30 protein-coding genes and 1 riboswitch (1 of these 31 only partly in view) are annotated in these 43094 nt (G+C 70.1%); of the genes, 15 read left to right on the forward strand and 15 right to left on the reverse strand.

Going from position 1 to position 43094, the window contains the following annotated elements:
- From Pme01_RS18265 to fdhA, 6 genes are all read right to left on the reverse strand, one after another.
- Window positions 1–195 carry the start of a GntR family transcriptional regulator gene (locus Pme01_RS18265; RefSeq protein ID WP_239088307.1) on the reverse strand. Its footprint begins 480 nt before the window's first position, so the window shows 195 of its 675 coding nt (coding positions 1–195); it begins with the start codon at window positions 193–195; the stop codon falls past the left edge of the window.
- Between the two features lie 164 nt (window positions 196–359).
- Window positions 360–1088, reverse strand: a complete 729-nt coding sequence (gene lepB, locus Pme01_RS18270) for a signal peptidase I (protein WP_168116854.1) — start codon at window positions 1086–1088, stop codon at window positions 360–362.
- Between the two features lie 4 nt (window positions 1089–1092).
- Complete coding sequence (locus tag Pme01_RS18275; protein ID WP_168116853.1) at window positions 1093–3387, reverse strand: FtsX-like permease family protein; 2295 nt, start codon at window positions 3385–3387, stop codon at window positions 1093–1095.
- Window positions 3384–4043: an ABC transporter ATP-binding protein gene (locus Pme01_RS18280; protein WP_168116852.1), complete on the reverse strand. Its 660-nt coding sequence runs from the start codon at window positions 4041–4043 to the stop codon at window positions 3384–3386. Before Pme01_RS18280 ends, Pme01_RS18275 begins: the two co-directional genes overlap by 4 nt.
- A 36-nt stretch (window positions 4044–4079) precedes the next feature.
- Window positions 4080–4481, reverse strand: coding sequence for a hypothetical protein (locus tag Pme01_RS18285; protein WP_168116851.1), 402 nt, complete (start codon window positions 4479–4481; stop codon window positions 4080–4082).
- Window positions 4482–5147: 666 nt separating this feature from the next.
- Window positions 5148–6371: a formaldehyde dehydrogenase, glutathione-independent gene (gene fdhA / locus Pme01_RS18290; RefSeq protein WP_168116850.1), complete on the reverse strand. Its 1224-nt coding sequence runs from the start codon at window positions 6369–6371 to the stop codon at window positions 5148–5150.
- Between the two features lie 441 nt (window positions 6372–6812).
- On the opposite strand from fdhA, the gene Pme01_RS18295 reads away from it, so the two are divergent.
- On the forward strand, window positions 6813–9725 hold the full coding sequence (locus Pme01_RS18295; RefSeq protein ID WP_203935723.1) for a M36 family metallopeptidase: 2913 nt from the start codon (window positions 6813–6815) through the stop codon (window positions 9723–9725).
- Between the two features lie 119 nt (window positions 9726–9844).
- Window positions 9845–11593, forward strand: coding sequence for an aminotransferase class V-fold PLP-dependent enzyme (locus tag Pme01_RS18300; protein WP_168116849.1), 1749 nt, complete (start codon window positions 9845–9847; stop codon window positions 11591–11593).
- 43 nt (window positions 11594–11636) lie between these two features.
- Here Pme01_RS18300 and Pme01_RS18305 read toward each other — a convergent pair whose 3' ends face one another.
- On the reverse strand, window positions 11637–12269 hold the full coding sequence (locus Pme01_RS18305; RefSeq protein WP_203935724.1) for a hypothetical protein: 633 nt from the start codon (window positions 12267–12269) through the stop codon (window positions 11637–11639).
- Between the two features lie 514 nt (window positions 12270–12783).
- A riboswitch (cyclic di-AMP (ydaO/yuaA leader) is annotated at window positions 12784–12924 on the reverse strand.
- Between the two features lie 276 nt (window positions 12925–13200).
- Window positions 13201–14661: a benzaldehyde dehydrogenase gene (locus Pme01_RS18310; protein WP_168118140.1), complete on the reverse strand. Its 1461-nt coding sequence runs from the start codon at window positions 14659–14661 to the stop codon at window positions 13201–13203.
- 376 nt (window positions 14662–15037) lie between these two features.
- Here Pme01_RS18310 and Pme01_RS18315 point away from each other — a divergent pair, with 376 nt between their 5' ends.
- Complete coding sequence (locus Pme01_RS18315) at window positions 15038–16351, forward strand: MFS transporter (RefSeq protein ID WP_239088308.1); 1314 nt, start codon at window positions 15038–15040, stop codon at window positions 16349–16351.
- Window positions 16352–16598: 247 nt separating this feature from the next.
- On the opposite strand, the gene Pme01_RS18320 is transcribed toward Pme01_RS18315, so the two are convergent.
- On the reverse strand, window positions 16599–20282 hold the full coding sequence (locus Pme01_RS18320) for a hypothetical protein (protein ID WP_168118142.1): 3684 nt from the start codon (window positions 20280–20282) through the stop codon (window positions 16599–16601).
- A 16-nt stretch (window positions 20283–20298) separates the two neighbouring features.
- The gene (locus Pme01_RS18325) at window positions 20299–23115 is read right to left on the reverse strand and encodes a hypothetical protein (protein WP_168118143.1); all 2817 of its coding nucleotides are present in this window, start codon (window positions 23113–23115) and stop codon (window positions 20299–20301) included.
- Between the two features lie 233 nt (window positions 23116–23348).
- Between Pme01_RS18325 and Pme01_RS18330 the strand changes: the two genes are divergently transcribed.
- Complete coding sequence (locus Pme01_RS18330) at window positions 23349–24017, forward strand: DUF305 domain-containing protein (protein ID WP_168118144.1); 669 nt, start codon at window positions 23349–23351, stop codon at window positions 24015–24017.
- A gap of 80 nt (window positions 24018–24097) precedes the next feature.
- Here the strand turns inward: Pme01_RS18330 and Pme01_RS18335 are convergent, their stop codons facing one another.
- Window positions 24098–25867, reverse strand: a complete 1770-nt coding sequence (locus Pme01_RS18335) for an LVIVD repeat-containing protein (RefSeq protein WP_168118145.1) — start codon at window positions 25865–25867, stop codon at window positions 24098–24100.
- A gap of 198 nt (window positions 25868–26065) precedes the next feature.
- On the reverse strand, window positions 26066–27301 hold the full coding sequence (locus tag Pme01_RS18340; protein ID WP_505868915.1) for an SUKH-3 domain-containing protein: 1236 nt from the start codon (window positions 27299–27301) through the stop codon (window positions 26066–26068).
- 106 nt (window positions 27302–27407) lie between these two features.
- Here Pme01_RS18340 and Pme01_RS18345 point away from each other — a divergent pair, with 106 nt between their 5' ends.
- The 5 genes from Pme01_RS18345 to Pme01_RS18365 are packed head-to-tail and all read left to right on the forward strand — an operon-like array spanning window position 27408 to window position 32957.
- Window positions 27408–27857, forward strand: a complete 450-nt coding sequence (locus tag Pme01_RS18345; protein WP_168118147.1) for a YbaB/EbfC family nucleoid-associated protein — start codon at window positions 27408–27410, stop codon at window positions 27855–27857.
- Window positions 27847–28167, forward strand: coding sequence for a hypothetical protein (locus Pme01_RS18350; protein WP_168118148.1), 321 nt, complete (start codon window positions 27847–27849; stop codon window positions 28165–28167). The genes Pme01_RS18345 and Pme01_RS18350 overlap by 11 nt, the downstream gene beginning before the upstream one ends.
- A gap of 10 nt (window positions 28168–28177) precedes the next feature.
- Window positions 28178–32014, forward strand: a complete 3837-nt coding sequence (locus tag Pme01_RS18355; RefSeq protein ID WP_168118149.1) for a toxin glutamine deamidase domain-containing protein — start codon at window positions 28178–28180, stop codon at window positions 32012–32014.
- A gap of 5 nt (window positions 32015–32019) precedes the next feature.
- On the forward strand, window positions 32020–32511 hold the full coding sequence (locus Pme01_RS18360) for a DUF6301 family protein (protein WP_168118150.1): 492 nt from the start codon (window positions 32020–32022) through the stop codon (window positions 32509–32511).
- A complete protein-coding gene (locus Pme01_RS18365) occupies window positions 32508–32957 on the forward strand; it encodes a TY-Chap domain-containing protein (RefSeq protein WP_168118151.1) in 450 nt (149 codons plus the stop codon). Before Pme01_RS18360 ends, Pme01_RS18365 begins: the two co-directional genes overlap by 4 nt.
- A gap of 20 nt (window positions 32958–32977) precedes the next feature.
- On the opposite strand, the gene Pme01_RS18370 is transcribed toward Pme01_RS18365, so the two are convergent.
- On the reverse strand, window positions 32978–33973 hold the full coding sequence (locus tag Pme01_RS18370) for a phosphotransferase family protein (RefSeq protein WP_168118152.1): 996 nt from the start codon (window positions 33971–33973) through the stop codon (window positions 32978–32980).
- A gap of 137 nt (window positions 33974–34110) precedes the next feature.
- Here Pme01_RS18370 and Pme01_RS18375 point away from each other — a divergent pair, with 137 nt between their 5' ends.
- The 6 genes from Pme01_RS18375 to Pme01_RS18400 all read left to right on the forward strand — a co-directional run bounded on the left by Pme01_RS18375 (window position 34111) and on the right by Pme01_RS18400 (window position 40256).
- Entirely contained in the window at window positions 34111–34725 is a 615-nt protein-coding gene (locus Pme01_RS18375) for a hypothetical protein (RefSeq protein ID WP_168118153.1), read from the forward strand.
- A gap of 236 nt (window positions 34726–34961) precedes the next feature.
- Window positions 34962–36701: a class I adenylate-forming enzyme family protein gene (locus Pme01_RS18380; RefSeq protein WP_168118154.1), complete on the forward strand. Its 1740-nt coding sequence runs from the start codon at window positions 34962–34964 to the stop codon at window positions 36699–36701.
- Between the two features lie 480 nt (window positions 36702–37181).
- Window positions 37182–37616, forward strand: coding sequence for a roadblock/LC7 domain-containing protein (locus Pme01_RS18385; protein ID WP_168118155.1), 435 nt, complete (start codon window positions 37182–37184; stop codon window positions 37614–37616).
- A gap of 87 nt (window positions 37617–37703) precedes the next feature.
- Window positions 37704–38282: a GTP-binding protein gene (locus Pme01_RS18390; protein ID WP_168118156.1), complete on the forward strand. Its 579-nt coding sequence runs from the start codon at window positions 37704–37706 to the stop codon at window positions 38280–38282.
- Between the two features lie 92 nt (window positions 38283–38374).
- Window positions 38375–38893, forward strand: a complete 519-nt coding sequence (locus tag Pme01_RS18395) for a GAF domain-containing protein (protein WP_239088310.1) — start codon at window positions 38375–38377, stop codon at window positions 38891–38893.
- Window positions 38894–39050: 157 nt separating this feature from the next.
- A complete protein-coding gene (locus tag Pme01_RS18400; protein WP_168118158.1) occupies window positions 39051–40256 on the forward strand; it encodes a cysteine desulfurase-like protein in 1206 nt (401 codons plus the stop codon).
- A 91-nt stretch (window positions 40257–40347) separates the two neighbouring features.
- On the opposite strand, the gene Pme01_RS18405 is transcribed toward Pme01_RS18400, so the two are convergent.
- Window positions 40348–40572, reverse strand: coding sequence for a hypothetical protein (locus Pme01_RS18405; protein ID WP_168118159.1), 225 nt, complete (start codon window positions 40570–40572; stop codon window positions 40348–40350).
- A 90-nt stretch (window positions 40573–40662) separates the two neighbouring features.
- Window positions 40663–42612: a Xaa-Pro dipeptidyl-peptidase gene (locus Pme01_RS18410; protein ID WP_168118160.1), complete on the reverse strand. Its 1950-nt coding sequence runs from the start codon at window positions 42610–42612 to the stop codon at window positions 40663–40665.
- Between the last annotated feature and the right edge of the window lie 482 nt (window positions 42613–43094).

The following is a 43094-nucleotide window of genomic DNA, read 5'->3' on the forward strand; positions in this document are numbered from 1 at the left end:
CCGCTCCACCAGCCCCTCGGCGACCAGAGCATCCAGCGCGAGCCGCACGGCGTTGCGGGGAACGCCGAACATGCCCACCAGGTCGGCCTCGATCAGTCGCTGACCCGGGGCGAGTTCGCTACCGGTGATCGCCTCGCGCAACCGCTGGTGTGCCATCGTCCGCCCGGCGGCCGCACCCGTCACGGTGCTCTCCACGGCCCCTCCCTTATCGGTGGGACCGACGTTAGGTTGTTGCCGACAGAATTGTCAACATTCCTGTCGTGAGTTTCTTGTCCGTCACCGAGACGCTGAGGAATGTCATTCACCGTCGCCGGCCCCCGGGTTCTCGGCTTGCCGCGGCCGAGAACCCGGGGTGTCGGTCAGGAGACGCCGGCGGCTACTCTTCCGCGCCGGCGGGACAGCGCCGGCAGCACCCGCGCCAGGACGTACAGCAGCCCGATCGCGCCAAGGACGAGCAGGGCTGTCGCGTACACGTACATGCCGGCGGGATCGAACGGATTCGCGGACACCGTCACAGCGGAGCCGGTCCCCCGCACCGCTCCGGGAGGGGCGATCTTCGCCACCGCCCGGCCCTTGACGGCGGACAGCGGCACGGTGCCGCCGACCTGACCGAGGTGCGCCCGTGAGTCGCGGGCGATGTCTCGCCGGTCACCGAGCAGGAAGACACGTCCCTCCGGCACCGTGACGGTGAACGCCGGTGCGCCCGCGGCATTGCCGGACACCGTGGCGGCATCGCGTACGGCCCCGTTGACCAGTACCTCGCCCTGCTCACCGCAGCAGGAGACCGTGTCCCCGCCGACGGCGCCGACGCGCAGGATGTACTCGGCACCCGACGGCTCGTCCGACCACGCGCCGCTCTCGACCACCACGACCTGGCCCGCCTCCAGGCCGGCACCGTCGGCCAGCGGGGCCACCAGGACCCGCTCGCCACGTTCGACGGCAGGGCCCATGACCGTCGTCTGGACCGGATAGAAGTCGTACCGCAGGCCCAGTATCAGCGCGCCTGCTACCAGCAGGACCACGCTCACCAGCGCGACAAGCCCGGTATGGCGCCGGGCGGGCCGATCACCCGCACCGATCAGATCCATCGAATCACTCCCTCTTCAGGTCCTCGGAGGCCAACCTGCGGACCGCAACGAAGCTGCCGGCGCAGAGCGCCACCAGCACCGAGACCCCGAGGAACGGCACCATCGCGTCGACGGTCCCCCCGTACCAGCCCCGGCCTATGTCGTTGAGCCGCAGGGCGACGTTGCCCGCCAGGTAGCCGGCCACCGCCGCGACGAGCAGGACGACGACCAGCGCGGCGAGAAGCTGCAGTATCTGGGTCAGCCGGATGAGCCTCCGGCGCATCCCCACCACCAGCAGGACCGCCACGTCACGGCGTCTCTCCACCGCGTTGTCAACGGTCGCGATGCCGAAGGCGAGGATGGAGACCAGGAATCCGACGAGGACTCCGAAGTCGATGACGCCACGTTGATTCCGGGCCAGTTCGAGAAGATCAAGATCTTCACCCCAGACGCGTACCTGGGTGGCCGGTGACAGCGCGGCGACCCGCACCTTGAAGTCGGAGAGCACGCGGGGGTCCGGGTCGATCAGGAACCCGGAGTACGAGTCCTTGGTCCAGCTCCAGGCGGGACCGTCGTGCGCGTAGAACAGACCGCCGTAGGCCTGGACCGGAAAGGGAGAGTCGTCGGGGACGACGATGCGCTGGCCGGGGACCGTGACCGACTGAGGCTTCCCGTCGCCGCGGTCGAAGTCGAACTGGGCACCCTCCGCGACCTCGTACGGCGTGTTCGCGACCGCCTGGGACGCCATCCGGAACCAGCGGCCGTCGCGGCACTCCGGAAAGGGCTGCCGGAACAGGTTGCGCAGGCCCGCGCAGCTCATGGTTACCAGTCGATATCCCGAAGCCCTCGCCTGGTCCACCACTCCGGACCCCCCTGCCACACCCGTGGTGGGCAACAGGCTGGTCTGCACGGTCCATCGGAACCGCGACGGCAGATCGTAGATCTTCTGCCGGACCGCGGGGTCCGGTGCGCTGTTGCCGTCGATGTCGACGCTGTAGCTGCCACCCCTCGGACTGGACCGCAGCTCGAGGTCGCGCAGCACGCCGGCGCTGACGCCGGCCACGAGTACCAGCAGCGCCAGGCCGATCAGCAGCCGCAGCGTCACACCGGCCTGCAACGCGAGTCGCGCCCCGGCCATCCGTACCGACAGCGGGAACGACGGCTTGCGCATCATCCGGGCGACCCCGGCGATGATGGGCTTCAGGCCGACCAGCACACCGATGACCGTGATCACGACCGAGCCGATGGCGACCCACATCATCGCGCCGGGCATCGCCTGGTGCCGGACACCGGCCACTGGCTGGAGCGAGAAGAGAAGGTACGTCGTCAGCCCGAGGCCGAACGCGAGCGGCAGCAGCAGCCACACGCGTGGGCGGGCCTCGCCGGTGTCCCGGCGGGCCTCGATCGGCCGGCTGAGGCTGCGGCGCAGGCCGGCGGCGCCGACGAAGCCCGAGACGACACCCACCACGACGGTCAGGAAGGCAATGAAGGGCGGGCCGAACCCGGTCTTGTCCGGATACCAGGAGAAGCCGAGAATGCCGCTCGTCGCGAGTGCCGGATGGGCCAGCCGGAACAGCAGGATACCGATCAAGCCGCCGATCAGACCGGAGAACGCGGACTCCAGGAACGCGATGCGCAGCACGAGCCCGCGGCGCATGCCGATCAGCCGCAGGGCCGCGTAACGGCGCAACCGGGTCGCTGCGGCCAGTCGGCCGCAGACCATCAGATAGATGACGACCGGGGGCAGTACCAGCAACGCCAGGCTCTGGGTCAACCCGGTCTGCTGCTTGGCCAGCGCGAGGTTGTCCCGGGTACCGAACGCGGCACCGGGATGCGCATCCGCCATCCCGGTGCGCGGCACGCCGACGTAGGCGAACAGTTCGTCAGGGCCGAGCAGCCCGGCCGGCCGAATCGTACCGATCACCCGGCCGGGTACCAGACTCGCGAGGCTCGGCTCGCGCGACAACCGCGCGGCGAGCGCGGGAGAGACGACGAGCTCGCCGGGGCCGGGCAGCCGGGCGACGCCCGGCGCCGGGACGGCGGCGGGACCGACGTCGGCGAGGAACGTACGACCGAGCCGCTGCCCGTCCCAGACGTCGGTGGAGGTCGAGAACACGAAGTTGGCGCGCCCGTGCTCGACCGGCTGCCTGGGCATACGGGCATTCATGACGTCGGCCCGACTCTGAAGTACCCCGGGCATGACAGCCACCAGGGTGCCGGCCACGATGCCGACCGCGATCCCGACCACCACCAGGATCATCCGTACGAAGCCCGCGACACCACCGCCGCGGAGGAGGCGGAAGGTGAGTCTCAGCGTCATTCAGACCCGACCATCCGTCCGTCACGCATCTCGATGATCTCGTCCGCCTGTCCGGCGACCGAGGTGTCGTGCGTGACCAGAACGACCGACGTGCCGTTCTCCTTGGCCAACTGCAGCATCGCCGACAGCACGATCGCGCCGTTGACGGAGTCCAGGGAGCCGGTCGGCTCGTCGGCGAAGAGCAGCCGGGGCCGGTGCACGATGGCGCGGGCCACGGCGGCCCGCTGCGCCTGTCCACCGGAGACCTGCACCGGCCGGCGGTCCGCCTGCTCGACGATGTCGAGCTGCTGCAACAGGTCGTCGACCCGCTTCTTGCGGTCGGCCCGCCGCCAGCCGTTGAGCTCCAGCGGTAGCGCGATGTTCTCCCGCAGCGTCAGCTCGGGTACGAGTTCGGCGAACTGGAACACGAAGCCGAAGTGTTTGCGCCGCAGTTCGGAGCGCTCATCCTCGGACAGGTTGTTCAGGAGCACGTCGTCGAGCCGGATCTCCCCGGTGTCCGGCGTCAACAGGCCGGCCAGGCAGTACAGCAGGGACGACTTACCGGAGCCACTGGCCCCGATCAGGGCGACGACCGAACCTTCGGCGACGGTGGCGCTGGCACCAGCCAGCGCCACCGTCTTGCCGTAAGTCAGGCCCACGTCACGGGCACTCAGCACGACTTACCGCTTTCCCTCACAAGGTGGCCGAAACGACTACCGGTAGTACACCTGCGAGACACCGCAGGTGTCCGGCCCGAGGTCGTCCACGCACACCTGGTACTGACCGCTGCCGACCTGCGTGGCCTGCGGGTCGTAGAACTCACGGTTCTCGTACGCGCAGCCGGCGGAGCTGCCGTTGCTGTCGCCGCGCCGCGCGGCCCAGTCGTACCCCGCGGCCCGGCCCTGGCCGTACACGCCGTTGCCGTCGTTCGCGTTGTCACAGATGTTGCCGTTGACCACGAAACCGCCGTGCCCCGTCCCGGCCGGGTAGAACGTCCAGCTGCCGGAGAACGAGCCCTCGTTGGCGTTGCTCGTCCTCAGGTTGAGGGAGCCACCCGCGTACGCGGCGCTGGCCCCACCCAGGAGGAAAGCCGCGCCCAAGGCGAGGCCTGCCATGACCTTTTTGCTGGTGTGTGTCACTCTTTCTCCCCGTCATTGCACGTAGCGATCCGGCTACGGATCGATGACCACCGCGGTGTGAGGGAGAAGCATTGCATCGACATACATGGATTCGCTGCCCCGTTTTGTAAGCGGCTCGGCAGCCGCCTCCACATTACGGATCAGGGTCGAGCCCGGACCTGGGGGGTAGCACGATGGTCACCTGCGAAAACGCCGCGCAGAAGGAGGACATCGTCACCTACCGAACAAAGCGTCCATCCACGCTATTCGATTAAACGTACCATTCGGTCAAGCCGTCCCCGCCGATCCCGCACGGTCCGCGCCGATCCGACGACGTGACGTGACGTTCAGCCGCGGTCTCGGACCAGGAATCAGCCATCGTCGTCGGAGTTTCAGGCGAGGCTGGGGTCATTTTTCGTGCACATACCTCGCGGTGTGGGTACGTCGCCAGAGACGTGCGTACGAAAACGAAGGTGCCCCCCGGCCCGTTAACCGCTGGACGAGGCGCATCGACCGCTCACCCGGGCGCGCATGCCCATCGACTGACGTCGCGCACCGGAGCCCCAGGTCCTCGGACGAGGGCCTGGGGCTCCGGTGGTCACGGGTCGGAGCTACGCCGGCAGTTCGGAGGCCGGCCGCTCGGTCGCGTGGACGTCGCGGCGGTCAGGCCGCCTTGCCGGTGACGCCGTGCGGGTCGATGACGTACTTTCGGGAGGCGCCCGAGTCGAACTCGGCGTAGCCGCGCGGGGCGTCGTCCAGGCTGATCACCGTCGCGTTGACCGCCTTCGCGATCTGTACCCGGTCGTGCAGGATCGCCTGCATCAGCTGTCGGTTGTAGCGCATGACCGGGCACTGGCCGGTGACGAACGACAGCGACTTCGCCCACCCGGTACCCAGCGACAGCGAGAGCGCACCGCGCTTCGCCGCGTCGTCGACGCCGCCCGGGTCGCCGGTCACGTACAGGCCGGGGATGCCGATCGCGCCGCCGGCCGCCGTGAGCTCCATGAGGGAGTTCAGGACGGTTGCCGGCGCCTCGGTCGCCGCTCCGGCGCCGTGGCCGCGGGCCTCGAAGCCCACGGCGTCGACACCGGCGTCGACCTCGGGCACGCCGAGGATCTGCTCGATCTGGTCCTTCGGGTCGCCCTTCGACACGTCGACGGTCTCGCAGCCGAAGCTGCGGGCCTGGGCCAGCCGTTCCTCGTTGAGGTCGGCGACGATGACCACGGCGGCGCCGAGCAGCTGGGCCGAGGCGGCGGCAGCCAGGCCGACCGGGCCGGCGCCGGCGACGTACACGGTGGACCCGGTGGTGACCCCGGCGCTCACCGCGCCGTGGTAACCGGTCGGGAAGATGTCCGACAGCATCGTCAGGTCGAGGATCTTCTCCATCGCCTGGTCACGGTCGGGGAAGCGAAGCAGGTTCCAGTCCGCGTACGGGACCATCACGAACTCCGACTGGCCGCCGAGCCACCCGCCCATGTCGACGTAGCCGTAGGCCGAGCCGGGCCGGTCGGGGTTGACGTTGAGGCAGATGCCGGTCTTGCCCTCCTTGCAGTTCCGGCACCGGCCGCAGGCGATGTTGAACGGTACCGAGCAGACGTCGCCGACCTTGATGAACTCCACCCCGGGGCCGGTCTCGACGACCTCACCGAGGATCTCGTGGCCCAGCACCAGCCCGTGCGGCGCCGTCGTCCGCCCGCGGACCATGTGCTGGTCGCTGCCGCAGATGTTGGTGGTCAGCACCTTCAGAATCGCCCCGTGCGGGCACTCCCGGCCGACGTTGTCCGGGTGGACGCCGGGTCCGTCGCGCAGGACCAGACCCGGATAGTCGAGGTCTCGGACCTCGACCGTGCCCGGGCCCTGATAGGTGACACCGCGGTTGTCAGCCATGAGGTAACTCCCTCTCTAGAGTCGTGTCGCCGCGAACGACATGCGGCGGCGACCGGTGCTGGACCTCCGTCCGTGCTGACCGGAGCCTGGCGACGACCGGCTATGACCGCCGTCACACACCAACCTAGGGAGCGTGAAAGGGGCAGGAATCGGTCCGATGTCAGCTCGTGGACGACCGTTTCGGCGGGGTCGACTACGTCATCCGTCGCGCTGCTCGGCGCCCACCTGCCGGGCGGCCCGCAAGCGCGGCATCGCCTCGGCCCTTCCGCTGCGGGCACTCACGGCGCGCCACTCCCCTCGCCTAGACCCTGTTTCTCGTCCCCGTAACGGCCAACCGCCATCCAAGGGTTTACCATCATCGATCCGCACCTTGGAGTGGTCGCGTTCCGCGGTCACCCCGGCCGACACCCCTGCACAGCCCCCGGACCGAAGAGGTAACCCGTGCGTAGACCTATGTGGACAACCCGACTGAAGCGGCGACGGCGGCTGGCGTACCTGCTGGCTGCCGTCGCGGTGGTCGGCAGTCTGGCCGCTGTGACACCGGCCAACGCCGACCCCGATCGTGCCCGGCTGCACAAGTCCGACCTGCTGGGTGAGGGCCACGGCCCGCGGAACAAGGACAACCGGAAGGGCGCCGCGGCACCGAGCGCCCGGCAGCGCACACTCGCCGGCGCGCTCGGAGCCGTGCGCTGGAACGCGTTCGGCACGCCCGAGGCGCTCGGCCCGGCCAAGGCCCTGGCCACCGGGCTGCCCGCCGACCCGGAGGCCGCCGCCCGGCAGTACCTCGTCGACAACCGCGACCTGTTCGGCGTCGACCAGGCTTCGGTCGCCGCGATGCAGACCCTCCTCGTACGCCCGGTGGGCGCCGGCTCGGTCGTGGTGCTGCGCCAGCGCTTCGGTGACCTGCCGGCCGGCTACGACGGCCTGGCCAGCGTCCTGGTCAGCGGCGGTACCGTGATCCGGGTCAGTTCGTCGCTGTCCCGGAACACCGGCGCGCCGCAGCCGGCCACCCTCTCCCCCGCCCAGGCCGCCGACGCGGCGCTGCGCGACGCCGGGCTGACCGCGAACCAGGTCGACAGGTCCGACATCTACCAGGTCGCGGTGCCGACGCCGGCGGACGGCCCGCGCACCGCCTACTCGGTCACCCTGATCGCCAAGGACGCCGCGGAGCCGACCGCGTACACCACGTACGTCGACGCCCGTACCGGCGAGGTCTTGATCCGCGAGGACCTGGTGAACTTCGACGCGGAAAACCCACACTGGGCCGTGTTCCCGGCGACCCCGCCCGGCAGGTTCGCGCCGGGCACCGACCCGCGCACGCACTGGTGCCTCACGCCGGAGCCGGGCTGCTCGCGTACGGTCAGGGACGCGGCGAGCGGGCAGGCCTGGGACGTCGACCTGGCCACCGGGCAGCCGACGTTCACGTCGACGGGCAACTCCGCCAATGACGTGGTGCTGTGGGGTGCCGGTACGCAGCCCTTCAACGCGACGCCCAACCCGGACCGGAACTACACCTACCCGTTCACGGACCAGTGGCACCAGGCCAAGTGCGACCCGGCGGTCTTCACCTCGGCGCAGCGAAACGATGCCGACGCCGCGGTCAGCAACCTGTTCGCGATGCACAACCGGATGCACGACTTCGCGTACCGGCTGGGCTTCACCGAGGCAGCCTGGAACATGCAGGCGGTCAACGTCGCGCCGGGCGGCCTGGGCGGAGACGCCGAGCAGGGCCGGGCGCAGGCCAACGCGCTCGGCGGCTCCCGTAACAACGCCAACCAGGGCACCCCGCGCGACGGCTTGCAGCCCACCACGAACATGTTCCTGTGGCAGCCGGTCGCCGGTGGCGCGTACCCGCCGTGCGTCGACGGTGACTACGACATGACCGTCATCGGGCACGAGTACACGCACGCCATCACCAACCGGATGATCGCCGGACCGGACGCCGGGATCGGCTCCTTCCAGGGCGGGGCGATGGGCGAGTCGTGGAGTGACCTGATCGCCGCCGAGTACCTGTTCGAGAACAACCTGCGCGCTCCGGGTGATTCACCGTTCGTCACCGGCGCCTACGTCACCGGCAACACCTCGTCGGGTATCCGTAACTACGACGGCAGCCGGAGCCCGCTGAACTACTCGGATGTCGGGTACGACCTGGTCGGTCCGCAAGTGCACGCGGACGGCGAGATCTGGACCGCGGCGAACCTGCGCCTCCGCGAGGCGTTCGTCAAGCGGCACGGTCGGGGTACCCCGGCGCTGCAGCAGAGCTGCGCCGATGGCACCACGCCGGTGACGGCCTGCCCGGGCAACCGGCGCTGGGTCCAGATCCTGTTCGACTCGTTCCTGCTGCAGGCCAGCAGCCAGCCGAGCATGGTCGACATGCGCGACAACATGCTCGCCGCCGATCTGGTCCGCTTCAACGGGGCCAACCAGGACCTGCTGTGGAACACGTTCGCCGAGTTCGGACTCGGCCGGGACGCCGCCAGCGGCCCGAACGACACCGATCCGACGCCGAGCTTCGCCTCGCCGCGCGCCGACAACGCCACCGTGACGCTGCGCCCGGCCGGCGAGGCCTCGGGCGCCGTCGTTCGGCTCTACGTCGGCGAGTACGAGGCCCGGGCCACTCCGATCGCGGACACCGACCCCGCCACGCCGACCCCGGACACCTTCCAGATCGTGCCGGGTACCCGGTTCACCTTCACGGTGACCGGCGCCGGATTCGGAAGCACCAAGTTCAGCGAGGAGTTCCCGGCCGGCAAGGCCCGGGAGATGCGACCGAACCTGCGCCGCAACCTGGCGGCGGCCGCCTCCGGCGCGGTGGTGACCGGCAACGGGATCAACATCGACAAGATCAACGACGAGACCGAGGCGACCAACTGGGCGTCGCTGGACGGGGTCGCCGGCAAGCAGGTGACCGTCGACCTCGCCGGTACCAGGCCGCAGCTGGTCAGCCGGGCGAACGTGAGCGCCCAGCTCCGCCCGGCCGTCACCGGCGACGCCGACCCCGCCGCCCAGAACCGGTTCAGCGCGCTGCGCTCGTTCGAGGTGCTCGCCTGCAACGAGATCGTCGCTGACTGCACGAAGGACTCCGGGTACCGTCGGGCGTTCGTCAGCGCGCCGGACGCCTTCCCCGGCGGCAAGTTCCGACCGACCGCGCCGCAGCTGGCCCTGCGGTCGTTCACCTTCACACCGGTTCTGGCCACGCACCTGCGGATCAAGGTACTGACCAGCCAGTGCACCGGCGGTCCGGAGTACGCCGGCGAGCAGGACGCCGATCCGAGCGCCGCGACCGACTGCACCACCGCGAGCCCGTTCGCACAGCAGGTCCGGATCGCGGAGTTCCAGGCGTTCAGCTTCTGACGACGCCAGATCCTCAACCGGGCGCGGTGCCCCTGCGGAAGCTATCCGCAGGGGCACCGCGTGCATGCGAAGCGTAATCAGACTATTACTCTGAGTTCATTAGGGCTCATACTGACAGAATGACCGCCGTCGATCCGATACCGATCCCCGACACTCCCCTGCTGGAGCGCATCCGCGAGTCGGTCATCGGCGACGACCAGCTCATGTGGGGCCCGTACGGTCCGCGCCGGGTCACGTACGCCGACTACACCGCCTCCGGCCGGGCGCTGGAGTTCATCGAGCGCTTCATCCTCGACGAGGTCCTGCCCCGCTACGCCAACACCCACACCGAGTCGTCGGGTACCGGGCTGCAGACCACCCGGCTGCGCGAGGACGCCCGGCACATCATCCGCGACGCGGTCGGCGGCGACGAGGAGACGGTCGTCATCTTCACCGGCTCCGGGGCGACCGCCGCGATCGACAAGCTGATCCACATCCTCGGCCTGCGCATCCCGGCGGCGCTCGACGACGCCTACCACCTGGCGGCGCACATCCCGCAGCGGGAGCGCCCGGTGGTGTTCGTCGGCCCGTTCGAGCACCACTCCAACGAGCTGCCCTGGCGGGAGTCGATCGCCGACCTGGTGGTGATCGGTGAGGACGCGAACGGCCACGTCGACTGCGCGCACCTGGAGGCCGAACTGCTGCGGTTCGCCGACCGTCCACTGAAGATCGGGTCGTTCTCGGCCGCGTCGAACGTCACGGGAATCGTCACCGACACCGACGCCGTCTCCGACGTACTGCACCGCCACGGCGCACTGTCGTTGTGGGACTACGCCGCCGCCGCGCCGTACGTCGACATCAGCATGCGCGGCAAGGACGCGCTGTTCATCTCGCCGCACAAGTTCGTCGGCGGTCCCGGTACCCCCGGGGTGTTGGTCGTGCGCCGGGAGTTGCTGCGCAACCGGGTGCCGATCGTGCCCGGCGGCGGCACGGTGGACTACGTCAACCCGACCGAGCACCACTACATCGCAGACCCCGCCCACCGGGAGGAGGGCGGCACCCCCGCGATCGTCGAGGCGATCCGGGCCGGGCTGGTGTTCGGACTCAAACAGGCGGTCGGGGTCGACGTGATCCGGGCGCGCGAGGACTACTACCTGCGCCACGCGGTCTCCTCGTGGCTGACGAACCCGGCCATCGAGATCCTCGGCAACCTCGACGCCGAGCGGCTGTCCATCGTGTCGTTCGTGATCCGCCGGCCAGGCTGCCGGTACCTGCACCACAACTTCGTGGTGGCGCTGCTCAGCGACCTGTTCGGCATCCAGTCCCGCGGCGGCTGCTCGTGCGCGGGGCCGTACGGTCACCGGCTGCTCGGCATCGACGCCGAGCGTTCGCACCGCTTCGAGCGGGAGATCGTCGCCGGCTGCGAGGGCATCAAACCGGGTTGGGTACGCGTCAGCTTCAACTACTTCATCTCGCCGGCGGTCTTCTCCTACATCGTCGAGGCGGTGCACCTGGTCGCCACGTACGGGTGGGCACTGCTACCGGAGTACCGCTTCGACCCGTACCGCGGGCTGTGGCGACACAAGGACGGCCTGGTCGAGCCGCCGCTGCGGTTGGATCAACTCTCCTACGACGCCGACGGCACCCTGCGCTGGCCGGCGCATCACGAGCGGGCCGGGGAGGACGCGTTCGCGTACTACCTGCGCGCCGCCCGTGAGCTCTGCCTCGAACTGGCCCAACGGCCGTGCCGCGACGGCCGCGCCGGCGGGGCGGTGTCGGCCGGCTTCGAGGAGCTGCGCTGGTTCGAACTACCCGACGAATCGATGTCCGGGACCGTAGACGTCCAGCCCTCCGGCGACCCGTCCCGAGCGACGTGGGCCGGATGGTGATGGCCTGGCTGCCGAGAGTCGACCGGCGGCCCGGCCCTGACCGCTATCCGATGGCGGCCACGATCTGCTCGGCGAGCCACTGATGCTGGGCGTACGCGCCGGGGAACGCCGACTGCTGCACGGTCTGCGCCGCGTCGGTGACGGCCATCTGCTCCCAGCCGGGAATCTGGACCAGAGCGGCGTAGAACCGCCGGGCCGACTCCTGGGGATCCATCAACTGGTCGACGGTTCCCCAGTTCGGCCGCTGCTGGAACAGGCCCACCGAGTCGTAGTCGTACCCCACCCCCTCGTTGGGGTGGTCCATCGACCCCGGCACGTTCGGGTTGGCGAGATTACGCAGGCGGCTCTCCTGCAGCGCGGTGGAGATCGCCACCACGTACGCGCGACTGGGCAGGTTCAACTGCTTGCCGGCCGCAACGATGGCGGCGGCGTTGTCCATCTCGACCCGGCCCAGCCCGGCAACCGGCTGTACTGCGGGGACGGACGACGGGTGCGTCGACCCCGACGGCTGCGGGTTCGGCGAGGATGGATCGGCCGTCGGCGCAGCGGAGGTGGGCGCCTTCACCGCGCCCAACAGCCACCCGACAGCGGCGACGAGTCCGTCGTAGCCGGAGTCCTCCTGCACGTTGCCGACCTGCTGTTCGGCGTTGGTGGGTACCGGACCGGAGGCGATCACAGCCGCTGCCCGTGGCGTGGCCGCCGGGGTGGCAGCGGCTGGCGCGACACCCCACGAAACGGCACCGACTCCGCCGAGAGCGATGCTCGCGGCAGTACCGCGAAGAATGGGGTTGATTTTCGCGCTGATGAGCGGAGCGAGCTGCGAAAAGGCTGCCATCCGGGGCAGCGCGGAGCCCGCCGGGCGCCGGAACCGTTCACGTCGATGTACAGAACTCATTGAAATTCTCCAAGGCCGTACCGCAACCATCAACCGCCGTAGACACAGCGATGGCCCGGAAATGCGGGTAAAGAGGCAAGATGAGGTGGGTGCGCGCGAGTCACGAGCGGGTACGGCGACGGAAGCGCCAAACCCGTACACCGCTCGTCCGCGCCGGGCGGAAACAACACGGCCCGGTCACCCGGCGGGGGATGCCCAGTCAGGGACCGGCGTGGACCCCAGCGGCCGAGAGCGCACACACGGTACGGCGGAGAAATCGGCGAGAATGGTCACCGAGAGTGACGTACATAGGTAGGTCTCCTTACGCCTCCGCCTACCGGGTTAGCTGACGGATTCGGGCGCGAAGGTTGCCCTACCACAGGCCGTCGACCTGCGGATTCACCCCAGACGTGCGGTGGGTCCCCGGCTCGTTGCCACGACTCGGCGGGTCTGCTCCGGCGTCACCCGTTGTGACACGTGTCCGGACCAGATCCGTCGACACTACTGATGGTTGCTTCACCTGCCAAGCCCGTGCTCCTGTTACCCGACACACGCTTGCGCGGGCTCCAATACAACCTTTATCCGCGCCCGGGAAGCGCGCAATCCATAATGGACTCGGCGCAGGCGAGTTCATGGGACGACGGACGTCGATCGGTGCGGAAGAACGCCACGACCGTGACCAGCCCACCTGGTCCGGGCCGCGACGTCGAGGCCCGGACCAGGTGGGTGACGGTCAGAACGGGTAGGCGGGCAGCTCGCCGCGGACCGTCACCCACTGCGTCTCGGTGAAGGCCTCGATGTTGGCCTGCGGGCCACCGTGGCGGGAACCGGTGCCCGAGGCCCCGACGCCGCCGAACGGCGCCACCGCCTCGTCGTTGATCGTCTGGTCGTTGATGTGCACCAGGCCCGACGGGATCCGTTCGGCCAACTCCAGGCCCCGGTAGATGTCGCGGGTCAGGATGCCCAGGGACAGGCCGTACTCCGTGTCGGCCGCCAACCCCACGACCTCGTCGATCGAGGAGAACGGGGTGACCGGCGCGACCGGGCCGAAGATCTCCTCGCGGTACGCCGGCGCGTCGACCGGGACATCGCCCAGGACGGTCGGCCGGTAGAACAGCCCCTCGTACGTGCCGCCGGTACGGACCGTCGCCCCGCTGTCGACGCTCGCCGTCACCAGCCCGTGCACCCGGTCACGCTGACCGGCGTCGATCAGCGGGCCGAGCGCCACCTGGTCCCGGAACGGGTCGCCGACCGGCAGCTTCTCCACCTTCTCGGTGAGGATCCGGGTGTACTCCTCGGCGATCGACTCGTGCACCAGGTGCCGGGACGTGGCCATGCAGATCTGGCCCTGGTGCGAGAAGGTACCGAAGGCACCGACGGAGGCGGCCTGGGCCACGTCGACGTCGGGCAGCACGATCAGCGCCGAGTTCCCGCCCAGCTCCAGGTGTGCCCGCTTGAGGTGCTGCCCGGCCAGCGCGCCTACGGCGCGGCCGGCCCTGGTGGAGCCGGTGAAGGCGATGATGCGCACCGCGGGCTCGACGACGAGCGCCTCCCCGACGTCGGCGCCACCGGGCAGTACCTGGAACACGCCCGCCGGCAGGCCGGCCTCCTCGAAGATCCGCGCGAATGTCGCACCGCCGCTGATGGCGGTGCGCGGGTCCGGCTTGAGGATCACCGCGTTGCCGAGCGCCAGCGCCGGGGCGATCGCCCGGATGGCCAGGATCGTCGGTACGTTGAACGGCGCGATGACCCCGACGACGCCGGCCGGCACCCGGCGCGCGAAGGACAGCCGCGGCGCGCTGGTGCGCAGCATCTCGCCGTACGGGTGGGACGGCAGGGCCGACGCCTCGTAGCACTCCTGCGCGCTGGTGTACACCTGGAAGTCGCCGAACGGCTGGATCGCGCCGGACTCACGCGCCAGCCAACCCTTGATCTCGCCGGCGTTCGCCATCAACAGGTCCCCGGCGCGGCGCAGCACGGCGGCACGCTCCTCGAACGGGGCGGCAGCCCAGGCCCGCTGCGCCTGCACCGCGCGCTCCGCCGCGGTGTGCACGTCCTCCGGCGTCGCCTTGCCCACCGGGGCGATGACCTCCCCCGTCGCCGGCTCCACGGCGTCGTACGTGTCGCCGGAGCCGTCGGTCCAGGACCCCGTCCACACCTTCCCGTGCCAGGTGCCGTCGTCCAGCAGTGCCATGTTCTTCTCCTTGTCAGTCGCGACCGTGGGACGGCCGCGCGGATGATGCAAACTGTGCCACCTGGTCGGTCGGTGCGGCATCGTCGGGATGGGTTCGATGACGGTGCCGCTGTAGGACACCTCGACCGCACCCTCGATGCGGCCGAGGGGGAGGTACTCCACCAGACGCTGGTCGATAGCCGGTCACTACCGTCCTCGACCCATTCGTCGCTCAAAGGGCGATTGACGAGTCACCTGAGCCCGAACGGCCGGGACGCGAACTTGATCGTGTTAGGCAGATTCTTGACCGCCATCACCAAGGTGCCTAACATGCGATCACGCGTGTGATCCAGGGCACGCTCGGCCCGACCCAGTCATCCAGCAGATGGGTACCCCAATGACCCAGCCACACTTCTCGCCTACCCAACTCAGGCGTGCCGTGCTGTCGAGCTACCTCGGAAGCGTGATCGAGTACTACGACTTCCTGCTCTACGCGACCGCCTCGGCCGTCGTGTTCAGCCGGATCTTCTTCTCCAACCTCGACCCCCTCGTCGGCACCATCGCCAGCTTCGGGACCCTCGCCACCGGCTACTTCGCCCGACCGCTCGGCGGCATCGTGTTCGGCCATTTCGGCGACCGCATCGGCCGCAAGAAGATGCTCGTCCTGAGCATGAGCCTGATGGGCATCGGCAGTACGCTCATCGGCCTGCTACCCACGTACACCCAGATCGGGATATGGGCGCCGATCCTGCTGGTGCTCCTGCGCGTCGTACAGGGCATCGCCGTCGGCGGCGAGTGGGGCGGCGCCGTGCTCATGTCGGCCGAACACGCCACATCCCGGCGCGGGCTGTGGGCGAGCTTCACCAACGCCGGCGCACCCAGCGGCATGGTCGTCTCGACGCTGGTCATGGCGCTGTCCGCCGCCATCGCCGGCGAGCAGGGCTTCCTCGTCTGGGGCTGGCGGATCCCGTTCCTGCTGAGCGTCGTGCTGCTGGCCATCGGCCTGTTCGTACGGTCGAGGGTCACCGAGACGCCCGTGTTCACCAAGGCTGCGGACGCGAAGCCCAGCGCGCCGCCGCTGTTGGAGGTCTTCCGCCGGCACCCGCGCAACCTCGCCCTGGCGGTCGGTGTCGGTTTCGGCGCCTTCGTCGCACAGAGCACGCTGACCACGTTCGTCATCTCGTACGCCGTGCGGGCCGGCTTCCCCCGCTCCACCGTGCTGAACGCCCTCACGTTGTCCTCGGTCGCCGCGGCCCTGGGCGTCATCGGATGGTCGGCACTGTCGGACCGGGTGGGGCGACGCCCGGTCGTCCTGGCCGGCGCGGCCGGGATGGGCGTGTGGGCGTTCCTGCTGTTCCCGATGATCAACAGCCGGTCCACGCTGCTACTCACCCTCGCCGTCGTCGTCGGCCAGGGCGTCGTGCACTCCGCGATGTTCGGGCCGCTGGCCGCGCTGTACGCCGAACTGTTCTCCACCCGCGCCCGGTACACCGGCGCTTCGCTCGGCTATCAGATCTCCGGGATCGGGGCCGGCCTGGCGCCGCTCGTCTTCGCCTCTGTCCTCGCCGGGGGTCGCGGCACCACGACCGTCTCGATCATCATCGCCGCCGGGTGCCTGCTGTCCATCGGCTCCATCCTCGCCCTGCGGGAAACCGCCACCGGCCAACTGACCGACGAACCCGAGGTCACCGCCGCGACGGTCGGCCGCTGATCGAACCGGACCGGCCGGCGCACTACAGCGCCGGCGGCCGTACCTGCGCGGCGCGTCGGTCCGCTCCCCTCGGAGCGGACCGACGCGCCGCCCCACGTACACAGTGGGAGCCGCCGAGGCCCTCGGTGCCAGGCTCTCCCGTCACTGGTACGTGAAGTCCGAGAACGGGCACCGCGCGCGGCAGGAACAGACCGGCTCCGTCGCCGGCGAACAGCTGGGACAACAGTATGGCGGCGGGTCCTTTCGGTCAGACGGGAATCGTGTCGCTGTAGATGACGCGGCCAAGCGTCCCCACGGCGGGGTCGTCAGCCGTATGCGGCGCCTCCTCGATGACGGCGAGCCGGAGTCGCCCGGGCGGTGCGGGCACCGGTACGGGCAGGTCGCCGGACCAGGTACCGATGGTCGGCGCCTCGTCCGGGAGGTCGAGTGTGAGTTCGACCTCCCGCAACGGCTCCCAGCCGAGGTCCTCGTCGACCACCGGCGCCGTGCGTTGCTCCCAGCGGGCGACCGCCCGCGCTCGCGGGGTGGTATCGCTGTCGACGTAGGTGGGACCGGTGAGGCTGATGTGCCACGACTGCGGGTCCTTCCGCACGCTGAGGGTGCGGTCCGGCAGCGTCTGCACCGGATCGGCCAGCACGATCGGCGAAAGCTGCGCGCCGCCCAGGGAGTCCTCCTGGAATCTGATCAGGCTCAGCCGCAGGAACGAGAAGTACGCGTCGCCGAGGTCGAGTTCCAGGTCGCTGAACCAGCGTCCGGTCGCCGCGTCGTACTCGGGGACGTAGCAGACGATGGCCATGTTTCCGCCCTGCGGTCCGATCTGTGCCACGAACGCACCCGTCAGCACGCTGTCGGCGTTGCGGAAACTGGCGGCGTCCAGGCGCCGGGGTGTGGGGCCGAATCGGATCGGGTCGACCCCGAGCAGGGTCACCCAGGGATAGTCCACCTCGGTCGGCTCGGCCGCGGGATCAAGCACGATGATGCCGAGCACCTCCCCGTCACCGGAGGAGAACCACGGGCGGTCCAGGTACACCCGCAGCCCGCCACCCACCCGGCGACGCACCACCTGTCCGGGTTCCGGCTCGCTTTGCTCCCACCTCACCGTGGGAATCACGTAGTGGAGTTCGGGTACGGCCGGCGGAGCGGTGTTCGGGATCGACACCTCGACGGGCTCCCCCACCACCGAACAGTCGGTGCCTGGCGGGAAGTACTCGCTGAACGAGCTGGTCAGGGTGGGTCGGTAGCGCACAACGCGCCGTCTCGTGTCGCCGAACTCGTGGGGTACCGGTCCGGACGGGTCGATGATGGAGGCGTTGAAGCTCATGGTCTCGTCGCCGGTGAACGTGGCCGGGACCTCGGAGCTCGGCGCACCCTCGAAATCCCTGGCCAGCGCAGTCGCCACCGTGAACACCGGCCCGGCGAACTGTTGGACGCGCGGGCCGTCCGCCGTCTCGTCGTCGCGGGTCTCGGCCCATTCGGCCTGTACGTCGAGGCGTTCCGTGCTGGCCGGGTGCAGGCCGACGCTGCCGCTCAGCTTGGCGTTGGTCGAGCCTAACTCGCGCCCGGTACCGGAGATCTCCAGCGTCGGCACCCGAAGTGGGTGCTGTACCGCGTGCACCAGGGTGAGCTCACGCCACGGTGTGACCATCCAGTGCCGGTTGGCCTCGACGGCGTTGCGCACCGTCGCGAACTGCTCGTCGGACAGCTCACGGCGGCACCAGTCGAGCATCCCGAGCACGTTGTCGTCGACAATAACCTTCGAGCTGACCCGTACCGTGGCCACGCCGGACGGGGGCAGCGCAACCGTCAGCACCCGCGCATCGGCATCGAACCGCGGTTGCCCGGTGCCGCCCACGAGCCGGATCCGGAAGGTCAAGGGTGCGAACCACTGCTCGCCGCGGCAGTCCACACTGAACGCCTCGTCCTCCGGTAGGCCGGGAAGCCCGAAGAAGACCACGCCCTCGGCCAGCGGATCCGGGAGGTACGGCACCGCGATCCGCTCCTCGGGATGCACCGTGGCCAGTTGACCCTTCTCGCGCCGGGCAATCTCGTAGCCGGCGCGACGGGTGTCGGCGGAGCCGGAGCCGATCGCCCCGTCCAGCATCCCTTGCCGTTCGACCAGCTCCAACGGCGCCTTCGGAAGGACGACGTGCCGCTCGTCGGGTACGACCTCGCCCGGTTCGGCGAAGGTACGGATCACCATCCGGTCGGGTGCCGCGCCGCCCGACAGCTCCTGCCGTGGCACCAGCTCAGGGGCGGGCACCGGCTCGAACCGCCGGTACGTCAACGACCCCTCACCGGGAAGGGCATAGTGCAGCAGGAACTCCGGCGGCAGGTGCAGATCCTCGTCCAGCCCCGGCCCGTTACCGGCGAGGTCCACGGTGCGCACCCGGACCCGGTACTTCCGCCCGAACCGCAGCCGTGGCAGCGAACCCGGTCGCGCCGAGGTCTCGATCTGCAGCGGCATGGCCGTACCGACGGCGTTCTCGGGACGGATCAGTGCCGTGTCCGGTTGCGTGGGATCCGGTGCGCGAGGGTCCGGAGGAAGCACCTTGCCGGGACGCGGCGCGGACAGGCTCCATCCGTCCCAGCTGACGACCTGGTCGTGCAGGTACGGCTGGGCACCGAAGATGCCCGGCCTGGCAAGGCTGACCTGGAAGAATCCCTCGTCCTGTACGGGCTCGAGCGGATGGCCCGGGATCCGGTACTCCACCACCCGTTCGTGCAGGGATCGCCAGCGCCCCGCGTCCACGTCGAAGACGTCCAACCGGTGGCCGCGGACCAGGTCGTCGTCACCCAGTTCGATCAGTCCCCCCTGGCCCAGCGCCTCCTCGCGGAGGCGGGCCCGCTCGAAGTCGCCCCGCAGCACCTCGTCACGGCGGTCGCGGACCAGGGCGATCCCGCCCGAGCGTACGGTCGGCAGACCGGTCAGGGCCTCCGGATCAGCGGAGACCAGTTTCAGCGCGGCGCCGTCCACATCGGACTGCTCCAGGCTGAAGTCGCTCTCCGGGAGGAACTTCAGCCCCGCGTCGGCTGCCAGCTCACCCAGCTCCGAGGCTCGGGTGAACCGGCGTCGGCCGTCCGGCGCCGAGTCCGGCGTCAGGTGCCGGTAGGCCGACAGCGGTGTGACGTCGTTGTTGACGGCACCGAGCAGGGACTGCCAAGCGGGCCGGATCCGCATCGACACCCCGCCGAACTGAACCACCGACTCGGCGGGGACCTCCAGGTCCACCACCAGGCCCAGCCGCCGCAGCATCGTCGGGTGGTCGCCCAGCAGCGACAGCATCTGGTGGAAATCCAGTTCCGGGGTCGGCATCGGTGGCGCCGGCTCCTCCGCGGCGAACGCGGCCTGGGCGAGCGTCGGTGGCTGGTAGAAATCCACCACCCGCTGCAGCGGGGTCATCTCCGGTTCCGCGCCCGCGGCCAAGCCTTCCGGCGGCGCGATCGTCTGTGGGCTGGTCGCGAGGAAGCCGGCCATCGGGGTGTCAGCCATGTCCGCCGCGCTCGGCAGCCGGTCGGGCGCCACCGCGGCGACGCCGGCGTACGCACCACGGGTCGACGCGGCGACGTCACGTGCCGAGAACGACCGCATCGAGCTCGCGGAGTGGTCGTCGAACGAGAAGCTCGACAGCGGCGTCTGCGGTCCGAACAGCGCCCGCCACAGGGCGGAGTCGGGCGGCTCGCCGACGCGGGTGCAGGGAACGACGAACACCGGTGGCCCCTCGCCGGTCAGCGACACTCCCTCCACGACGAACGTGGCCTGCCCGATCCGAGCCGGCCAGTCGAGGAAGTCCGGGAACGACTCGAGCGTCATGTCGCCCTGGTCGTCGCCGGACAGCCGCGGTGCGACGAACACCGATGCCCGTAACCGGGCGCCGTCGGCGGTGACCCCACCCGGTAGGACCACCCACTGGATCTGCTGCTGCACCGGCATCCCGGTCACCTCCTCGCTAGGCGTACGCCAGGCAGTACTCGTCCCAGTCCGCCGGCTCGACACAGTCCTCGAACGTCGGGTCGCCGGCAGCGCCCGCGAAACTGCGCTCCAGACGCAGCGACACGCTCTTGCTGAAGAACGCGACCTTCACGCTGACCGTCACACTGGCCTGCCCGTACATCTCCGAACGCCCGTCGACCTTGCGGTAGCCGAGTGCGAGACGGAACTCCACCGACACGCTCACGATCCCGAGCACCGACACGTACCCGCCCGCGCGCAGGAACCCGGCGAGCGACACCGCGTTCTCGGCCCACGCGAAGTAGATGCCGCCCATCACGTACACACCGCCGCTGGCGACGCCGATGTTCAGCGACACCGAGCCGCCGAACTCGATCGAACCCTCGACCTGCTTGACCCCGTCGGCGCCGACGGTGAGCGCGAAGAACCCGGTGCCCCCGAACAGGGACACGCTCACGGTGAACGGGTCGTGCCGCTCGGCGATCGCGAACCGGAACGCGGTGGGCCGATCGTCGAACGGAATCGTCAGCCGTGCCGACAGCGCGATGTTGTGCAGGCTGAACACGCCGACACCGGCACCCGGTACCGCCAGCGAGTAGCCCGCCTCGATACCGCGCGGCGTCACGTCCACGACCGTGCCGGCGCCGAATCCGTCGGCGGGAAACAGCTCCCGCAGGGTGTTGATGAACCGCAGCTCGCCGCCGAAGTCGATGGCCAAGCCGGCGATGTCCACCGATGGCTTACGTCCCGGTGCCGAGGTGAAGGTGAGCTTGTCGACGGTCACCACCACGATGCCGAGGAATTCCAAACGGAACTCGCGGAGCTCGCCGGTGACCGTGGCGGTGACCGTGCCGTCCGCGGCGCGCACGGTCCGGGCGTCCAGGGTGAGCGTCGAACCGGGGGTGAACCGCAGCGGCCCGAAGCCCTCCTTGAGCGGCGGGCGCCAGACGTACCGCACCTCGGCGCCGCCACCACCGGCCAGCGCACGGGTGAGCATGATGGGCGCCGGCAGTCGACGCCCCACGTCGTCGAGGATCGCCTGCAGGTCCCCGGGGGTCGTCGGGAAGGCTCCGCTACCGAGCTCCCCCACGTCGCCGAGCACATCGGCCAGGCCGATGTTGCCGAGGAGTTTGGCATCCAACCCGAAAACGCCGGCCAGGTCCTGCGCGGTCACCGTCGGACGGGTGAACACCGCCGGCAGGACGCCGCCTCGGCTGGTGATGTCCTTGATCGCGTTGTTGGGCTTGGCCAGTCCACCCACCCGGTCCGCCGCGAACCCGACCGGTACCTGGTCGACCAGCTCCATGAACGCACCCGCCGCCGTGCTCTCCAGACCGCCCTTCAGGTACTCCTCGTGGAGCCGCACCTCGTGAGCAGTACGGGCTCCGGTGAGCTGCTCCAGAGCCGGTAGCCGCACGGAGGCCTTCGCCATCGTCGGCAGGACGCCGAGCGCATGGCCACTTACCGGCACCATCCCCAGCTCGATCGACTCGGTGGGCGCGGACGTGGTGCCAGGGGTGTCCGTTTCTGCCATCGCCATCGGCTGCCCGGCGAGCGACCACACCCGCCGTTGCTCCCCGGCGCTGGTGAAGACGCCGGTGAGCTCTTCCGCCGTCCGGTCCGCCGGGCTGTACAGGACAGGGATCGAGACGGTGACGCGTCGCCCCTCGGCATCGGTGGCCACGGCGGTGAGCGGGTGGTCGGCGCCGTTCACCTGAATCCAGCTCACCCTGTCGGCGCGGAAGTCACTCAGCGGCGGGGTGACGGTGTCGACGTACCGCAGACTGCGCAGTGGCATCTCCCGGCCACCGAACTGATAGCCCTGCTCCGCACCGTAGGCCTGCTCGGGCTGCTGCACGACCAGGATCTCCTTCTTGCGGAGCAACGCGATCGCGGGTGGCCCCGCGTCGGGGTGCACCTCGAACCTGCGCTCGGTTATCTCCACCACCGAGGCGCGGTGGCCGGTGTGCAGGAACCCCCGGCTCACCACCTTCACGTACACGTCCCGGCCAAGGCCGGCGACGTGCTCGTACTGCGTCACCGTCGGCGTCGGGAAGCCGATCGCCGTGAGTTGCTCGGGTGGCAGGTCCGGGTATTCCCAGAGTCCCCGCATCCGCACCGAGGCCCCGAGCGCGGTGAGCATCATCAGGTCGGCATCCAGCGGGCGGGCGTCGTAGCGGACAAAGGCCGACACCAGGTCCTGTGCCGAGGTGAGGGTGACGATGTCCGCGAGTTGGCTGTCCCGGATCGGCGCGCCCTCCCGCTCCGGCCGGCCGGGAAGATGTGCGTACGCGCGCAGCTGCGCCGGTCCGCCGCTGTCGGGTACCAGCCGCGTGTGCCAGATCTCGGTCCATCCGTCTGCGGCGGTGAAGGGCGCGGCGCGGTGCCGCCACGTGGCAAGCCCCTCGGGGGCCAGCAGGAGTCGCGTGGGAAATTCGATAGCGGTCCGCTGCGTCCCCAGGAATACGCTCGTCTCGCCCGGATCGGGTGGAATGCTGCGCGGTACGCCGATCGGGCTGACCAGCGTCGGATCAAGGAGAGCCGCGACCGTCAGCGGGATCCGGTCGGCATTCACACCGAACGACAGCACCGTGCCCCCCGCCGAGAAGCTGAGGGCATGGCCTACGACGATGCCGCCCGAGGGGAATGCTTCCTCCCACACGTGCTGTGCGGGCAGCCGGACGACGACCTGGGCGGGGTCGCCGGGCGACTCCTTCTCCAAATGCGCACCGTCGGCCGAGATCCGCATGTTCACGACTTCGAACTCCGCGACCAGCAGGTCGGTATGACGGATCAGTGAAAGCCTGACGCCCATCATCGCCCCCAAGTCGCGGCGCAGGGCCGCTGGCCGTCAGGCCGCCCTCACAGCCTGCTAATCATGTGCTTACCTGAGTCGTCATTGTTCGTGAGCCCGTGTGTCCGAGACTCGACTGATCGCGGCGCTGACGACGGTTGATCAAGCCGGCCGGCAGCCTGGTGACGGCCGTGGATATGAGGCACCATGGCTCTCACTTCTGTGCAGCTCGAGCTCGGATAGGTACGTGATTCATGTCCTCGCCCCGTCGCCTGGTCATTGCGGCTGCGGTCGCCACGGTCGCCGTCGGGGCGGGGGTGTTCGTCGCCCTCCGGCCTGCCGGTGACCCGCCGTACCGGCCGCCGAGCTCGCGCGTGGTCCAGCCGGGCGCGCCGGGCCAGTCGGGCAGACCACTGTCACCCGACGAGCTGTCCAGGGTCTCGCCTCCCAGGCACACCGTGGCCGACACGCTGTTCATCCAGCGGATGATCCCGCATCACACTCAGGCGCTGGAGATGACCGCACTCCTGCCGGGCCGTACCGCCAACCCGGAGCTGACGATGCTCGCCAAGCGGATCGAGGTCTCGCAGCGCGAGGAGATCACGCGGATGCAGCGATGGCTCGGCGACCGGAACGTAGCGGCCGATCCGCACGCGTCTCATGGCGGACACGACAAGCCCATGCCGGGGATGCTCACCGACGAGGAACTCGGCCAGCTCAAGCAGGCGCGCGACGCGGAGTTCGACCGGCTGTTCCTGACGTTCATGATCCGCCACCACCAGGGAGCGCTGGCGATGGTGGAGGAGCTCTACGCGACCGGTGGAGGGCTCGAGCCGGCGAGCGATCAGCTCGCCCGCGAGGTCAACGCCGACCAGAGTGTCGAGATCCAGCGGATGCAGGAGCTACAGGCCGGGATGCACTGACAGGTCAAGGGCACCTCGGCTCGAGGGTTTCGAGCCGAGGTGCCCTTGACGTCAGGAACAGGTTTACAGCGACTGCGCCTTTACAGCGACTGCGCCAGATCCAGCATCGCCTGCTTCAACTTCTGGTGCTGCGGGTCGCGGAGCTGGAGGGCGGTAGCCCGCAGCAGCGCCCGCGCAGCGATCCGCTGTCCGTGGGCCGCCAACCGCTCGGCACTCCTCAGGGACTGATCGACCTGGAGCTTCTGCGGCTGGCGGATGGCGTCGGCACGTACCAGCTGGTCGTAGTACGCACGCGCCAGCGCAAAGCTCGGCGCCCAGGTGATCTTCGGCTGGCTCTGGGTGTTGAACTGGCTGAACTTCACCTGCGAGGCCGCGTCGATCTCCGCCTTCGACAGGTGCGCGCTGGGCGCCAGCGCGAACACGTCGAGGCCGCGGGCGATCTCGTTGCCGACAAGGTTGCCGTTGTACCAGTACGCCGACCAGTACCCACCGAGCACGAGCTTGCTCGCGTCGACCGGACCGCGGTCGAAGAACGCGATCTCGCGCGGGTGCGCCGAGTCGGTGAAGTCGAACACCGAGATGCCACCCTGGTACCAGGCCTGCATCATGATGTCGCGGCCGGGCACCGGAATCAGCGATCCGTTGTGCGCGACGCAGTTCTCCTGGGTGCTCTGCGGCGCCGGCAGCTTGTAGTAGCTGGCGAACGTCATCTTCCGGTCGACGATGTCGAAGATCGCGTTGGCGCCCCACTGCGGCTGCTCCGTGGCGAGGCAGTGAGCAGCGCTGCCGCCGCCCCACTCGTCGGTGAAGACCACCTTCGTGCCGTCGTTGTTGAACGTCGCCGAGTGCCAGTACGCGAAGTTCGGGTCGGAGACCTCGTCGATCCGGACGGGGTTCGCCGGGTTCGAGATGTCGATCAGGATCCCGTTGCCCTGGCACGCGCCGGCGGCCAGCCCGATCGCCGGGAAGGCGGTGATGTCGTGGCAGGCGTTGGTGTTCGGCGTGGGCCTCCAGTCCTGGCCGGACGGGTGCTTGGGCGCCAGTGGCCCGTTCTGCAGGCCGTCGATCCGGCCGGTCTTCGGATCGGTGAACAGCCTCGGCTGGTTCACGACCGCGGCCTTCTCGGGGGCTGCCACCGGTACCTTGATGACGTCGATCCGCCACCGCGACGGGTCCTCGCCGTCCGCGGGGTTGTTGTTGCAGCCGGCCATCGTCTCCGCCGGCCGCACCCCGGCCGTCCCCGAGACGTAGACGTAGACGTTGCTGGCGTCCTTCGGATCGGTCACCAGCGAGTGCGTGTGCGAGCCGCGGCAGAGCTGAACGGCCGCGACCTGCTTCGGGTTCATCACGTCGCTGATGTCGAAGACCCGGATGCCCTGGAACCGGGTGCCGATGTTCGGGTCCGAGCCGCAGTCGACCCGCGCGCGACTCTCCTCGACCGACATGAAGAGCAGGTTGCCGTGGACCGAGAGGTCACCCTGCCCACCGGGGCACACGACGCTGGTGGCGACCTTCGGGTCCGCGGGGTTGGAGATGTCGACGATGTTGAACCCGTTGTAGTTGCCCAGGAACGTGTACTTGCCGCCAAAGGCGAGGTCCGAGGCGACGTACCCGAAGTTGCCGGGGTTCGTCGGGTCGACGAAGCCCGCCGGCTTGTCGCGATGCGCCAACTGCTTCAAGTTGCTGATCGCGGACTCCGCGTCGAGCCAGCCGCCGCCGAGCCCGACCCGGGGATCGGACTCCGCCGCCGAAGCCGTCCCCGGCAGCACGCCGACCAGGAGCACCCCTGCGGCCATCAGCCCGAGCACGCGCCGTCCCCGACGTGACCTGGAACGTAATTGATGTGTCATGTGCTGCCTTCCGGTCGAAGGACCTGACGTGACGTGCACACGGATGGGGGCACGCGCGTCGTGTAGGTAAGGACCGTACCGTCCATCGATCTTCGATCAAAGCAGACCACGAGACATATACATATTTACCAAATTCAAATCAGGGAACGCGAGGTTCAACCGACCGTTCCCGACGCAGCGTCGGCCGGGTGAAGGGCGTCACCAGGTGCCGTCGTCGCGTACCCGCGGCTGCGGCCGGCCGAAGACGAGGTTGCACACGGCGTCGTCGATGGTCGCGCCGACGAACCACTCCCCGCCCTGGTCGAGGGCGAACACCCGGCCACCCTCGTCGATTGCGAGAATCGACCGGTTGTCCTCGTCCCCGATCGGGTACAGCCGGACGCCGAGAACCCGCGCGAAGCCGTCGAACGTCTCTTCGCAGCGTGGCACGTAGAAGCCGATGTCGAAGCGGTCGACCAGGTGCGCCTCACCGGGTTCGCAGCCCCTCCAGGTGGCCCCGCCGTACCGCATGAGGGCGTCCCACGCGGCGGGAAACACCTCGGGCCCGCCCTCGTCGCGCAGTTTCCGGACGGCCTCCTGGTAGACCTCCACCCTCAGGTCCGCCCGGTACGGCGTCTGCGGGTCCTCGAAGGTCACCAGGCCCTGCAACTCCGGCGCCAGTCCACTGGAGAAACAGCCGTAGTAGAGAGTGATGCCACGCTCGGGCGGCGTCGACGCGGGTGGGCACGGGATCTCGAAGTACCGCAGGGCGGCCGTACAGGACGCGCACGCCCTCGCGTGGGTGGCGCCCAGTTTGTCCTTCTGCTCGCGTACGTGGAACAACTCGACGGCCGCACCCCGCCCGAACAACTCCCGGGCGCCGGACAGGTCGATCGGCGCCCGACCGCCCAGGGCCACCAGGGCGTCCTGCTCGTGGAGCGCGTCGGAGATCATGATGAGCTCCGCGTGCCGGTCCACCCCCCGGACCAACTGGTTGACGGGCTGCGCCGCCAGCCACTCCCGTACCAGGGGGTGGTGGTTCAGCTCCTGGTCACCCTTGGCGCCGAACGCGCGGCGCAGGGCGCGGTCCCGCACGAGCGTCAGGTGGGCGGCGACCGTGGGGGCGGGCAGCCGACCGCTGGCCTGGCGTCGGAGCTCAGCCATCCGGTCCACCGTCGACGGTACGGCCGGCTTCCGGCGCACATGCTGCCGGTGCATCTCCGCGACCTGCACGATCGGCAGCACCGGATAACCCGCGAACGCGCCGGTCCGCCGGTCGATGACGGTACGCGCGCCGGTCCCGGGATCGGGCATCGTCTCCGGGAGTTCCTTGAGCCAGAGGACGAATCCTTCGTCGAACTCGTACAACATCGGGGTCATCTGGGACCCGGCGTCCTTACTGACTTGTACGGCCCAGTTTGCCGCTATCCTCTCGGCAATCTCCCGCGTTATCACGTGCCCCCCTTGATGCGCCGCGAACGCGCCCAACCTATCGGGTTCTGTCTACACTTGTGCCGACCCGGTATCTTCGTCGTCGATCGACGTACTGGGGAGGCGGGCGATGACGCGGACATCGGACCGGGACGCGAATCGAGCCCTTCAGGAGAGGTTCGCGCAGGTCTACGACGAGTACACGCGGATGCGGTCCGGCCTGGACGAGATGCAGCAGCGGCTCGCCCGGCTTCAGGTCTCGGCGTCGTCCGACGACGGTACCGTGACCGCCGTCGTCGGCCCGCGTGGGCATTTGGTCAGGCTCGAGCTGGACCCGAAGATCTATCGGGAACCGGATGCGGTGGTGCTGGCATCTCAGATCACCGAGACCGTGCACCGCGCGACCGCCAAGGCCGCCGACGAGACCTCGGCGCTGTTGGGCGCCTACCTGCCGGCTGACAGCGCGGCGATGAGCATGATCCGCAACAACGACCTCGGCGCCGCGCTCAAGCGGTACGACGGCGAACTGGCGGTCGACACCGACACCGACGACGAGCGCGGAGGCCGCGATGCCCGGTGAGGAGATGCGGCTGGACGCGCCGCGCGCCGAGCGGGCCGGTACCAACCTCGCCCAGTCCGGTGTCGAACTGGCCCGGCTGCGGCAGGGTATCGGCGCCGAGCTGGAGGCGGCCACCGCCGCTCGGCCGTGGGGCCGCGACAGCCTCGGCTCGGCGTTCCAGACGAACTACGACAAGTACGGGCCGCAGCTTCTCGAGGCGTGGGCGAGCATCGCGTCCTTCGTGCAGAGCCTGGGTGAGCGGGCGGTCGTGTCGGTGGACCGCGCCGTGGAGACCGACGACGCGAGCCGTCGCCGGATAACCGAGGTCTGACGGCGCGACGATGCAGCTGCCATCCCCGATTCCGCACCCGCTGGAGTTCCTCGACGCGCCGGGCTGGATGCGTGAGGCCCTGGAGTGGGTACTCGGCGTCGACTGGCCCGAGGGCGACGAGAAGCAGGTCTGGGACACCGCTGACCTGTGGTTTCAGGCCGCCCAGGCCCTCGTCCCGCCGTACCAGGACGCGAGTTCGGCCGCGAACGACGTGGTCGCCGGCTGGGGCGGCCTGGACACCACCGTGGCGGCCGCGTTCCACGCGGCGTGGAGCAAGGTCGGCGGCAACGACCAGGCCGCCTTCGCGGCGCTGTCGAGCGTCGCGGACGGCATCGGCGAGTTGACCGAGTCGTGCGGCTGCGACATCCAGGCGGCGAAGATCGAGACCTATGTGGAGCTCGGCCTGCTGCTGATCGAGCTGGCCGGACTCGCAATCGCCGCCGCCTGCACGTTCGGGACGGCGTCGGCCGCGGCGGGCCCGGCCATGTTCGCGACCCGGATGGCGATCCAGCAGATCTTCAAGCGGCTGATGATGAAGCTGCTGCGCACGGCGCTCAAGGAGGGCGCCGAAGAGGCCGCCGAGCGGATGGCCAAGGTGGCGAGCAAGCGCGCGGTCTCGTTCGCCGCGCGTACCGGTCGGCACGCGCTGGAAGAGGGTCTGGAAGAGCTCGCGGTCGACTACGGCGTCCAGAGTTACCAGATCGGGCAGGGCCGCCGGGACGGCTACGACGCGGGGTCGCTGCTGACGTCGTTCACCGCCGGCGCGGCGGGTGGCGCCGCGGGCGGCCTGGCGGGGCTGGGGCCGAGCGCGGAGTCGGCGCTGGGTCGCTTCGGCGAGAACCTCGTGCGGGGCGCGGCCGGCGAGGTGCTCGCCGAGACCGGCGCTTCGCTGACCACCGGCCAGGGCCTGCCGGACGCCGGCAACCTGGCCCGATCGGCCACCTCGGGCCTGGCCAGCGGCGGCATCCAGCACGCGCACCAGGGCTTCGAGCACAACCTCGAGGCCAAGATGGCGGCGCTGGACGGCGACTTCCGCGCCGGTACCGGGGACCTCACCGCCGGTACCGGCGGAGTCAGCGCCTCGGCCGTCACCTCGGCTCCGCCGGCGACGACGTTCTCGGCACCGGCCGAGGCCGATGGCCCGGGCGGTGCCGCCGACTCCGCCGGTTACGCGGCGGCCACGCACCACCAGTCGGCCGGCCAGCACACCGCGGCCATGCCGGACCCGACCGGGCCCGCGCCGGGGTCGCAGCCGAGCGGCGGGGTCAACCCCTCGTTGGCGGCCCTGGCCGCGCTCTCCCCCGACGGTCACCACCCGCCCCAGGTACAGGCAGCCCTCGACCAGCAGGCGGCGAGCACGGCGGCCGCCCCTGCTGCGCAGTTCGGCGGCCCCGGTGATTCGCGGGTCACCCTCGCCAGCCACACGGCGCTCGCGCCCGGCGACGTGGGTGCCGGCGCGGCACCGTCGCCGGGGCAGCAGGCTCAGCCGAGCGCCAACCCGGCCTGGGGAACCGCCGGCACCGCGACGGTGGCCGGCAACACGACTCCGGTGGGTAACCCGACCGTCGTCGGCAGCCCGTCCCCGGCCTTCGGCGCACCCGTCACCACGGCGGCCGGGCCCTCGGTTGCTCCCACCACCGCGACGCAGCCCTCGGTCGGCGTTTCACCGTACGGTCGAGCCGGTCATACGCCGGTCGGCTGGGCCTCGTCGCCGGCCACCACCCACCCGGCCGCCGGGAGACCCGCCGACACCGCCCCTGCCCCGGTGGCGGTGCCGTCGACTCCCCCGGTGGCCCAGCAGTCTTCGCCACCGGTGCTCGATCCGGCCCTGTCCCGCCAGATCGGCGACGCGGCCGAGGCGACCTGGAACAGGCAGCGCACCCAGGGAAACTGGCACGACTACGAGACCGACCGGAGCCGGCGGGAGCCCGACAGCGAGCGGCCCGACCTCGTCGTGGTCAGCGACTCCGCCCACGGCTACCTCAACCGGGAAGTGCTGCCGACCGCCCAGGGCGGCGTCACCGCCGGCAACCGTTCGGCGCTGACCGGCACCGACAACCCGCCGCCGGTCGAGACCACCCGGGCGTACGGGCAGCGCGGCGGCCTCCGGGAGCCGCTCGCCTACGACCAGTTGGCCCTGGAGCAGGCGATGCCCCGCGACGAGTACGGAAACGTGGTCCGCTGGGCCGACGTCGAGCAGCCCTGGTTCAAACTCGCCAACGACGGCGGGTTCGAGGCGGACCCGACCCGGGGCCTCAACTGCATCGACACCGTGCTGTCCTTCTACGACACCTGGGCGCACGGCCGTCCCCGGGTGGCAGCCCCCCGTACCTTCGACGCGTACGCGTACGCCGACCCGAACCGGCCGGTCGGCGGTGAGCGCGGCGGCCTGCAACGGGCCCGGCGCACCCTCGGGTCGGAGTTCACGACCGTCTACACGGAGGCGACGGCGACATACGACACCCCCCAGGCCATCTTCACCGAGCGGATGACCGAGCTCAGCCGGGCCCTGGAGGTCGCCGGTCCCGGATCGTTCGCCATGATCGTCAACACCTGGGGGCTCGGCGGGGCCCACGCCTGGGCCGCCGTCAACCAGAACGGCAGCATCAGGTTCGTGGACCCGCAGAACGGGTTCGTCTACGACCAGCCGATGTACAGCGCGGAGGGCTCTTACGGCGGCGTCAACCGCGTCGACGTCATCGTCCTCGACCCGGACGGCCGGCCGGTGCCCGTGGCCGCCGACGACTCCCGGCAGCCGCTGCGCCAATGGGAGGAGAGCGACCCCACCGGCACCGGGTCGCAGGACGGCCACCGGCCGCGGTACCAGGCCGGCGACCTGGAGGCCACCGGTAAGCGCGACAGCACGTACGGGCGGGAGCTGATGCTCGGGCCCGACGGCAACCAGCACTTCCCCGGCGACCCGGTCGGCACCTTCCGCAACGACGACGGCCAGCTGAAGGGCGAGGGCAACCGGTACGTCACGGATGACAACCGGCCGCCCACCGACGGCCTCCAGGCCCGAGCGGTGCCCGATCTGGACAGCGTCCGCACGTACAGCGCCGACGGCAACACCCCTGTCGACCAGGCGCTCCTGGACGCTGTGTCGGCTCGCGAGCAGGTGGCGCACGACCGCGAAGCCCTGTGGGACAGCCGGATCGAACCACTCGCCGCGAGGCTGCGGCCGTACGGCATCGCCATGGACGCGGCGAGCTTCGGCAAGGAGAAGTTCAAAAAGCTGCTCCGGACGGCGGAGCCGTACCTGTCGCCCGCCGAACTCCTCGAGCTGCGGTCGGCCGGAATGGAGTACGCCGGCGCGACCCTCCGGCTGAACAGGGCCAGCGAACAGCTCGGGACCGCGGGCGGGAAGCTGGTCGTGGCGCGGGAGTTCGACGGCAGCCTGACCCTGACCCCCCGCCCCGAAGAGGAGGCCGCGCGCGGCACCCCCGACAATCTCGACCGGGTGGTGCTGTACGTGACGGACTCCTCGAACGTCCTCGTCGCCATCGAGGAGAAGGGCGCGGGCAGTGGCCTCGGCGGCCGCTTCGTCGAAGACTCCGCCAACCCGGGCCTGGAGCGCATCCGCGCGGAGCAGTGCAGTCCCGAGTACCTGCGGCACATGCTGCAGAACGACACCAAACTCGAGAAGCGCTTCCGCGACGAACCCGACCTGCGCGCGGCCGTACAGGACATCGTCAGCGGACCGAACCCCGACGGCCTTCGGTACCTGCTCGTGCAGACCTCCGAATCGGGGGTGGTCACGGTGACCGACTACCGGCTCGACCCGAACCGGCTCGGCCGCGACACCATTCGTCTGGCAGGATCGGCCGAAGAACACGAGGACGGGTGAAACACGTGGCAACCTGGCAAGTGATCGAGCCGGCGACCCTGGACGCGCTCCTTGTCACCCTGCGCGACACCCGGTGGAGCTGGACCGCCGACGAGGTGCCCGACCTGGCGAACCGCCTCGGCTGGTCGCTGGTCGAGATGATCGAAGGGAAGGGCGCCGTCGCCGACGCCAGCTGGGGCGTCAACGACAACCAGGTGATGCTCTCCTTCACCGGCGACCAGGTCAACGACGTCAGCATGCGGGTCACCGACACCGCCCTCCCTGAGTCGGCACAGTCGCAGGCGTTCACCCAGGACGCCTTCGCCGACGTGACCGCCGCCGCCACCCGGCTGTTCGGCCCACCGACCCACCGGCTCAAGGGCGACCAACCGGAGGTGCGGTGGCGCGGCGACGACACCACGATCTCCATCACCAACACCGGCCCGGCCGTCACCATCGACTGGGCGACCAACGACTACCAGGACCACTGGGATGAGGTACTGGGAGTGTGGGAGTGACAGACGAATCCTGGGAGGGACTGGCCGCCGCCCTCGCCGCCAAGATCCCCTACCTGCGCGACCAGGACACCCTGATCCTTGAAAGCGATGATCGGTACGTCCAGTTCCAGCAGGCTCCCGCCGCCCTGCACGTCGAAGCCGTGGCCAACAACGCCCTGCCCGCGGAGCGGCAGATCAGGCCCGACGCCGAGCAACGCCTGGCACAGCTGGGCTGGAACGCACCCACGCCCCCCGGCCAGCACAACTGGTGGCGCAAGCTTGCCTGGCCCCCCGGCGCGGCTGAGAGCAGGGAACTCGCCGACGTGCTCGTCACCACCCTGCGGGAGGTGTACGAGGTGCCCTCCCCGCAACAGTTGAGCCACCAGGCGTTCAACGCCGGCACCTCGGAGAAGTTGGACTTCGGCGTCCCAGACGACGAGCCCACACCGGGGTCGAACGGCCCGTAGACCCTCGCCGGTCGCGACACTCAGCTGAGCCGTGCGGTCAACCCGTCGGTGAGCAGCCGCACCGCGTCGGTGTAGCGGCCGGAGCGCAGGTCCTCCGGACCTCCTCGCCGGGTGCGGAAGTGCAGCGAGGAGAAGAACCGCTCGTAGACCTCGAAGGCGTCCCGGCGGACCCGGAGATCGTCGAGTGGCCCGGCGGCGTCTCCGGCCGCTTCCACGTACGCCCGCAGCAGCAGGTCGACCCGCTCGGACGGCAACGGCAGGTACCACGGTGGGGCCGCCACCGCGCCACCGAGGTAGGCGAGGTCCTGCGCCGGGTCACCGACCTCGGCCCATTCCCAGTCGACGTAGCGAGGTGTACCGGCGTCGTCGACGAGCACGTTCGGTACCACCAGGTCGCCGTGGATGAGCGCGAACCGGTGCAGCCGGGCGAACGCCGGCTCGGTCGCGGCGACGTAGGCCTCCACGCTCGGCAGGAGCGCGGTGACCTCCGGGTCACCGGCCACGTCCGGGTTGGCCTCGCGCCACCAGGCGATGCTGTCGGCGACCTTGGCCGTCAGTGACAGGACCGGCGACCGTTGCTCCACCGGGGTGGTGATGTCGCCGTGTACCCGGTGCGGTTCGGCGTGCAGCATCGCCACCTGCCGCGCGTGCGCGACGAGCAGTTCGTCGGTCCAGCCCGCCGGCTCCACCTCGCGGCCGGGCACGTACCCGGTGACCATGAACGGCGCGCCCAGCGGCACGGGAGACTCCTCCAGCAGCACCGGCCGCGGCCCGAGTCCGGGCGGCACCAGCGCCATCCCGGCCAGCTCGGCGGCCATCGGTCGGGGCAACTGGTCGACCGGCCGGCGGGCGATCCGCACCACCAGCGGGTCGGCGTCCGGCACCCGTACCAGCCAGGCGGCGTAGCTCTCCCCGGTACCGATGAGACTGACCCGCGGGTACGCCGGGGCGGGCAGGCCCAGCCGGTAGCGGTTCGTACTGACCCAGTCGGCGATCCGGTCGGCGGTATCCGTCATCGGTCTCTCTCCTCAGTGACAGCGAAGATCGCCGCATAACATCATCTTTTACGTGATCACCGCGGACGTGACCCGACCACTGCGACGATGCGGAGAAGCGTCAGCGGCTTCCGACGCTTCCTTACGAGAGGACAACCATGAACCGGTTCGAGAAGGCCATCTACGACTGCATGATTCCGACCGCGGAACTGCTGGAGCGGACCACCGATCCGCTGCACCGGGCCATCCTGCTCAACTGGTGGCGGCACGTGCATCTGGAGGGATCCGGCCAGTTCGACAGGATCGTCGCGCCGGACATGATGGTCGACCACCCCGTGTACCGGGTCACCTGGGGCGCCAACCCCACGGTCATCGAGGGCAAGGACGGCGTCCTCGCCTTTTACAACAGCGTCACCGAAGCCGTCCTGTGGCACTCCGACGACCGCCTCGCCGTCGGCGACTGGGGGGTAGCCGACGAAATCACCTTCCACCAGTTGGCTCGCGGAGCCGATCTGCAGGCCATCGGCTACGACGTCCCGGATGCGGAGAAGCTGTACCACGCCTCCAGCCGACAGGCCTTCATCTGGCCCTACGACGAGCAGGCGCGGCTCGCCGGTGAGCACCTCTACGAGGACAAGACCAGCCTGCAGTTCGAGGAGGTCGACCCGAGCGAGGCCATCACCCCGGAGCGCGTGCGTGAGATCCACCGCGAGCAGCTGGACAAGCTGGAGGCCGAGCGCGGCGACCGCTACTGGGTCTACCAGCGCGCCTGAGCTCTCCAGCGATCTCCCCCGGTCATGGCGCGCCTGGCCGGGGGAGAACAGTGGCAAGTTCTGTCCCCGGTTCGACCACATCGTGTAGCCGACGTCGAAGGGCCTTTTCAGCGCATTCACAACCAGCTGACGTGCCGGTACGTTACATCCAAGATCGGACAGTCCCGGCTCCGGGACCGCAGGTCGCCGCACTACCCGGACACCGGTCCCCGTGGACCCCTACCGGAAGGACGCCGATGACCGCCACCGAGCCCGCCCCCGCCGTCGCCAGTTGGCCCCCGGGCCTGCCCCGGTCGCTCGAGTACCCGCGGGTACCCGGGGGGTCGATCCTCCGGGCGGCGGTGCGCCGCTGGGGCGAGCGGACGGCGTTCGTCCACCACGACGTCCCGCTCACGTTCACGGAGCTCGGCCGCCGCGCCCACGCGGTCGCGAACTGGCTCGCCGACCACGGCATCGGCCGGGGGGACGTCGTCGCGATCCACCTACCCAACTGCCGGCAGTACCCGGCGGTCTACTACGGCGTGCTGCTCTGCGGCGCCACGTTCTCCCCCACGAACCCGCTGCTGCCGCCGGCCGAGCTCGCCGCCCAGCTCGCGGACGCCGGCGCGCGGGTTCTGGTCACGTGGGAGCAGGTGCTGCCGGTCGTCCGGGCGGCGCTGCCGGCGACGAAAGTCACGACGGTCGTGGTCACCGGGCCGGCGCACGTCGCCGACTTCGCAGCGCGGCTCGACCTCGGCGCGGGTGAGGTCGACCTGGCCGAACTGCTGGCCGCCGACGACACCGACCGCCGGCTCGACGCGGGCGTCGACGTCGACGCCGACCTCGCCCACCTCGCCTACACCGGCGGTACGACCGGCGTGAGCAAGGGCGTGGAGCTACCGCACCGGGCGGTCGTCACGAACGTGCTGCAGTCGGCCTGCTGGACGTCGGGCTCTCTGCCCACAGTGGACGGCGCGGGCGACGTGACCCTCCGGCAGGTCGGCAGCGAGGAGGAGTACCCGACCCGGCTCGGCACCGCGACAATCATCAACCTCACCCCGTGGTTCCACGCCATGGGCGCCATCGGTTACCTCAACGGCCAGGTCATGGGCGGCACCACGGTGGTCATCCACGACCGGTTCGACCCGGCCGCCTACCTCACCGACGCCGTCCGCCACCGGGTCACCGGCATCGGCGGCGCCCCGCCGGTCTTCGTGGCCCTTCTGCAGGTGCCCGGCATCGAGAGCGCGGATCTCTCCAGCGTGCGTGGGATCTCCAGCGGCGCGGCGCCGCTGCCGGTGCCGCTCATCGAGCGGCTCAGGAGACTCTTCCCGAACGCTCCCATCGGCGAGGGCTACGGCCTCACCGAGGTCACGATGATGGCCACCGGCAACCCGTCGTTCCGGTCGGGTACCCGCAAGCCGGGCACCGTCGGCGTGCCGATCTTCGATACCGAGATCAGCATCCAGCCGCTCGGCGGCGGCGCCCCGCTACCGCCCGGCGAGCGCGGCGAGGTCTGCATCCGCGGCCCGCAGGTGATGCGCGGCTATGCGCACCGGCCCGAGGCGACGGCCGAGGCGATCGACGCCGACGGCTGGTTCCACTCCGGCGACGTCGGGACCCTCGACGAAGACGGCTACCTCTCGATCGTCGACCGCACCAAGGACATGCTGCTGTACAAGGGCTACAACGTGTTCCCGCGCGAGCTCGAGGAGATCCTGTTCTCCCTGCCCGGTGTCGCCGGCGCCGCGGTGGTCGGCCGGCCCGACGAGGGGGCCGGGGAGTTGCCGGTCGCGTACATCGTCCGCACGGGCGACGACGACGGCGCGGCGCTCACCGCCGAGTCGCTGATGGCCGCGGTCAACGAGCGGGTTGTGCCCTACAAGCGGGTGCGGGACGTGGTGTTCGTCGACGCGATCCCGGTCTCGGCCGCAGGCAAGGTACTCAAGCGGGAGTTGGCGGCGCGCGAGCGCGCGACCGCCGCGGGGACGCCGTAGCCGACGTACAGGGTCCCGCGCTTCCCGAACGGTCCGGGGACCCGCACACCGGTGTTCACCTCGCCCGCCTCGATGACGATCGCCGCGTCCTGCGCAAAGGCGCAAGCCCGCGTGATGCGTGGATGCCGGATGGATCAGCGACAGGCACCGGCTACACAACTCCACGCCGGCGCGTGCGCTCGCCGTATCGTCGCCGCATTCCGACCTGGAACACCTGATCAGCACGGGCGGCAGGCACGCTCGCACCACCGCGCTGTCCCGTCGTGGCGCAGGTTCGCCGCATCCTCCGCCTGCCGGCACCGTCACGGAACGAAACGCCAGCGGATCAGCGAGTCACCCGCAACCACTAGCCGACAACGGCCTCCACCGGGTTAGCTCGACGCGCGTCCAGACGGCACCGACCGCCCGAACGACGACCGGGCCCGCTCACCGCATCAGCTGATCACTCCGCGCCAGCCCTCCCCGGAAGGTTCGCCCATCATGCCCAGCGACGGCGCCCTGGACGAGGCCACGAATCTCACCTGGCTTCTGTCCGGGCTGGTCCACCGCGTGCCCCACACCCGCAGCGCCCTGCTGCTGTCGTCCGACGGCCTGAGAAGGGCTGCCCACGGCCTGGATGCCGACAGCGCCGACCAACTGGCAGCGATCGCCTCCGGGCTGTTCTCCCTCGCGCATAGCGCCGGACACCGGTTCGGCGGCGGCGACGGAGTTCGGCAGGTGGTGGCGGAGCTCGACGACACCCTGCTGTTCGTGTCGACCGCCGGCTCCAGCGCGGTCCTGGCCGTGCTGGCCTCCCGGGGCGTGGACGTGGGCGTGCTCGGCTACGAGATGTCGCGGCTGGTCACCAGCGTCCGCCCGTACCTGGCGACGCCCGCCCGACAGTCGACCAGCACGCCCGACCGCGCAGGATCGTGAAAATGGTCGACGACCCGGACGATCCCTGGTTCGACCCGATCAGGCTCCCTCACCCCACCGAACCCGCCGTGCTGGAGGCACTCCTCGATGGCCTACGACGACGCTGAGCCTTCCCCGACCGCACTCAAAATCCTGATAGCGGGCGGCTTCGGCGCGGGCAAGACCACGTTCATCGGCGCGGTGAGCGAGATCGAACCCCTGACCACCGAGGAGACCATCACCGCGGCCAGCGCCGGAAGCGACTGCCTGGCCGGGGTGGAGAGCAAGTCGACCACCACCGTGGCCATGGATTTCGGTCGCATCGCCATCGATGACCGGCTGATCCTCTACCTGTTCGGCACCCCGGGCCAGGACCGCTTCTGGTTCATGTGGGACCGACTGTCCGACGGCGCGCTCGGCGCGGTCGTACTGGCCGACACCAGGCGGCTACCGGACTGCTTCTCGGCCGTGGACTTCTTCGAATCCCGCGGCATCGGTTTCATCGTGGCGGTGAACCAGTTCGACGGCGCGTACCGCTACGAACCCGACGAGGTACGCACCGCCCTTGCCCTCAAACCCCACGTCCCGGTCGTGCTGTGCGACGCCCGCCACCCCCGCTCCGCGACCGCCGTGCTGATCTCGCTCATCCAGCACCTGCTCGGCGCCACCACGTCCCGTTCCGCGTAAACCCGCCGTTACCGCTGGCAGACAGGGAGCACACTGTGACCCACGACCCGGTACATCACCATCGTCTGGCCCCGGTCGGTCAAGAAGGGGAGGTGGTGCAGCGGGAACGGCGGCTACGCGAGCTGGGAGTCGGCGACCAGCCGGATCCGGAGTTCGACGAGTTCGCCAGCAAGCTCGCCCAGATCACCGGCGCCCCGTACGCGATGGTCAACTTCATCAGCGCGGACCACCAGTACTTCGCCGGCCTCCACACCCCGCCCGCCGGACAGGCCAGCGCCAACCCGGCGGTCACCGCCGGCGGAGAACCCGGCCGGGTGATGGCGCCGGACCACGGCTACTGCCCACACGTCGTGGTCCGCCGTAAAGCACTCGTACTGGACGACGTCTGCGACTACCCGCGATTCGCCGGCAACCCGGTGGTCGACCAGATCGGCATCCGTTCATACCTGGGCGCCCCGCTCATCGACGACACCGGCACGACCCTGGGCACGATCTGCGTCGTGGACACCGAACCGCGCCCGTGGGGTCGCGAAGGGCTGGAGACCATCAAGGCACTGGCCGCCGAACTGATGGAGCACCTCAACCAACGCGACCGACGGCGAGCCCGTTGACGTCGTCCCGCCACGGATCACCTGCCTACCCGGACCGTACGGGGGCCTGGCCGCCTCGTGGTCGAGGCGCTGGTGCACGGCGACCACTGTGGCATGCCGTACCGTTGAACCTCACGGCCCGTCCACCCGTGCCGCCTCGACGGGAGGATCCCTCAAAGTGACCTACGACGTCGCCGCGGTCCGGGCGCAGTTCCCCGCCCTGGCCGAGAAAGCCGCGCATTTCGACGGCTCCGGTGGCTCGCAGGTACCCGAGCCCGTCGCCCGGGCCGTGTACGAAACGCTCCGCTCGGCCGTCGCCAACCGCGGCACCTTCACCGCCGCCGAACGCCGCGCCGAGCACCTCGTCCACGAGGCCCGGTCAGCCATGGCCGACCTGCTCGACGCCGACGCGCGGGGCATCGTCTTCGGCCGCAGCATGACCCAGCTGACGTACGACATGTCGCGGGCGCTCGCGAAGACCTGGACGGCGGGGGACGAGGTGGTCGTCACCCGGCTCGATCACGACGCCAACATCCGGCCGTGGGTTCAGGCTGCCGCCACCGCGGGAGCCACCGTGCGCTGGGCTGACTTCGACCCGGCCACCGGCGAGCTCACCCCCGAGGACATTGCCGCGGTGCTGTCCCCGCGCACCCGGCTCGTCGCGGTGACCGCGGCGTCGAACCTGATCGGCACCCGGCCGGACCTCACCGAGATCAGCCGCCGGGTACACGACACCGGGGCGCTGCTGTACGTCGACGGCGTTCACCACGCCGCCCACACCGTGGTGGATGTCGCCGCTCTCGCCGCCGACTTCTACGCCTGCTCCCCGTACAAGCTGCTCGGTCCGCACTGCGGGGTGGTCGCCGCCGCTCCCGAGTTGCTGGAGACCCTGCACCCGGACAAGCTGCTGCCCTCGACCGACGCCGTGCCGGAGCGGTTCGAGCTGGGCACCCTGCCCTACGAGCTGCTCGCCGGATGCACCGCCGCGGTCGACTTCATCGCCACCCTCTCCGAGCACGAGCACCCGAGCCGGCGCAGCGCGCTGGTGTCCGCGATGACCGCCGTCGAACGACACGAGCACGCGCTGCTGCGGCACCTCGAGGCCGGGCTCGCCGAGCTTCCCGCCGTCACCGTGTACTCCCGCGCCGCCCACCGCACCCCCACCGTGCTGTTCACCGTGCGGAACTCGACCCCTACCGACGTCCGTCGACACCTGGCCGAGCGCAACATCAACGCACCGGCCGGGTCGTTCTACGCCATCGAGCCGGCCCGCCGGCTGGGTCTCGGCGCCGACGGCGGGGTACGGGTCGGCCTGGCCCCGTACACCGACCGCGACGATGTCGACCGCCTGCTGGCCGGCCTCGAGGAGCTGACGCCGGCCTGAGGGCACCATAGGAGCGCCGCCGTACCCAACTCGACGGACGCGGTCCGGCCGCCGACGCGAGACGTCGGCGGCCGGACCGCGTTACCGGAGACTATGCGCCGTGGTCGGCCAGGTCGACGAGCGCCCTGGCGGTACGGAAGTACTGGCTACGACCAAGCTCCCCGATCGTCTTGATGCCGAGGGCTTCCTTGAGGTGCGTCGCGGTACGCTCGCTGACCCCGGCGAGCGCAGAGACTGGCGCATCGACGAGTTCGGCCACGCTCTTGTCCTGGTACTCCTTGTCAACCAACTTGACGAGGTTGGCGGTAACCGGCACGGGTACTCCCACAGTCATTGGTCCGGCACGGTGCCGGAGCCGGTCGGTATTGTTCCACATAGGACCGACAGGTCGAGAGAATCCGCCCCGTCAGTGGAACCGCCCGGTCGGGTCGGCGGTCACCGTCGGGCCGGTGATACGCGCGTCGACTCGCGGAGGAACCGGCACGGACAGCGGCAGGGTGGCTGCGCCGGCCACCGGCAAAGTGATCATGCTGTGGGCCACGTCGACCTCGACGGTGGCACCGGTCGAGCCGGGACTGGTCCGCTCCGCATCGGTACCGGTGATCACCAAGCCGAGCACGTGCCCGGCCAGGACCACCGCATCGTGGGACTGCAGCGGAACCCGCAGTGAGTACCAGCGGGTGGGCTCGAGCGGGGTCTGCCCGGTCAGCGACCGGTAGTGCCCCGCGTCCGCCCAGCCCCTGGTGAGGACCGCCAGGTCGCTGGTCACCACATCCTCGGCGAGGTCGTAGTAGCACCCGTCGTCGACCGGTACCGAGTCGCCCCAACAGGACTGGGTGGGCAGGTTGTGCACGCCTTCGCCCGCCGACAGGTAGTTGAGCCGGGTGGCGGTGCCGTAGTCGACCAGTCGCGCGGTCACCTCCGTCGTCGGCCTGTCGACCCGGATCCGCAGCGTCACCGTCGCCGTACCGGATATCCGCACGTCCGCGGGCAGGGTACCGCTGAGGAAGACCAACCGGCCGGGCTTGGCGGTGCTGGGGTCGCTGACCGCGTCGGCCTCGCGGAGGTCGGGTCGGTCGGTGAAGCGGCGCACCGGACCGGCGGCGGGGCCACCGGCGCCGATCGTGCCGGTGTTGGCGTCCCCGAACGCCAACGGCACCGACACCGGCAGGCTCCCCGTCGCGGGCCAGCTCCGCTCGTCGACCCACTGGCCCGGGGCGCGCTCGACCGATACCGCGGGCTCGGCCATGATGCCGTTGCGCAGGCCCTGCAGCCAGTAGTCGAACCACCGGTGCAGCGTGTCCACCCACTGTGCGCGCCGGAAGTCGAACGGGTCGACATGGCCGGTCTGCGACAACCAGAGCTTGCGCGGCACGCCGCGGCTGGCCAACGCCGTCCACCACTGGCCGAACTGGGAGGTCATGACGTTCAGGTCGCCCCGGCCGTGTACCACGAAGACGCTTGCGCGCACCTTCGAGGCGTCGGGCCGGTAGTCGCGCTCGGCCCAGAAGGCGTTGTAGTTACCGGTACTGTCGTCGGCGCCCGCGCGCAGCGCCTGGTTGGTCGGGGAGCACACGGCCGGCGGCCGGCCACTGACGCGGCCCGCGAGCCCGGCCGGACCGTCGGGCCACCGCACGACGCCGTTGACGCGGTAGTAGTCGTACCAGCTCGAGATCGCGGCGATCGGCACGACCGTGGCCAGTCCGTCGATGCCTGTTGCGGCGACCGCGTTGGCGACCGAACCGTCCCACGACTTGCCGATCATGCCGACCTTGCCGGTGGACCAGGTCGCGGCCGCCGGCGTTCCGTCGGAGTGCTGCGCCGCCGTCCGGCCGTTCAACCAGTCGATCGCGGCCGTCACGCTGCCGACCTCGGTACGGCCGCCCACGTCACCACACCCGGTCGACCGGCTGGTCCCCGCCAGGTCGACCTGGACGACCGCGTAGCCGCGCGGCACGAAGTAGTTGTCGTAGAACAGGGGAAACTTCGCGATGGTCCCCGCGCTGTCGTACTGCTTGCGTTCGCCCTCATTGCCGCGTCCGAACGTCAGGTAGTACGGCGAGGCGTCCATGATGACCGGTACCCTGATGCCGGCCGCTGCCGCCTCCCGGGGCCGGATCACGTCGACGGCCACCCGGTCGGGCTGGCCGTCGCGGTCGGTGTCGGTCGGCGTGGTGACCCAGACGCTCTCCCGGATGGCGTCGGCGTACGAGTAGGTGGCCACCGTCTGCGTTCCGCGTACGAATGGCCGTTCTCCCGTGGATCCCGTCGCCGCGGCCCCGGTCGCCGACAGCGGCACGGCGGCCACCACCACGATCCCGACAAGTACCGGCCTGCTTACCCGCCGCTTCAGCATGCCCGCCCTTTCCTCGATGCGCCCGCCTCACGGCGCGTCGGCAGGCACCGTCCACTCCCGTCGGTGCCGCCGGCACAACGCCTAGTTGTCAGCCCGATCCCAGGGTTTCATAAATTTACCGGGATCGAAATAACGTCGACGGCGGCCGAGCGGTCACGCTCAGTTGCCGAATGATCGCTCGTAAAACGTGTCGCCAACGTACCTATTGCGCTGGGAGATCAGTGTCGGTTAAGTAGCGATGGCCTCTGACGGTTCAATTTATTTCTGACTATTTCCGAACCGCAGGTTGGCCGCCGAGCGCAAGGCGATGACCCCCAGCCGAGGAGCAAGGCCGCCATGAGTAGTCCGTACTTCGTCCACCCCGACTCCGTCGATGACCGCCCCGAGCGGCGGCCGAGGGGGCGCGGTCTGCTGTGGGCGGTCGCCGCTGCGGTGGCCGCGCTGGCTATCGTGGCCGCCGCCTTTGGCGGGTACCGACTGTT

The organism is Planosporangium mesophilum (assembly GCF_016863255.1).
Lineage (GTDB): Bacteria > Actinomycetota > Actinomycetes > Mycobacteriales > Micromonosporaceae > Planosporangium > Planosporangium mesophilum.

Bases quoted from the DNA above. Each gene is read 5' to 3' on its own strand.
- lepB (WP_168116854.1), bottom strand. From the start codon at position 1,088: ATGGATCTGATCGGTGCGGGTGATCGGCCCGCCCGGCGCCATACCGGG.
- Pme01_RS18275 (WP_168116853.1), bottom strand. From the start codon at position 3,387: ATGACGCTGAGACTCACCTTCCGCCTCCTCCGCGGCGGTGGTGTCGCG.
- Pme01_RS18285 (WP_168116851.1), bottom strand. From the start codon at position 4,481: ATGGCAGGCCTCGCCTTGGGCGCGGCTTTCCTCCTGGGTGGGGCCAGC.
- fdhA (WP_168116850.1), bottom strand. From the start codon at position 6,371: ATGGCTGACAACCGCGGTGTCACCTATCAGGGCCCGGGCACGGTCGAG.
- Pme01_RS18300 (WP_168116849.1), top strand. From the start codon at position 9,845: ATGACCGCCGTCGATCCGATACCGATCCCCGACACTCCCCTGCTGGAG.
- Pme01_RS18310 (WP_168118140.1), bottom strand. From the start codon at position 14,661: ATGGCACTGCTGGACGACGGCACCTGGCACGGGAAGGTGTGGACGGGG.
- Pme01_RS18315 (WP_239088308.1), top strand. From the start codon at position 15,038: ATGACCCAGCCACACTTCTCGCCTACCCAACTCAGGCGTGCCGTGCTG.
- Pme01_RS18320 (WP_168118142.1), bottom strand. From the start codon at position 20,282: ATGCCGGTGCAGCAGCAGATCCAGTGGGTGGTCCTACCGGGTGGGGTC.
- Pme01_RS18325 (WP_168118143.1), bottom strand. From the start codon at position 23,115: ATGGGCGTCAGGCTTTCACTGATCCGTCATACCGACCTGCTGGTCGCG.
- Pme01_RS18330 (WP_168118144.1), top strand. From the start codon at position 23,349: ATGTCCTCGCCCCGTCGCCTGGTCATTGCGGCTGCGGTCGCCACGGTC.
- Pme01_RS18335 (WP_168118145.1), bottom strand. From the start codon at position 25,867: ATGACACATCAATTACGTTCCAGGTCACGTCGGGGACGGCGCGTGCTC.
- Pme01_RS18345 (WP_168118147.1), top strand. From the start codon at position 27,408: ATGACGCGGACATCGGACCGGGACGCGAATCGAGCCCTTCAGGAGAGG.
- Pme01_RS18350 (WP_168118148.1), top strand. From the start codon at position 27,847: ATGCCCGGTGAGGAGATGCGGCTGGACGCGCCGCGCGCCGAGCGGGCC.
- Pme01_RS18355 (WP_168118149.1), top strand. From the start codon at position 28,178: ATGCAGCTGCCATCCCCGATTCCGCACCCGCTGGAGTTCCTCGACGCG.
- Pme01_RS18370 (WP_168118152.1), bottom strand. From the start codon at position 33,973: ATGACGGATACCGCCGACCGGATCGCCGACTGGGTCAGTACGAACCGC.
- Pme01_RS18375 (WP_168118153.1), top strand. From the start codon at position 34,111: ATGAACCGGTTCGAGAAGGCCATCTACGACTGCATGATTCCGACCGCG.
- Pme01_RS18380 (WP_168118154.1), top strand. From the start codon at position 34,962: ATGACCGCCACCGAGCCCGCCCCCGCCGTCGCCAGTTGGCCCCCGGGC.
- Pme01_RS18385 (WP_168118155.1), top strand. From the start codon at position 37,182: ATGCCCAGCGACGGCGCCCTGGACGAGGCCACGAATCTCACCTGGCTT.
- Pme01_RS18390 (WP_168118156.1), top strand. From the start codon at position 37,704: ATGGCCTACGACGACGCTGAGCCTTCCCCGACCGCACTCAAAATCCTG.
- Pme01_RS18410 (WP_168118160.1), bottom strand. From the start codon at position 42,612: ATGCTGAAGCGGCGGGTAAGCAGGCCGGTACTTGTCGGGATCGTGGTG.